At 64.1% G+C, this 57,671-nt stretch carries 43 protein-coding genes and 2 tRNA genes (2 of these 45 only partly in view); 11 read left to right on the top strand and 34 right to left on the bottom strand.

What is annotated here, in order from left to right; translation table 11 throughout:
• Positions 1-1,569 carry the 5' portion of a phosphoenolpyruvate carboxykinase (GTP) gene (locus tag HD842_RS13430; protein ID WP_183555180.1) on the bottom strand. The gene continues 297 nt to the left of window position 1, outside the view, so the window shows 1,569 of its 1,866 coding nt (coding positions 1-1,569); the start codon lies at positions 1,567-1,569; its stop codon lies off the left edge, out of view.
• A gap of 369 nt (positions 1,570-1,938) precedes the next feature.
• On the opposite strand from HD842_RS13430, the gene HD842_RS13425 reads away from it, so the two are divergent.
• Positions 1,939-2,931, top strand: a complete 993-nt coding sequence (locus HD842_RS13425; protein WP_183555179.1) for a D-2-hydroxyacid dehydrogenase family protein — start codon at positions 1,939-1,941, stop codon at positions 2,929-2,931.
• Between the two features lie 177 nt (positions 2,932-3,108).
• Here the strand turns inward: HD842_RS13425 and HD842_RS13420 are convergent, their stop codons facing one another.
• Positions 3,109-3,864, bottom strand: a complete 756-nt coding sequence (locus tag HD842_RS13420; RefSeq protein WP_183555178.1) for an L-asparaginase — start codon at positions 3,862-3,864, stop codon at positions 3,109-3,111.
• Positions 3,865-4,009: 145 nt separating this feature from the next.
• Between HD842_RS13420 and HD842_RS13415 the strand changes: the two genes are divergently transcribed.
• Positions 4,010-4,495 carry an asparaginase domain-containing protein gene (locus HD842_RS13415; RefSeq protein ID WP_183555177.1) on the top strand — a complete coding sequence of 162 codons (486 nt, stop codon included), beginning with the start codon at positions 4,010-4,012 and terminating at the stop codon, positions 4,493-4,495.
• An 84-nt stretch (positions 4,496-4,579) separates the two neighbouring features.
• On the opposite strand, the gene HD842_RS13410 is transcribed toward HD842_RS13415, so the two are convergent.
• From HD842_RS13410 to HD842_RS13385, 6 genes are all read right to left on the bottom strand, one after another.
• On the bottom strand, positions 4,580-5,476 hold the full coding sequence (locus HD842_RS13410) for a recombination-associated protein RdgC (RefSeq protein ID WP_183555176.1): 897 nt from the start codon (positions 5,474-5,476) through the stop codon (positions 4,580-4,582).
• A gap of 75 nt (positions 5,477-5,551) precedes the next feature.
• On the bottom strand, positions 5,552-6,658 hold the full coding sequence (gene dinB / locus HD842_RS13405; protein WP_183555175.1) for a DNA polymerase IV: 1,107 nt from the start codon (positions 6,656-6,658) through the stop codon (positions 5,552-5,554).
• A 77-nt stretch (positions 6,659-6,735) separates the two neighbouring features.
• The gene (locus HD842_RS13400) at positions 6,736-8,007 is read right to left on the bottom strand and encodes an acetamidase/formamidase family protein (protein WP_183555174.1); all 1,272 of its coding nucleotides are present in this window, start codon (positions 8,005-8,007) and stop codon (positions 6,736-6,738) included.
• 130 nt (positions 8,008-8,137) lie between these two features.
• On the bottom strand, positions 8,138-9,946 hold the full coding sequence (locus HD842_RS13395; RefSeq protein WP_183555172.1) for a S8 family peptidase: 1,809 nt from the start codon (positions 9,944-9,946) through the stop codon (positions 8,138-8,140).
• Positions 9,947-10,302: 356 nt separating this feature from the next.
• Positions 10,303-12,120, bottom strand: a complete 1,818-nt coding sequence (locus HD842_RS13390; RefSeq protein WP_183555170.1) for a S8 family peptidase — start codon at positions 12,118-12,120, stop codon at positions 10,303-10,305.
• Positions 12,121-12,463: 343 nt separating this feature from the next.
• Positions 12,464-14,701, bottom strand: a complete 2,238-nt coding sequence (locus HD842_RS13385; protein WP_183555168.1) for a TonB-dependent receptor — start codon at positions 14,699-14,701, stop codon at positions 12,464-12,466.
• Positions 14,702-15,076: 375 nt separating this feature from the next.
• Here HD842_RS13385 and HD842_RS13380 point away from each other — a divergent pair.
• Together HD842_RS13380 and HD842_RS13375 are read left to right on the top strand one after the other, a co-directional pair.
• A tRNA-Val gene (locus tag HD842_RS13380) sits at positions 15,077-15,152 on the top strand.
• Between the two features lie 40 nt (positions 15,153-15,192).
• Positions 15,193-15,269, top strand: a tRNA-Asp gene (locus HD842_RS13375).
• Between the two features lie 87 nt (positions 15,270-15,356).
• Here HD842_RS13375 and HD842_RS13370 read toward each other — a convergent pair.
• Positions 15,357-16,508, bottom strand: a complete 1,152-nt coding sequence (locus tag HD842_RS13370) for a GGDEF domain-containing protein (protein WP_370660834.1) — start codon at positions 16,506-16,508, stop codon at positions 15,357-15,359.
• Between the two features lie 246 nt (positions 16,509-16,754).
• On the opposite strand from HD842_RS13370, the gene HD842_RS13365 reads away from it, so the two are divergent.
• On the top strand, positions 16,755-17,240 hold the full coding sequence (locus tag HD842_RS13365; RefSeq protein WP_221290483.1) for a cyclic nucleotide-binding domain-containing protein: 486 nt from the start codon (positions 16,755-16,757) through the stop codon (positions 17,238-17,240).
• Positions 17,237-18,433: an AI-2E family transporter gene (locus HD842_RS13360; RefSeq protein WP_370660833.1), complete on the top strand. Its 1,197-nt coding sequence runs from the start codon at positions 17,237-17,239 to the stop codon at positions 18,431-18,433. The genes HD842_RS13365 and HD842_RS13360 overlap by 4 nt, the downstream gene beginning before the upstream one ends.
• 70 nt (positions 18,434-18,503) lie before the next feature.
• On the opposite strand, the gene HD842_RS13355 is transcribed toward HD842_RS13360, so the two are convergent.
• From HD842_RS13355 to HD842_RS13335, 5 genes are all read right to left on the bottom strand, one after another.
• Complete coding sequence (locus tag HD842_RS13355) at positions 18,504-20,708, bottom strand: YgiQ family radical SAM protein (protein WP_221290481.1); 2,205 nt, start codon at positions 20,706-20,708, stop codon at positions 18,504-18,506.
• Between the two features lie 181 nt (positions 20,709-20,889).
• Positions 20,890-21,174, bottom strand: coding sequence for a DUF4404 family protein (locus HD842_RS13350; RefSeq protein ID WP_183555162.1), 285 nt, complete (start codon positions 21,172-21,174; stop codon positions 20,890-20,892).
• 219 nt (positions 21,175-21,393) lie between these two features.
• On the bottom strand, positions 21,394-23,553 hold the full coding sequence (locus HD842_RS13345; RefSeq protein ID WP_183555160.1) for a M3 family metallopeptidase: 2,160 nt from the start codon (positions 23,551-23,553) through the stop codon (positions 21,394-21,396).
• A gap of 41 nt (positions 23,554-23,594) precedes the next feature.
• Positions 23,595-25,718, bottom strand: a complete 2,124-nt coding sequence (locus HD842_RS13340) for a M3 family metallopeptidase (protein WP_183555158.1) — start codon at positions 25,716-25,718, stop codon at positions 23,595-23,597.
• Positions 25,719-25,813: 95 nt separating this feature from the next.
• Entirely contained in the window at positions 25,814-27,955 is a 2,142-nt protein-coding gene (locus HD842_RS13335) for a M3 family metallopeptidase (RefSeq protein WP_183555156.1), read from the bottom strand.
• A 193-nt stretch (positions 27,956-28,148) separates the two neighbouring features.
• Here HD842_RS13335 and HD842_RS13330 point away from each other — a divergent pair, with 193 nt between their 5' ends.
• Complete coding sequence (locus HD842_RS13330; RefSeq protein WP_183555155.1) at positions 28,149-29,438, top strand: FAD-dependent oxidoreductase; 1,290 nt, start codon at positions 28,149-28,151, stop codon at positions 29,436-29,438.
• Between the two features lies 1 nt (position 29,439).
• Here the strand turns inward: HD842_RS13330 and HD842_RS13325 are convergent, their stop codons facing one another.
• The 3 genes from HD842_RS13325 to HD842_RS13315 all read right to left on the bottom strand — a co-directional run bounded on the left by HD842_RS13325 (position 29,440) and on the right by HD842_RS13315 (position 34,070).
• The gene (locus HD842_RS13325; RefSeq protein ID WP_183555154.1) at positions 29,440-29,643 is read right to left on the bottom strand and encodes a SlyX family protein; all 204 of its coding nucleotides are present in this window, start codon (positions 29,641-29,643) and stop codon (positions 29,440-29,442) included.
• Between the two features lie 62 nt (positions 29,644-29,705).
• Positions 29,706-31,841, bottom strand: coding sequence for a DUF4214 domain-containing protein (locus HD842_RS13320; RefSeq protein WP_183555153.1), 2,136 nt, complete (start codon positions 31,839-31,841; stop codon positions 29,706-29,708).
• A gap of 159 nt (positions 31,842-32,000) precedes the next feature.
• Positions 32,001-34,070, bottom strand: coding sequence for a UvrD-helicase domain-containing protein (locus HD842_RS13315; protein WP_183555152.1), 2,070 nt, complete (start codon positions 34,068-34,070; stop codon positions 32,001-32,003).
• Positions 34,071-34,287: 217 nt separating this feature from the next.
• Here HD842_RS13315 and HD842_RS13310 point away from each other — a divergent pair, with 217 nt between their 5' ends.
• Positions 34,288-34,773: an SRPBCC family protein gene (locus HD842_RS13310; RefSeq protein WP_183555151.1), complete on the top strand. Its 486-nt coding sequence runs from the start codon at positions 34,288-34,290 to the stop codon at positions 34,771-34,773.
• Positions 34,774-34,787: 14 nt separating this feature from the next.
• Here the strand turns inward: HD842_RS13310 and HD842_RS13305 are convergent, their stop codons facing one another.
• The 3 genes from HD842_RS13305 to hemE all read right to left on the bottom strand — a co-directional run bounded on the left by HD842_RS13305 (position 34,788) and on the right by hemE (position 39,960).
• A complete protein-coding gene (locus HD842_RS13305) occupies positions 34,788-36,227 on the bottom strand; it encodes a dihydrolipoyl dehydrogenase (protein WP_183555150.1) in 1,440 nt (479 codons plus the stop codon).
• Between the two features lie 67 nt (positions 36,228-36,294).
• Positions 36,295-38,328 (bottom strand): primosomal protein N', encoded by a 2,034-nt coding sequence (locus HD842_RS13300; RefSeq protein WP_183555149.1) that lies wholly within the window; start codon positions 38,326-38,328, stop codon positions 36,295-36,297.
• Positions 38,329-38,877: 549 nt separating this feature from the next.
• Positions 38,878-39,960 carry a uroporphyrinogen decarboxylase gene (hemE, locus tag HD842_RS13295; protein WP_183555148.1) on the bottom strand — a complete coding sequence of 361 codons (1,083 nt, stop codon included), beginning with the start codon at positions 39,958-39,960 and terminating at the stop codon, positions 38,878-38,880.
• An 89-nt stretch (positions 39,961-40,049) separates the two neighbouring features.
• Between hemE and HD842_RS13290 the strand changes: the two genes are divergently transcribed.
• The 3 genes from HD842_RS13290 to HD842_RS13280 all read left to right on the top strand — a co-directional run bounded on the left by HD842_RS13290 (position 40,050) and on the right by HD842_RS13280 (position 48,204).
• Positions 40,050-41,990 (top strand): dipeptidyl-peptidase 5, encoded by a 1,941-nt coding sequence (locus HD842_RS13290; RefSeq protein WP_183555147.1) that lies wholly within the window; start codon positions 40,050-40,052, stop codon positions 41,988-41,990.
• Positions 41,987-46,153, top strand: a complete 4,167-nt coding sequence (locus HD842_RS13285) for a DEAD/DEAH box helicase (protein ID WP_183555145.1) — start codon at positions 41,987-41,989, stop codon at positions 46,151-46,153. Before HD842_RS13290 ends, HD842_RS13285 begins: the two co-directional genes overlap by 4 nt.
• A gap of 149 nt (positions 46,154-46,302) precedes the next feature.
• The gene (locus HD842_RS13280; RefSeq protein ID WP_183555143.1) at positions 46,303-48,204 is read left to right on the top strand and encodes a DUF885 domain-containing protein; all 1,902 of its coding nucleotides are present in this window, start codon (positions 46,303-46,305) and stop codon (positions 48,202-48,204) included.
• 169 nt (positions 48,205-48,373) lie between these two features.
• On the opposite strand, the gene tatC is transcribed toward HD842_RS13280, so the two are convergent.
• From tatC to hisG, 14 genes are all read right to left on the bottom strand, one after another.
• Complete coding sequence (tatC, locus tag HD842_RS13275; RefSeq protein WP_183555141.1) at positions 48,374-49,129, bottom strand: twin-arginine translocase subunit TatC; 756 nt, start codon at positions 49,127-49,129, stop codon at positions 48,374-48,376.
• A gap of 11 nt (positions 49,130-49,140) precedes the next feature.
• Complete coding sequence (gene tatB / locus HD842_RS13270) at positions 49,141-49,662, bottom strand: Sec-independent protein translocase protein TatB (RefSeq protein ID WP_183555137.1); 522 nt, start codon at positions 49,660-49,662, stop codon at positions 49,141-49,143.
• A 12-nt stretch (positions 49,663-49,674) separates the two neighbouring features.
• Positions 49,675-49,917 carry a Sec-independent protein translocase subunit TatA gene (tatA, locus tag HD842_RS13265; protein ID WP_183555135.1) on the bottom strand — a complete coding sequence of 81 codons (243 nt, stop codon included), beginning with the start codon at positions 49,915-49,917 and terminating at the stop codon, positions 49,675-49,677.
• Between the two features lie 135 nt (positions 49,918-50,052).
• Positions 50,053-50,427: a histidine triad nucleotide-binding protein gene (locus HD842_RS13260; protein WP_183555133.1), complete on the bottom strand. Its 375-nt coding sequence runs from the start codon at positions 50,425-50,427 to the stop codon at positions 50,053-50,055.
• Between the two features lie 151 nt (positions 50,428-50,578).
• Complete coding sequence (locus tag HD842_RS13255; protein WP_183555131.1) at positions 50,579-50,920, bottom strand: phosphoribosyl-ATP diphosphatase; 342 nt, start codon at positions 50,918-50,920, stop codon at positions 50,579-50,581.
• Positions 50,917-51,327 carry a phosphoribosyl-AMP cyclohydrolase gene (hisI, locus tag HD842_RS13250; RefSeq protein ID WP_183555129.1) on the bottom strand — a complete coding sequence of 137 codons (411 nt, stop codon included), beginning with the start codon at positions 51,325-51,327 and terminating at the stop codon, positions 50,917-50,919. Before hisI ends, HD842_RS13255 begins: the two co-directional genes overlap by 4 nt.
• A 4-nt stretch (positions 51,328-51,331) precedes the next feature.
• Complete coding sequence (hisF, locus tag HD842_RS13245) at positions 51,332-52,093, bottom strand: imidazole glycerol phosphate synthase subunit HisF (protein ID WP_183555127.1); 762 nt, start codon at positions 52,091-52,093, stop codon at positions 51,332-51,334.
• A gap of 135 nt (positions 52,094-52,228) precedes the next feature.
• Positions 52,229-53,005: a 1-(5-phosphoribosyl)-5-[(5-phosphoribosylamino)methylideneamino]imidazole-4-carboxamide isomerase gene (hisA, locus tag HD842_RS13240; RefSeq protein ID WP_183555125.1), complete on the bottom strand. Its 777-nt coding sequence runs from the start codon at positions 53,003-53,005 to the stop codon at positions 52,229-52,231.
• A 57-nt stretch (positions 53,006-53,062) separates the two neighbouring features.
• Positions 53,063-53,704 (bottom strand): imidazole glycerol phosphate synthase subunit HisH, encoded by a 642-nt coding sequence (gene hisH, locus HD842_RS13235; RefSeq protein ID WP_183555123.1) that lies wholly within the window; start codon positions 53,702-53,704, stop codon positions 53,063-53,065.
• A gap of 13 nt (positions 53,705-53,717) precedes the next feature.
• Positions 53,718-54,308, bottom strand: coding sequence for an imidazoleglycerol-phosphate dehydratase HisB (hisB, locus tag HD842_RS13230; RefSeq protein WP_183555121.1), 591 nt, complete (start codon positions 54,306-54,308; stop codon positions 53,718-53,720).
• 40 nt (positions 54,309-54,348) lie between these two features.
• The gene (gene hisC, locus HD842_RS13225) at positions 54,349-55,449 is read right to left on the bottom strand and encodes a histidinol-phosphate transaminase (protein ID WP_183555119.1); all 1,101 of its coding nucleotides are present in this window, start codon (positions 55,447-55,449) and stop codon (positions 54,349-54,351) included.
• Complete coding sequence (locus HD842_RS13220) at positions 55,446-56,276, bottom strand: DNA-methyltransferase (RefSeq protein ID WP_183555117.1); 831 nt, start codon at positions 56,274-56,276, stop codon at positions 55,446-55,448. Before HD842_RS13220 ends, hisC begins: the two co-directional genes overlap by 4 nt.
• Entirely contained in the window at positions 56,273-57,610 is a 1,338-nt protein-coding gene (hisD, locus tag HD842_RS13215; protein ID WP_183555115.1) for a histidinol dehydrogenase, read from the bottom strand. The genes HD842_RS13220 and hisD overlap by 4 nt, the downstream gene beginning before the upstream one ends.
• Positions 57,611-57,617: 7 nt before the next feature.
• Positions 57,618-57,671, bottom strand: partial view of an ATP phosphoribosyltransferase gene (gene hisG / locus HD842_RS13210; RefSeq protein WP_183555113.1) — the 3' portion only. The gene runs 621 nt beyond the window's last position; 54 of the gene's 675 nt are visible here — the last part of the coding sequence; the start codon falls outside the window, past its right edge — the gene reads right to left on this strand; its stop codon occupies positions 57,618-57,620.

The following is a 57,671-nucleotide window of genomic DNA, read 5'->3' as shown; positions in this document are numbered from 1 at the left end:
GTTGCCCTGCGCATCGGTGCGGAACCAGTTGACGCAGAAGATCTTCGGCAATGCCGCCGGATCAATCGCTTCGACCTTCTTGCCCAGATCGAGCCAGTGCTGGAAGTAGTCGCTCATGTTGTAGCCGATGAATGGCAGCATCGCGAATGGATCGCGGCGCACGACGCCCATCTGGCCGGCAGCGGCGGCGGTGGTCTCCGAACCCATCGCGGCGGCCATGTAGACGCCTTCCACCCAGTCGCGTGCTTCGGTCACCAGCGGCACGGTCGTCGAACGACGGCCACCGAAGATGAACGAGGAGATCGGCACGCCGGCAGGATCGTCCCAGGCGGCATCGATCACCGGATTCTGCGTTGCGGCGACCGTGAAGCGCGCATTCGGATGCGCCGCCTTGGTGCCCGATGCCGGCGTCCAGTCCTTGCCCTGCCAGTCGATCAGGTGAGCCGGTGCTTCCTTGGTCATGCCTTCCCACCAGACGTCGCCATCGTCGGTCAGCGCGACGTTGGTGAAGATGACGTTTTCACGCAGCGAAGCCATGCAGTTCGGGTTGGTCTTGTCGTTGGTGCCCGGGGCCACGCCGAAGTAGCCGGCTTCCGGGTTGATCGCGACGAGCTTGCCATCGGCGCCCGGCTTGATCCAGGCGATGTCGTCGCCGATGGTCGTGACTTTCCAGCCATTGAATGCCTGTGGCGGGATCAGCATCGCGAAGTTGGTCTTGCCGCAGGCCGACGGGAACGCGGCAGCGATGTATTTCTTGTCGCCTTGCGGTGATTCGACGCCCAGGATCAGCATGTGTTCGGCCAGCCAGCCGGTGCCGCCCTGCTGCGCTTCCTGGTACCCCATGTTCGAGGCGATGCGCAGCGCGAAGCACTTCTTGCCCAGCAGCGCATTGCCGCCGTAGCCGGAACCGAACGACCAGATTTCGCGGGTATCCGGATAGTGGACGATGTACTTGGTGGCATTGCATGGCCATGCGACATCGGCCTGGCCATCGACCAGCGGCATGCCGACTGAGTGCACGCACGGCACGAAGTCGCCGTCCTGACCCAGCACGTCGTACACGGCGCGGCCCATGCGCGTCATGATGCGCATATTGACGGCGACGTATGGCGAGTCGGACAGTTCGACGCCGATGTGGGCGATTGGCGAGCCGAGCGGGCCCATCGAGAACGGCACGACGTACAGCGTGCGGCCGGTCATGCAACCGTCGAACAGGCCGTGCAGCGTCTGGCGCATTTCGGCCGGTTCCATCCAGTTGTTGGTCGGGCCGGCTTCTTCTTTCGTGGCCGAGCAGATGTAGGTGCGGTCTTCGACGCGCGCCACGTCCGACGGATCGGACCAGGCCAGGTAGGAATTCGGACGCTTGGCCGGGTTCAGCTTTTTCATCGTGCCTGCAGCAACCATCTCGGCGCACAGGCGGTCGTATTCGTCTTCCGAACCGTCACACCAGTAAATGCTGTCAGGCTTGGTCAGCGCAGCAATCTCAGCCACCCAATTGATGAGTTTTTGATGTTTGATGTAAGCTGGGACGTTCAGTGCGGCGACGCCGCCCATCACGGGTTGGTTCATGGGGATACCTCCAAATGCCAATTAAGAATTCGGGTGGACCGTTACCTTGCATCGTCTTCGGCCGGGGCGCCCTGCGGTCGATCACGACGTTGGGCAAGCACTCTGCGGCAGAAGCAGGAATCGACACTTGACGATACAGCGGGCAGGTCGGCAGCTTCGAGTGAAGCCTTGCGGTGCGTCTCGTGAGCACCGTTGGATACGTGTCATTCGCTTAAGTTCTGCGCCGATTGTACACCCGCAAAACGGCGTTTCGACGGGTTTCACTACAAAAAAGTAGGAAAAATGCCCGACTAATGTAGTAGGCTATTTGGGCATTTGCCCTATCGTGTTATTTGTTTACAGGCAGATCATACAATTGTGACAACACCATTGAAAATCGCGATTCTTGATGACTATCAAGACGCTGCACGCCGTCTCGCGTGCTATCCCCTGCTCGATGGCCATGAGGTCAAGGTCTTCCAAAGCTCGACCCGCGGCCTGGGCCAGCTTGCCATCCGGCTGGCGCCGTTCGATGCAGTGGTGCTGATCCGCGAACGCACCGCCCTCTCTGCGGCCCTGCTCGCCAAGCTGCCCAACCTGAAACTGATTTCGCAAACCGGCAAGGTCAGCGGCCACATCGACGTCGCCGCTGCGACCGCGCGCGGCATTGCGATTGCCGAGGGCACCGGCTCACCGGTCGCACCGGCAGAATTGACCTGGGCACTGATCATGGCGGCCAGCCGCAAGATCGTGCCGTACGCCACCAATCTGAAAGAAGGACTGTGGCAGACGGCCTCGACCAATCCGGTGCTCAACGGCGTGGGCCGCGTGCTGCATGGCCGCACGCTGGGGCTCTGGAGTTACGGCAAGATCGGCAAGCTGGTGGCCGGCTATGCGCGGGCGTTCGGGATGCGCGTGGTGGTGTGGGGCAGCGAAGCGAGCCGGCAGGCGGCGATCGCCGATGGCTTTGAAGCGGCGCCGTCGCGCGAGGCGCTGTTCGAGATGGCTGATGTGCTGAGCTTGCACCTGCGCCTGGCCGACACGACCCGTGGCATCGTCACGGCAAGCGATCTGGCGCGGATGAAACCGGACGCGCTGTTCGTCAACACCAGCCGCGCCGAACTGGTGGCCGATGGCGCGCTGGAAAGCGCCTTGAAGAAAGGCCACCCGGGCATGGCCGCGCTGGACGTGTTCACCAGCGAACCGCTGGGACCGGATTCACCGTTGCTGCGCATACCGACCGTGCTGGCGACGCCCCACATCGGCTACGTCGAGCAGGACAGTTACGAGCTGTATTTCAGGGCGGCGTTCGAGAATATCGTGCAGTTCGCGCAGGGTACGCCGACCAATATTCTGAATCCTGAGGCACTGGGCAAGCGGTAAGCGGGCCGCGGCACTGCGTTGGAACGGCGTGGTATGCGGGCTGACTTGGGTTCCAGCCTTCGCTGGAACGACGTTCATCGGTAGCAGGCCAAACCGCGCAATTGCATCCATCCCGGCTACCATCAGCACGTCGTTCCAGCGCAGGCTGGAACCCAAGGCTGACGCAAAGGTGGAAACTCAGCGCAGTTCGGGCTCGCCTTTGATGTTGATCTTCGGCGCCGGCAGCACATGCGTGCCGGTCCACAGCCCGGCCCAGCCCGGCGGCCAGCCGATATCCGGCCCGGCATAGGGTTTGAGGCCGGCGCGCACCGGGACGATCGGCACCGGTGGCGCTTCGATCAGGCCGCCACCCGGGGGCCGCTCCATGTTCAGGCTATACATATACCCGGGCAGCAGCAGGTCGCATGCCTGTGCGAACCACGCCGTGTGATCTTCGTCGCGGCCCAGCGCCTCGGCCAGCCCTTGCGGATCGAACTTGGCCAGTGCATGGATCAGCTCATCGGTGCTCGCGCCCGGCACATCGTTCCAACCCATGACCGGATTGTTGTTGTACTCGGCGCCCGAGCCATACCAGCCTTCGCGCCAGGTGCGCTGCATCCAGTTGCGCGGCCCCGTGAACAGGTGCCAGCGCCAGTGCAGGCCGGACGGCTTCGGCCACGAGTACAGATACAGTTTCTGATAACCGGCCTCGTGCAGCGCGCGCACGACGGCCATCAGGCGCGCGTGTGGCATGCGGTCGGGCGGGGCGCGCCGGAACAGGATCGGCTCGCCGTCGGCGTGCTGCACCTCGTCGTTCGACAGGTTCAGGTCTTGCGCGCGCGACTCGTTGCCGAAGCGCGCCGATACCCACCCAGTGAGCAGGTTGACATGCGTGATCACGCCATAGCCGCGATGGCGCTGGAAGATCACGGTTCCGGGGGCAACTGCTTTCATGGCAAATATGGAAATAGACTGTAGAAAAGGAAAATGATGGGGGAAATACTCATCCGATCCGGACGATTCTAGCGCAGTCGCCTGGAGATCGCCGGTGGTTTGGCGATATCATGAGGACCTTTTTTCAGCGAGTGGATAAACCAACATGACTTTGCGACTCATCGCCACCGGCGGCACTTTCGACAAGCATTACAACGAACTCAATGGTGTGCTGGGCTTTGCCGAAAGCCATTTGCCAGAGGTCATCAAGCGCAGCCGCATGACGGTGCCGGTGGCGCTGGATGTACTGCCGCTGCTCGATTCGCTCGAGATGGGCGACGCCGACCGCGAGCGTGTGCTGACGACCTGCCGGGCTGCCTCCGAGAAGGCCATCGTGATCGTGCACGGCACCGACACGATGCGCGAGACGGCTGCTGTGCTGGGCGCGGCGGGCCTCGACCAGACCATCGTGCTGACCGGCGCCATGATCCCGTATGCGATCGCCAATTCCGACGCGCTGTTCAACCTGGGCTTTGCCTGCGGCGTCGCGCAGGTGCTGCCGGCCGGTGTGTACGTGGCGATGAACGGTCAGGTGTTCCCTTGGGATAACGTGACCAAGAACCGCAGCGCCGGCGTGTTCCAGGAATTATAAACAGAAACGAAAAACGGCCGGACACCAGGTCCGGCCGTTCAATGCACCGGCGCCTGATTCAGGCGCCATGTACCTGACGCCTGCTTACGCCTTGGCTTCGCCGCCCAGCGCTTCGACGATATCAGCCAGCATCTTCGACAGCTCGCCCGTCATCAGGACGATATCGTTGTCGAAACGTTCGTCGTCGTTGTGGGTCGCGCTTTCGCCTTCCTTGATCACGTCCAGCGGCTTGATGCCCTTGATCGCCAGCGACTCGGTCAACACGAAGCTGACGCGGTCGTTCCAGGTCATGGCCAGGCGCGTGCACTGCTTGCCGGCGGCGATGTGGCGGCGGATGTCGTCCGGCTCCAGCGTGTGCTTCACGTAGCGCACCGCAGCGCGACTCTCGCCGGTGGCGCGCAGTTCGGTGTCCTGGTCGATCGTGAAGCCGTACGGCGCTTCATCGGCTTCGAGCCAGCCGGTCATCACGGCTACTGGCGAACGCTGCACGCGGAGCGACTCCAGCGGCATCTTGTCGACGGCCTTGAGCAGCAGCTTGACGACGTCGTCGGCCTTGGCCGGGCTGGCCGCATCGACCACGAGCCAGCCATTGACCGGGTCGATCCAGGTCCAGACATTGCTGCGCAGCGTGAAGGCGCGCGGTAGCAGTTCGTCGGCCACGCGCTCCTTCAGTTCCTTCATGGCTTTTTTGCCTGGCGGGAAGCCCTGCGCTTCTTCCATCTCGGCCGCCTTGGCCTTGGCCACCTGGTTGATGACCGATGCCGGCAGCAATTTCTTTTCGGTGCCCAGCATGATCAGCATCTGCTTGTTCACGACATGGACCAGGCCGCCATTCGGGCGCGGTGCATCCCAGCCCTGGCGCAGCAATTCATTGCTGTTGGCAGGCACGAAGCTGCCCGGCTCGAGGGCCTTTTCCAGCTGTTCAGGGGTGTAGGCCCAAGGGGCCGGCAGGCGGTAGATCTGGAGATTCTTGAACCACATAGGTTTAATCCACTTGTTTCAGTATTTCTAGGGAACGACATTCTACGCTGCACAGCAGCCGCAGCGTCAAAAATGTCAGGGGGTTGTCGCGTCATCCGGAGAATCGTCGAACAGCCGTAACTGCTCGACAATCTCGGTGTCGCCCAGGCGCACGCCGACGCCCAATAATCGCACCGGCCGGCTGGCGCGTGCCCAGCCGGTCTCCAGTAAACGTCCATAAGTCGGAATGTTGGGCGCATATCCCACACATTCGACGGTTGTCTGCTGGAAGTCCGAAAACTTGATCTTCACGAACAGCTTGTTGATGAATTTTTCAGCATTTGCCCGCTTGATACGGCCCAGCAAATGCTCGTGCAAATCGGGCAGCAGCTTCAGGCAGGCTGCCAGATCCGGCACGTCCGGCGTATAGGTTTCTTCGGTGCTGATCGACTTGCGCTCGCGCGAGGTATTCACTTCGCGATGGTCGATCCCGCGGCTCAGGTCATACAGCCGCACGCCGAAGCTGCCCATATGCTCCTGCAGCTTGTCCAGGCTCCAGCCGCGCAGGTCGGCGCAGGTCTGGGCGCCGAGCCGGTTGAGCTTCTCGGCCGTGACCTTGCCCACGCCGTGCAGCTTCTTGACCGGCAACGCCGCGACAAACGCGTCGACTTCTTCGGGCCGCACCAGGAACAGGCCGTCGGGCTTGTTCCAGTCGCTGGCAATCTTGGCGACGAACTTGTTCGGGCCCACGCCGGCCGAGGCGGTAATGCCCACCGTCTCGACGATGCGGCGCCGGATCTCCTGCGCAATCAGCGTCGCGCTGCCTTTGCAGTGCGGCGAATCGGTCACGTCCAGATAGGCTTCATCGAGCGACAGCGGCTCGACGATCTCCGTGTAATCCTGGTAGATGGCCATGATCTGGCTGGACGCGATGCGATACTTTTCCATCGCCGGCGGAATCACCACGAGCTCCGGGCACAGCTTCATCGCCTGGGCCGTGGCCATCGCCGAATGGATGCCGAAGCGGCGCGCCTCGTAATTGCAGGTGGCAACCACGCCGCGCTGGTCGGCGCGCCCGCCCACCGCCAACGGCCGACCGCGCAACGACGGATCGTCGCGCATCTCGACCGATGCATAAAAGCAGTCGCAATCGCAGTGGATGATTTTTCGGGCTGGGGCGTTCACGCTGGCGGGCCGCCCCATGCGGTCACAAACTGCCGGGGTCGCTTACTGTAATTGCATACAGTATCTTCTAAAAATCTTCCCCGTGCAAATCTTGCTCATTTCTTGCCAGCTTTGTTGGTGAAGCCGTTCTTCACCTTACTGAAGTCGGCCTTGCGGATCATCCCGTGCACGCCCTTGGTACCGTCAACCACCTGGCTGACCTGGAAGTCACTGGCCGCGCTCAGGTAGGCAAATGCGGTGGGACGGTCCATGCCCAGTATCTCGGTCAGGAAGCGGATCGATTCACGCGTGGCGTCCTTCATCGCTTCATCCAGATCGGGGTTCAGGCCGATCGTCACCCAGTGATCGGCCGTCTCGCCCAGCGGCCTGGCCAGGCTGCCCGAGCGCGATGGAATGCCTGGGTCGCCCTTTTTGAGCACCGTGATGCGAAAGGTCGGGCGCATCGAATGCTCGAGTGCGGTCAGCGCCACCTCGCCGTCACCTTGCGCCATGTGCGGATCGCCCGTGTAGAAATTGCCGCCCTTGACCAGCACCGGCAGGTAGACGGTCGAGCCGACGCCCAGGTCGTTGATGTCCATATTGCCGCCGTACAGGCCAGGCGGCACCGAGTGCACCGGCTTGATCGTGTCCGCCGCGACGCCCATCACGCCCATGAACGGCGCGGTCGGGAACGTCACTTCGGTGCCGTTGGCGGTCTTCATCACGGCTTCCCACTTGCCGGCCTTGGTGCGCCGGATCGGGGTGAACACCGACACATTGTTGTAGGCGCTGGGGTTAGCGGCCGAGGCATCTGCTGTCGGCTTCGGCGTTTCCGGGAACTCGCCAGGCAACGCTCCCTTGCCGTGGCGATTGGAAATCACGCCATACGGCACACGCGGCACGGCCGACAGCAGCTCGACCTTGAGCACGTCGCCCGGCTCGGCGCCGTCGATCGCCACCGGCCCGGTCACGATATGCGGCCCGTCTTTGGCAAAATCATGGGCCATCGACGAGCCCGTGATGGCGATACCATCCTTGAGGACCATATTGGCGGGAATGCCCTTGCTGCCAAAATACGCCAGCGGATTGCGGCCCTGGTCCTCGACCAGGCCTTCATGCGACAGCGTATCGAAGACAATCGTCGCGCCGGACGGGATCGACAGCACCGGTTTGGTGGCCGCGTTCGGCAAATAGCCCCAGGTGACCGTCTCCACCGTCGAGGGCACGTAATACACCTCGTGTTTGGTACCGGGCACAAGGACCCGCCCGGGCTTGTCGGCCAACGGTTGCAGCGGGAGCTTGTCGGCGGTCTGGGCGAACACGGCGGTCGCAGGTGCAAACACGGCCAGGGCAAGGGCGGTCGCGAACGTAATGGTGCGCAATTTCATGATGGACTCCGGTCGATGGCTGCTTGGCAGGGAACCCTGTATGCATGCAATCAACGTGCCATGTGAAATCAGGGCGTGCAGCGCTGCAGCACCCCCTGCGCACGCACCGGCAAGGTGCGTGCGCCACGACTTACCTGGTCAATGCCAGCGCATACCGGCCATTGCTCGTACCGGTGCCGCCGCTGGCGTACACCACCCTCAGATAGAGGACCGCCGTGCTGGTGCTGGTATTGGCAAATGTGGCGGTGTCGGCCACGCCGGCGCGGTTAACGCTCGCGCTCAGTTGCTTGCCTGCGCTGTTGTACAACTGCAGGTCATAGTTGGCCGTTGCCAGCACCGCGCTCAAGCTGGCCTTGAGTGTCTTGCCGGCCGGCAGATCGACCCGGAAGTAGTCGGTATCGGTCGTCGTGCCCAGGTTGCCGGTGACACTGGCATTGGCGGGCGTGACCGTATTGGCCGTCGCGATCGTGTTGTTCGCTTCGCTTTCGGCAACGACGACGGGCGCGGCGCTGGTCCTGGCCCATGCTGCGGCTGCCGCCGCATCCACGATGCCGGTGCCGCATCCCGAACAACTGGCCGGAAACGCACGCGCCGTCGACTTCAGCCTTGCTGCGATCTCGTCCGGCGTCAGGTTGGTGTTGGCCGCGAACATCAGCGCAGCCACGCCGGCCACGTGCGGCGCGGCCATCGAGGTGCCCTGGTAGGCCGCGTAGGTGTCTGCCAGCGGCCCGCTCCGGCCGCTGTTGAGCGTGGACAGCACACCCGAGGCGCCATCGCCACCCGGCGCGGCCACCGCGACCAGCGCGCCGAAATTGGAATAGCGTGCCCGCCCGCCAGTGCGCCCGGTGGCGGCCACCGCGATCACGCCGGTGCAGTTGGCCGGGCTGGCGTTTCTGACGTCCATGGCCGAATTGCCTGCTGCGGCCACCACCACGGCGCCGCGCGAGCGGGCCCCGTTGACGGCGTTCTGCATCGTCGCGCTGCAGGCCCCGCCCCCGCCGAGCGACAGGTTCAGCACGCGCGCCTTGTTGGGATTGGCGGGCACGCCCGCGACGACGCCGCCCGATGCCCAGGTGATCGCATCGGCGATGTCGGATGTGTAGCCGCCGCACTTGCCCAGCACGCGCACCGGCAGGATCTTGGCGTTGTACGCCACGCCCGCCACGCCGGCGCCGTTGTTGGTGCGCGCCGCTATCGTGCCGGCCACATGCGTGCCGTGCCAGCTGGATGGCTGGTCAGAGAATGGCTGGCCGCCACCGCAGGCACCGGCCGTGAGGCCGTCACCCGGGTCGGTCGCATCGCTGTCGCGCCCATTGCCGTCATTGCCGATGGCGGCGGTGCTGATGAAGTCGTAGCCCGGCAGGAACTGGCCGCTCAAATCGGCGTGCGGACGGTAGCCGGTGTCGATCACGGCCACCACCACGCCGGTACCGGTCGAGATATCCCAGGCGGCTGGCAGGCGCAACCCGCCAACCGTATCGTAGTAATGCCACTGGTCGGTATAGCGGGGATCGGTCGGTGTGGCCGCGTGCGTCATGATGCGGTCCGGCTCGGCATATTCGATCGACGCATCGCGCAGCATCATTTCGGTCGCCAGCGAGCGCACCTCGGCCAGATTGTGCCGACGATCGAGCCTGAGCACCTTTGCGCCGTTCGCCAGCACATGGCTTTCCCGGACCAGCACGCCAAACTGCTGGCCGGCGCGGTCAATCCTGGCCTTGCGCGCGCTGCTGCCGCCTTCCACGATCACTGTCGATCCATTGGCGGCGGGCTGGGCGTCGCGGTACTTCACGATGACGCGGTCGGTTTCCAGAATGGACTGCGGCTCCTGGGAGCCCGCGGCGGCGGCGGCTGCGCACACCGGGAGGGATGCCAGCGCCAGCCAGAGTGCAGCGCGCTGCGTCAACGTCGCTGCGTGCATCGAATACGTTTGTTTCATGATTTTCCCGTTCAAGTTCTGCATCAGGCATGTCGATGCGCCTGAGTCATGACAAGACCAGCTGCACCGGGCGCCGCACCATAGCGGCAGATTCAAGAGTAGCCGCAAGGAAACATATTGTCGCGTGGAAAATCACACCCTTTCAGCATAGTTACAACACTTGCACTGGTCGTTTCCTCATTAACATTTTTTCTTTGGCGTAACTTTTTGAACGCAAAATATGTAACGGGCAACTTCAGTTAATTAACAATCATGAACAGGGAATCCTGAGCCAAAAAAAACACGCGCGAACGAATCGCGCGTGTCCTGGATCCAAAAAACGACCCTGACCATGACGATGGCGCAGGGTTACTGGCTTACCAGCTCAGTTTCAGCGAATAGCGGCCATTGGTCGCGCCGGTACCGCCCCCGTAATACGTCACACGGACATAGCGGATCGCCGTGCTGCTGGTGGTATTGGCCGAATTGACGGTATCGGTCGCGCCGGCGCCGTTCTGGCTGGTGCCCAACTGCGCGCCGGTGCTGCTGTACACGTACAGGTCGTAGTCGGCCGTCGTCGATATCGGGCTCAAGCTGGCTGCCAGCGTCTTGCCGGCTGGAAGATCGACGCGGAAATAATCAGTGTCGGTCGTGCTGCCCAGATTGCCCGTGACGGTCGTGTTGCTGGCCGTGACCGGGTCTGCCGTCGCCGTCGTGTTGTTCGACTCGCTCTCGGCCAGCGTGGTGACCGGTGTACCGCCACCGCCACCGGTCGCTGACGCCACGGCAGCCGCCGCATCGACGATGCCGGTGCCGCAACCCGAGCAGCTGGCCGGGAACGCGCGCGCCGTCGACTTCAGTTTCGACTCGATCTCGTCCGGCGTCAGGTTGGCGTTGAGCGCCAGCATCAGCGCAGCCACGCCGGCCACGTGCGGCGTGGCCATCGACGTGCCCTGGTAGGCCGCGTAGCTGTCCGCGGCCGGTGCGCCGGTGCCGCTGTTGAGCGTCGAGAGCACACCCGAGGCGCCATCGCCACCGGGCGCAGCCACATCCACCAGCGTGCCGAAGTTGGAGTACGACGCCCGTCCACCGGTGCGACCAGTGGCCGCCACCGCGATCACGCCCGAGCAGTTGGCAGGGCTGGCGTTGCTGACGTTGACGGCGTCGTTGCCGGCAGCGACCACCACCACGGCGCCGCGCGAGCGGGCACCGTTGATGGCATTTTGCGTGGTTGCATCGCAGGCACCGCCGCCGCCCAGCGACAGGTTCAGCACGCGCGCCTTGTTGGCGTTGGCTGGCACACCCGAGACCGTGCCACCGGACGACCAGGTGATCGCGTCGGCAATGTCGGACGTGTAGCCGCCGCACTTGCCCAGCACGCGCACCGGCAGGACCTTGGCGTTGTAGGCCACGCCTGCCACGCCGGCGCCGTTGTTGGTGCGCGCCGCCACCGTGCCGGCCACGTGTGTGCCGTGCCAGCTCGATGCCTGGTCACGGGTCGGCTGGCCGCTGCCGCAGGAACCGGCGGTGACGGCGTCACCCGGGTCGCTCGCATCGCTGTCGCGGCCATCGCCGTCGTTGCCGATGGCGGCAGTGCTGATGAAGTCATAGCCGGCCAGTTGCTGGCCGCTCAGGTCGGCATGAGGGCGCGAGCCCGTGTCGATGACCGCCACGATCACACCGGCACCGGTCGAGACATCCCAGGCGGCTGGCAGGCGCAGGCCACCCGCCGTTTCGTAGTAGTGCCACTGGTCGGTATAGCGCGGGTCGGTCGGCGTGGCCATGTGCGTCATGATGCGGTCCGGCTCGGCGTATTCGATCGACGGATCGCGCGCCATCATCTCGGCGGCCAGGGACTTCACTTCGGCAAGATTGCGCTTGCGGTCGAGCTTGAACACCTTCGCGCCGGTGGAAATCGGATGGCTTTCCTGGACCACGATGCCGAACTGCTGGCCGGCGCGGTCGAGCTTGGCCTTGCGCTCGCCGCTGGTACTGGCCACGCGCGCAGCGATGCCATTGACGGCCGGTTGCGCGTCGCGGTACTTCACGATGATCCGGTCGGTTTCCACAATGAACTGTGGCCCCGGGGACGCCGCATCGCCCGCAGCCGCCAGGGCTACGCTCGAGGCAAGCGCCAGGGATACCGCGGCGCACATCTTCAATACGACAGGACGAATCGAATGCGTTTGCTTCATTTTTCTTCCTTGTTCAAGGTTTTCCGTCGGGCGAAAGGGCTCGCCCGTATCGTTGTAGTCCGGACTTTGCCGGCGCCGCATCGAGGCGGCTCAGCCAGCGTAGCGCGAAAGAAAGATTTAACGGAACGCAAACCTGAGAGAGTGAAGCGTGCATACAACGGTTACATGTCTAAATTTTGCAAAACCATGTTTTGTTCGGCAAAACATAAATTTAGCAGAATACTTGACACCTAAAATTTGTTGACGAAGGTTTATCGCATCGTTCTCAGATGCAAAAAAGGGCCGCGCAATGCGCGGCCCTTTTCGTTTGTGACACGCCAGCCTCGTGGAGGCCGGTCAATTCTTAGAAATTACCCTTGAATTGCATGCCCCACTGGCGCGGCTCGTTGGTGAAGCCGGTCAGGTTGTTGAAGTCGATCGCACCGGTGATACGGCGCTGGTCGAGCACGTTGCGGCCGAAGGCTGCGACTTCATACTTGCCGTTGCCGAAGATGTAGCCGACGCGCACGCCGCCTTCGGTCAATGGTGCACCGGTGAACTCGGTCGACTCGTACAGGAAGAAGTTGACCTTGCTGCGGTACGACCAGTCGGTGTAGAAGTACAGCTCGCCGTCACGGAACGGCACGCCGTAGCGGGCGGTCGCGTTGAAGGTCCAGCGCGGTGCCTGTGGCAGTGCGTTGCCATCGATCACGACACGGCCGGCGCCGTTGATCGGATCGGTGATCGTGCACTGTGCGCAGCGGTTGACCGACAGGCTGCCGTCACGGATCTGCGTGTAGTTGTAGCTCGCGCCGGCGCTCATGCGCAGGGCGGTGCTGATCGCTGCTTCGAAGTCGAACTCGGCGCCACGGCCCTTGGTCTTGTCGGCGTTGATCAGGCGGTTGACGTTCGAATTGCCACCCACCACGGTCAGCTGCTGGTCTTCGATCGTGTAGTCGTAGATCGAGAACGAGCCACGTGCACGGCGCTCGAACAGGTCAGCCTTGATGCCCAGCTCGACCGACTTGATGGTTTCGGCATCGGCCACGGTGATCGGCACCGACGCCGAGGCAGCAGCGATACTCGGTGCGCGGAAGCCCGTTGCGGCGCGGCCGTACACGTTCACGTCAGGCGTGAGCTTGTAGGTGGCCGACAGGTCCCAGCTGACCTTCTTCTTGTCCGCTTCGACCGACGACGGGCCGATCTGCACGACGTTGGTCGCTTCGATGGTGCGGAACTCTTTCTCGTCCTTGGTGTAGCGCACGCCGCCGCGGATGGTCCAGTCAGGGGTCAGGTTGTACGTTGCCGAAGCGAACGCAGCCCAGGCCTTGTTCTTCTGGGTCGACACCAGGCGCGAGGTGCGCGCGTAGGTGGTGCTGTCGAAGTTGTCGCTGCCGCCGGTGACGTCTTCATCGAAGAAGTAGACGCCGGTCTGCCAGTTGAACGGGCCGGTGTTCTGCGATTCGACGCGGAATTCCTGGCTGTACTGGTCGAGGTTGTTGATGTAGCCGTTGGTCTCAACCTGGAACGGGATGAAGCCCGGGCCGGTTGGCGTGCCGCCGTCGATGTCGCCGCGGCTCGAGTAACCGATGATGTGCTCGTAACCGGTGATCGACGACAGCTTGTAGCCGCCGAGATCCCATTCCAGACGCAGGTTGATGCCGTTGGTTTTCAGGTCCTGGTCATTCATCGCGTTGGTGACGATCTGGTCCAGATCGGTACCGTCGGCGAAGGTGTTGCTGCCCTTCTTGATCAGGTTGGCGCGGAACAGCCGTGCGCTGCCATTGGTCTGACGCTGGTGGAAGCCCAAGAGGCCGGTAACACCATCTTTGCTGTACAAGAACTGCACGCGCTCGGCGTGTTCGTTGTAGCCGTCGAGCTCACCGCGCTTGGTGGTCTTGGCCGGGGTGCTGTAGTTGTCGACGTAGTCGTCGCGGTGCTGGCCGACGGCCGACACGCGCATTGCCACGTTGCTCGACAGCGGCACGTTGACGGCGCCTTCGGCATTGAACGTGTAGTGCGATGCCGCCGACACGTTGTAGTAGCCTTCGGTGCTGTTCAGGCGTGGCTTTTCGGATTCAAACTTGACGACGCCGGCTGGGGTATTACGGCCGAACAGCGTGCCCTGCGGGCCGCGCAGCACTTCGACGCTGGCCAGATCGAAGATCGGGAAGCCCTTGAGGATCGGGTTCTCTTGCACGATGTCGTCGTACACGAGCGAGACCGGCTGCGAGGCGAAGGTGTTGAAGTCGGTATTGCCGTAGCCGCGGATATAAAAGCGCGGGAAGGTACGGCCGTTCGACGATTCCACGTTCAGGCTCGGCACCTTGCCGGCCAGCAGACGGATGTCATCGCCACCCGAGACCAGGACGTCCAGTTTGTCACCCTTCAGGGCCGTTACCGACACCGGCACGTCGCGGATGTTCTCGGTACGACGCTGCGCGGTCACGGTGACCGATTGCAGCTGCAGGGACTCGGGCGCCGGTTCGGCCGGGGCCGCCGTCTGGGCTGCAGCCTGGGCGATCGGCAGCAGGACGAGGAACGCCAGCGCTGCGCCATGGGAGCAGGTGACGCGCTTGTGCATCTTGGACATCTTGGTCATGGAGTATTTTCCTGGTGATGATAAAAGAACCGGTGTCTCCGTTCTTCTTTTCCAACGCCCCCCCGCCGGGTGCGCGGGCGGTACTACCCCGCCCCTGGCAACGCGCATCTATGGCGCCCATCTTTGCGATGTTTTAAGGTTGCCGACTTGCTAAAGGCGGTATTGTCCGTGATGGTTATCAGTCGGGCAAGCAAATAACTCGTTGACGCCATGATTACAACACATGCAGATCGTCGGCTGCGGGCGGGGGTCATGACCAGAAAAAATAGCGCTTTCGATATTTTTTCGAAAAACCCCTTGCAGACCCTCAAACGCACCCTCTATAATTCGGTCCTCTTCGACGCAATGACAAGCGTCAGTAGACATCAACGAGATGGGCGCTTAGCTCAGTTGGTAGAGCGGATCCCTTACACGGATTAGGTCGGGAGTTCGAGCCTCTCAGCGCCCACCAAGCATCTCGACGATGGATCGAAGGCTGATCTTAGTAAAACGGAGTGGTAGTTCAGTTGGTTAGAATACCGGCCTGTCACGCCGGGGGTCGCGGGTTCGAGCCCCGTCCGCTCCGCCAGCATCACTGAAAAAGGGTCCGATTCGTCGGGCCCTTTTTCTTTTTCCATTGCGTGTTTGTGTGCGCGGCTTGCGCCGCGCTTCCCCGCTACGCCCGCTTGCGCACCAGTTCCCCGATTTCCACCCGATCCCGCCCCGCGCGCTTGGCCGCGTACAGCGCATGGTCGGCACGCGCCATGGCACCACCCAGATCCTCATGCGGATCGAGCACCACCACGCCGATACTCACCGTCATGCGGTAGGTCGGGCCGCTGGTGATGATCGTCGCCTCGCGGATCGCCCGGCGCAGCCGCTCGGCGGCCTGCACCGCCGCATCGAGATCGGCCCCGGGCAGCAGCAGCGCGAATTCTTCGCCACCGAGGCGGCCGATCGTTTCATGCTCGCGCAGGAGCTGCCGTACGGTGCGTGCGAAGACGACCAGCGCCTCGTCGCCGGAGGCATGGCCCCAGCGGTCATTGATCTGCTTGAAGTGGTCGATGTCGATCATCAACAGGCCCAGGCCGGTGCGCTGGCGCTGGGCCAGCAGGCGTGCGCCGTCGGCCTGCTCCAGAAATGCGTGGCGGTTCGGCAGTCCGGTCAGGCAATCGGTCGTGGCCAGCTTCGCCATGCGGCTGTCGTCCTTCTGCTTGCACAGCAACAAAAAGCCGAAGCCGTTGACGATCATGAGCATGTAGCCGGTCAGGTACGCCACCTGCTGGGCGGTACCGTGGTCGAGCGGGCCCTTGCCCAGCCCCGCCGAAGCGACCCAGACGAGGATGGCCGTGGCGAACAGCGCGTCGTTGACGCCGATGATCCGCTGCAGCAGCGACGCGCTGCGCCGGCGCAGCAGCGCCCATGCCATGGCAGCAGCGAAAAACGCCACGACGGCGCCCACGAGCGCGCTGAGCTGGACGTGATTGGCGCCAAGCGCTGCGCACGCCAGCACGATGACAGAAGACAGCAGCGTGATCGGCAGCAGCACCCGGCCCCAGCGTGCGAAGCCGAAGAAGACGCAATAGGCCGCCATTTCAAGGGACATGGCGAGAATCCAGACAACCCCTTCCAGCCCGGAGAACACCGGCAAGCCCAGCACTGGACTGGCCCAACCGATCAGCTGGCTCACGCCCATGCCAAGCCGTGCCCACATCCACAGGCGCAGCCCGGCACTGGGCGCCGCACCATGGGTGTATCCCGCCATCAGAATCGCAAAGCCGACGTTGCCGATGCCGAGTGCAAGAAGAAAAGTCTGTATATCGATCACTGCCTGTCCTTGAAAAGGCACTAGCACTCCGCCCTGCCTCACGGCGCGCCGGGCTTTATAAAAACACCATTGATGTTGCCCTATGGAATTATGTTACACGTTTTTCAAGACTGGCGAGCGCACGCTTGACACACCCTATGGACGCGCCGCCACACCGCCGTGCGCACGCGACGCTTTTTGATGCGTGGCAGCATCTGATCGCGGATAATCAAACGGACAACAGACCGCACCACCCTGGAGCACGCCTTGATTTTTCGTTTTCTCAAACCTCCGCGCATGTCGCCGCGCCTGCATCGGCTCAAGAGCTCATCGCTGTTTGCTGCGCTGACGCCGCTGGAACTGAAGATCGTCGACGGTCTGCTGCACGAGCGCCGCTATTTAAAAGACGAAATCATGTTCGACGAGGGCGAAGAAGGCCAGGCGCTGTATCTGTTGATGAGCGGCCGGGTGCGCATCAGCCGCCTGCACGAGGGCATGACGCAGGTCGTGGCCGAGCTCGAACCGGGCGGCTTCTTCGGCGACCTGGCGCTGCTCGACAATTCGCCCCGCAATGCCCAGGCACGCGCGCTCGAACCGTGCGAAGTGGCCGTGTTCTTCCGCGCCGACTTTTTGGGCCTGATGGAAACCGACGCCGTCATCGGCTACAAGATCTCGCTGGCACTGGCGCGCCACATTGGCCTGCGCCTGCGTGAATGGATGGGCACAGGCCGGCCGCAGCTGGAAGCGCTGTGAGCACCCACCTCGACCCTGCCCACGGCCCCGAGCGCGCCGGCCCGGTCGTCTGGACCGGCATTATCGGCGGCACCTGCCTGCTCCTGCTCGTCGTCCAGAAGCTGCTGTGGCTCGCCCTGCCCTTCATCTTCGGCGCCGTCCTGTATTACATCCTGCTGGGCCCGATGCAGCGCATGGTGCGTTCAGGCTTTGGCCGCAACGCTGCCGCGCTGTGGGTCTGCACGCTGTTCTTTGCCCTGACCGCGCTGGCGCTGACAGCGGCCATGGCCTGGAGCGACGGTCCCGAAGAAGATTCATGGGAAGCGACGATCAGCCTGTATCTCGACGGTGGCGTCGCCTTCGTGCGCAACTCGATGGGTTTGCTGGAAGCGAAATTCCCGCTGCTGGCCGAGATGCGCCTGACCTCGACCGTCAACCGCGCGTTCACCGACTACACCAGCGACTTCGCGCAGAACCACCTGGGCGACATCGTCGTCGGCATCGTGACCTGGGTGCCGTCGCTGTTCCTGGCGCCGTTCCTCAGCTTCTTCCTGCTGCGCGACGGTGTGCGCTTCAAGAAGTTCCTGGCGCGCGCGGTGCCGAACGCCTACTTCGAGCCGGCGCTGTACCTGCTGCACGAAGTCGACCAGACGGCGCGCCGCTACTTCGAAGGGCTGCTCAAGCTGACGGTGCTCGACACGATCGTGCTGGCGCTGGGCCTGTGGATCATCGGCGTGTCCTCGCCCCTGCTGCTGGGTTTGATCTCGGCGGTGCTGGCCTGGGTACCGTTCGTCGGCTCGATCGCCGGCTGCGCGCTGGTCGTCATCGTCGCGTCGACCGATGCGCCGGGCAACCCGCTGATGGCCTACGGCGCGATTGGCGTGTTCGTGCTGGTGCGCCTGCTGGACGACTTCATCTTCATGCCGGCCACGCTGGGCCGCAGCCTGCACATCCATCCGCTGGTCACGGTGCTGATGATCTTCGTCGGCGGCATGCTGGCGGGGGTGGTGGGGTTGATGCTGGTGTTGCCGCTGCTGGGCGTGGTGATGGTGATCGGCGAGACGCTGGGCGTCCTGGTCACGCATCCGCGCTTGCGGGCGCGGCACCGCTATGCCAACTCGCTGCGCACGCGGCAGGCCAGCATGGACCTGGACATCGCGCGCGAACGGCGCGGGGCGCCAACGCCGAATGCGAAATTGAAGACCAAACCGTAACGGGCAATATTGCACTGCCCAAAAAAAACCGGCGCCCCAGGCGCCGGTTTTTTTGTCCCTTCGAACGCGCTTACTTGCGCACGGTCTTCGGCTTGGCCTTGATGGTCGACAGGATCGACGGCTTGACCTTCGACGGCGGCGCCATAAACGGCGTGGTGACCGGCGTGCGGTCGGTGCGCCCGCGTGGTGCGCCGGCGCCCATCGTGCGCTTCGGTGCGCCATCGGCTGGCCGCCCTTTCGGCGCCATGCCCGGCCCGCGGCGCTCTTCGCGCAGCGAACCGCTGGCCATCTCGCCGCCCGGGGCCGGGATCAGGTGCCGGTCGCTGTTACCGATCAGGTCGCCACGACCCATGCGATACAGGCCTTCGCGCAGGATCGGCCAGTTCTCCGGGTCGTAGTAGCGCAGGAACGCCTTGTGGAGTTTGCGCGTCTTGCCGCTCTTTGCCGTCTCGACGATTTCGGAATCCTCGGTCACCTTGGCCAGCGGGTTACGGCGCGAGTGGTACATCGTCGTGGCCATCGCCATCGGCGTTGGCGTGAACGTCTGCACCTGGTCGAGCTTGAAGTTGTTTTTCTTCAGCCACAGCGCCAGGTTCAGCATGTCTTCGTCGGTCGAGCCCGGGTGGGCCGCGATGAAGTACGGAATCAGGTACTGCTTCTTGCCGGCTTCGAGCGAGTACTTGTCAAACATGCGCTTGAACTCGTCATAGGCGCCGATGCCGGGCTTCATCATCTTCGACAGCGTGCCCGCTTCGGTATGCTCCGGCGCGATTTTGAGCAGGCCGCCCACGTGGTGGGTGACCAGCTCTTTGACATACTCGGGCGAACGCACGGCCAGGTCGTAGCGCAGGCCGGAACCGATCAGGATCTTCTTGATGCCGGGGATCGCGCGCGCCTTGCGGTACAGCGAGATCAGCTTGCTGTGGTCGGTGCCCAGGTTGCTGCAGATGGTCGGGTACACGCACGACAGGCGGCGGCAGCTTTCCTCGATCGTCTTTTCCTTGCACGCCAGGCGGTACATGTTCGCGGTGGGGCCACCGAGATCGGTGATGGTGCCGGCGAAGTTCTTGGTCGTGTCGCGGATCAGTTCGATTTCGCGCAGGATCGACGGCTCGGAGCGGCTCTGGATGATGCGCCCTTCGTGCTCGGTGATCGAGCAGAAGGTGCAGCCGCCGAAGCAGCCGCGCATGATGTTGACCGAGTAGCGGATCATTTCCCAGGCCGGGATGTGCGCCTTGCCGTAGCTCGGGTGCGGCGCGCGGGCGTAGGCCATGTCGTAGACATTGTCCATCTCGTCCATCGCCAGCGGCAGCGGCGGCGGGTTCAGCCAGACGTCACGGTCGCCGTGCGCCTGCACCAGCGCGCGCGCATTGCCCGGGTTCGACTCGAGGTGAAACACGCGCGACGTGTGCGCGTACATCACCGGATCGACGCTGACCGTTTCAAAGCTCGGCAGGCGCACGACGGTCTTGGCCGCTTTTTCGCGGGCCGCAGCCTGGCGCTGCTCGCGCGTCATGATCATGATCGGCTTGACCTCGGGCTCGGGCGCGGCGTTGTCGAGCGCGCAGGCCTTTGGGTCTTCCAGCGCCATCGCGTACGGGTTCGGCTGCTTGTCGATGCGGCCCGGCACGTCCACGCGGGTGGAATTGTGCACGCTCCACTCTTCGTCCGGCAGCCAGCCCAGCGGCACCAGGAAGGCGGTGCCGCGCAGGTCGCGGATGGTCTTGATGTTTTCGCCCGCGGCGATGCGGCGCGTCAGGTCGACCAGCGCGCGCTCGGCGTTGCCGAAGATGAGCAGGTCGGCTTTCGATTCGAACAGCACCGAGCGGCGCACTTTGTCCGACCAGTAATCGTAGTGGGCAATGCGGCGCAGCGACGCTTCGATGCTGCCGGCGATCACCGGCACACCGGGGAAGGCTTCACGGGCACGCTGGCAATACACGGTCACGGCGCGATCCGGACGCTTGTTCGGTGCGCCTTCGGGCGTATAGGCGTCGTCGGAGCGGATCTTGCGGTCGGCCGTGTAGCGGTTGACCATCGAATCCATATTGCCGGCGGTAACGCCCCAGTACAGATTGGGTTTGCCCAGTGCGCGGAACGGCTCGACCGAGGTCCAGTCGGGCTGGCTGATGATACCGACCCGGTATCCCTGCGCTTCGAGCAGCCGGCCGACCAGCGCCATGCCGAAGCTCGGGTGGTCGATGTAGGCGTCACCCGTGATCAGGATGATGTCGCACGAATCCCAGCCCAATGCGTCCATTTCGGCGCGGGACATCGGGAGGAAGGGTGCGGTCGGGGCGCGGCTGGAGCGCTTAGCGACCGTCGCAAAGAGATTGGCAGGGGAGTTCATCGCCCGGCATTGTACCGGAAAACCATTTACGGAGCATGGAAGGCCCCGAAAAATGGCTTAAAATCAATGACTTGTGGCTATTAGCCTACTATTTCAGCAGCGCAGGTCAAATGCCCATGTTCGACAGGATCTGGCCCAGTTCGCGCAAGCCGTGCTCTACGCGCGGGTGGCGGGCGGCAAAACTGGCTGCCAGCTCCTGCGTGCGCGAGCCCAGGCCATAGGTATTCGCATCGAGCTCCTGCTCTGCGCGGCGTTCGAGGACTTTCTCGATATCGCCATCGAGCTGGCGCAGCAGCGTTTCCAGTTCGACGTCAGTGTCGCCGGTTTCCTGCAGTTCGCGGTGCAGGGCTTTCAGGCGTGCCTTCAGGTCGGCATCGTGTTCGGGTTGCATCGTGGTCTCCGTGGATTGGTCGATTTCATTGTAAGGCATGGGGGGCGTGGGGGAGAACACGGCTGTGACGGTGTGCATACGCACTTGGGCTCCCGCCTGCGCGGGAGCGACGTTGTTCAAGTTTGCCGGAAGAGCCAGGTTGCACTCTTTAGCCATCATCTCAAGCACGTCGCTCCCGCGAAGGCGGGAGCCCAAGCAGCCAGCAAAGCTGCAACGTCGTTAATTACCCGTCAAGCCACGACGCTCCAGCAGCGGCTTGATATCCGCATCCTTGCCGCGGAAATTACGGTACATCTGCATCGCATCCAGCGTACCGCCACGCGAGAGCAGCGTCTTGCGGAAATGGTCGCCGTTCTTGCGCGTCAGGCCGCCATTGGCCTTGAACCACTCGACCGTGTCGGCGTCGAGCTTTTCGGCCCACAGGTAACCGTAGTAACCGGCCGAGTAGCCGCCCGAGAACGTGTGCGAGAAGTACGTGCTGCGATAACGCGGCGGCACCAGAGCGAAGTCAACGCCGGCTTTCTTGAGTGCCTGCGCTTCGAACGCCAGCACATCGGTCGGGATCTGGTTCGGCGCCAGCTGGTGCCAGGCCTGGTCCAGCAGCGCGGCGGCCAGGTACTCGGTGGTGCGGAAGCCTTCGTTGAACTGCGACGAGGCCTGCACCTTGTCCAGCAGCGCTTTCGGCATCGGCTCGCCGGTCTGGTAATGCTTGGCGTAGTTGGCCAGCACTTCCGGCCAGGCCATCCACATCTCGTTGACCTGCGACGGGAACTCGACGTAGTCACGCGGCACGCGCGAACCCGAGAAGCGCGGGTACTGCACGTCCGAGAACATGCCGTGCAGCGCGTGGCCGAATTCGTGGAACGTGGTGCGCACTTCGTCGTAGGTCAAGAGCGTCGGCTCGCCGGCGGCCGGCTTCGGGATGTTCAGGTTGTTGGCGATGACAGGCTTGGTGCCCAGCAGCTTGCTCTGGCCGACCCAGGCGTTGGCCCAGGCGCCGCCACGCTTGTTCGAGCGGGCGTACGGGTCGAACGTGAAGATCGCCAGTTGCTTGCCATCGACGTCGAACACGTCGAACACGCGCACGTCTTCGTTGTAGCCCGGCAGGTCCTTGCGTTCCTTGAAGGTGATGCCGAATTCCTTGGTCGCGGCAAAGAATACGCCATCGACCAGCACGCGGTTCAGTTCAAAGTACGGGCGCAGCTGGCTGGCGTCGAACGCGTAACGCTCGGCGCGCACCTTGTCGCTGTAGAAGCTCCAGTCATACGCGGCGGCCTTGAAGCCGCCCTTCTCCGCATCGATCACCTTCTGGATGTCGGCCGCTTCCTTCTTCGCGTTGTTCACGGCAGGCGTGGCCAGTTCGGCCAGCAGGCTGTTGACGGCGTCGGTGGTCTTGGCGGTCTGCTCTTCCAGGTTGTAGGCGGCGTGGTTCGGGAAGCCCAGCAGCACGGCGCGTTCGGCGCGCAGCTTGGCGATCTGCAGCACGGTGTTGCGGGTGTCGAATTCACCGCCACGGCTGCCGCGCGCCATCGATGCTGCCAGCAGTTTTTCGCGCGTGGCGCGGTTGGTCAGCACCGACAGCGATGCCTGCTGCGTCGTGTTGACGACCGGCAGAACGAACTTGCCATCCAGGCCGCGTTTCTTGGCTTCGGCGGCGGCGGCGTCGATGGCCTTGTCGCTCATGCCCGCCAGTTCGGCGCGCGAATCGACCACCAGCGCCGAGGCGTTGGCTTCTTTCAGCGTGTCTTGTGCGAACTTGGTCTGCAGGGCGGCCAGCTGGCTGTTGAAGGCCTTCAGCTTTTCCTTGTCGGCGTCCGACAGCTTGGCGCCGGCGCGCTCGAAGTCATTGTTGTAGCGGTCCAGCAGATAAGCCGATTCGCTGTCGAGCTTCAGGCTGGCGCGCTTGTCGTACAGCGCCTTGATGCGGGCGTACAGCTTGCCGTTCAGGCGGATCGCATCGCTGTGCTGCGACAGCTTCGGCGCGATGTCGCGACCCAGCGCGATCAGCGTGTCGTTGGTGTAGGAACCTGACAGCGTGCCAAACGCGCTGCTCACGCGATTGAGCATGCGGCCCGAGCGCTCCATCGCCACGATGGTGTTCTCGAACGTTGGCGCCGCCTTGTTGTTGGCGATCTTCTCGATCTCTGCCGCATGCTGGCGCATGGCTTCGGCGTAGGCCGGCGCGAAGTGCTCGTCCTTGATCTTGTCCCAGGCCGGGTAGTTGTATTGCAGGCTGCTCTCTTTGGCGAACGGGTTGCTCGCGTCGAACGGCGCCGCGGCGGTCATGGGTGCAGCGGTCGCCGGTGCAGGCGCGGCCAACGCGATATTGGCAAAGGCTGCGCTAATGGCGGCGGCCAGAATGATGTGGGTAGGTTTCATGTTCTTGTGCTTTTCACGGTAAGGGTTAGGACCTGGCGGCATCAGTTCAAGCCGCGGCGCTCCAGCAGCGGCTCGATGACCGGATCGCGGCCACGGAAGGCGCGGTACATCTCGACCGCATCGACGGTGCCGCCCTTCGACAGCACCATATTGCGGAAGCGGTCGCCGTTCTTGCGCTGCAGGCCGCCGTTTTCCTTGAACCACTCGCCGGCATCGGCGTCGAGGCGCTCGGCCCACAGATAGCTGTAATAGCCGGCCGAATAACCGCCGCCCATCGCGTGCGAGAAGTACGTGCTGCTGTAGCGCGGCGGGACCGGTGCAAAGTCCAGGCCCGCGTCCTTCAGCGCCTGCTGCTCGAACGTCTTCACGTCGGTCGGAATGGCTTTCGAGCCCAGCTGGTGCCAGCGCTGGTCGAGCACGGCAGCAGCCAGGTACTCGGTGGTGCGGTAGCCTTCATTGAACTTCTGCGACGCGCGCAGCTTGTCCAGCAGTTCCTTCGGCATCACGGCGCCGGTCTGGTAATGCTTGGCGTAGCTGGCCATCACTTCGGGCCAGGCCATCCACATTTCATAGACCTGCGATGGCAGCTCGACGTAGTCGCGCGGCACGCTGGTGCCCGAGAAGCGCGGGTACTTGACCTTCGAGAACCAGCCGTGGGTCGCGTGGCCGAATTCGTGGAACGTCGTGCGCACTTCGTCCCAGGTCAGCAGGGTCGGCTCGCCCGCGGCCGGCTTGGTCAGGTTCAGGTTGTTGGTGATGACGGGCTTCTTGTCGAGCAGGAAGCTCTGGTCGACCAGCGAACTCATCCATGCGCCGCCGCGCTTGTTCGGGCGCGCATATGGATCGACCACGAAGATGGCCAGGTGGGCGCCGTTTTCTTCGAACACGTCATACACGCGCACGTCGGCGTCGTAGGTCGGCAGGTCGGTGCGGCGCTTGAAGGTGATGCCCCACAGTTTGGTCGCAGCGAAGAACGTGCCTTTCTCCAGCACGTTGTCGAATTCGAAGTACGGCTTGAGCTGATTGGCGTCGAACGCGTACTTGGCGGTGCGCACCTTGTCGCTGTAGATCGCCCAGTCCTGCGCGGCCAGCTGGAAGCCGCCCTTCTCCGCGTCGATCACGGCCTGGATCTCGGCCGCTTCCTTCTTCGCGTTGCGCACGGCCGGCGCGGTCAGGTCGCCCAGCAGCTTGTTGACCGACGTGGTGTTCTTCGCCGTCTGGTCTTCGAGCGAGTAGGCGGCGTAGTTCTCGTAGCCCAGCAGCTCGGCGCGTTCAGCGCGCAATTTCGCCAGTTGCAGCACGACGTCGCGGTTGTCGAATTCGCCGCCGCGGCTGCCGCGAATCATCGACGTGGTGAGCAGTTTTTCGCGCGTGGCGCGGTTGGTCAGCACGGCCAGCGGCGCTTGCTGCGTGGTGTTGACGACCGGGATGACGAACTTGCCATCCAGGCCGCGCTTTTTCGCTTCGGCAGCGGCCGCGTCGATGGCTTTCTCGGGCAGGCCGGCCAGTTCGGCGCGGGTGTCGACGACGAAGGCCGAGGCGTTCACTTCCTTCAGCACGTTCTGGCTGAACTGGGTCTGCAGCGCGGCCAGCTTGCCGTTGTAGTCCTTGAGCTTGACCTTGTCGGCCGCGGACAGGTTGGCGCCGGCGCGCACGAAGTCCTTGTAGTAGCGCTCGAGCAGGAATGCCGATTCGGCGTCCAGGCCGAGCGTGGCGCGCTTGTCGTGCAGGGTCTTGATGCGGGCGAACAGGGCCGGGTTCAGGCGGATCGCGTCGCTGTGGGCCGCGAATTTCGGCGCCAGGTCCTTGTCCAGTGCCTGCAGCGTGTCGTTGGTGTACGAACCGGTCAGCGTGTAGAACACGGCGCGCACGCGGCCCAGCAGCTGGCCCGAGCGCTCCATCGCCACGATCGTGTTGTCGAACGTCGGCGCAGCCTTGTTGTTGGCGATCTTGGTGATTTCAGCAGCCTGCTCGCGCATGCCTTCGTCGAACGCCGGCGCAAAGTGCTCGTTCTTGATCTTGTCGAAGGCCGGGTAGCCGTACTGCAGGGTGCTCGGCTTGGCGAACGGGTTCGAGGCTGGCAGCGCAGCGCTGGCCGACTTGGAAAACGCGATGGTGGCAAGGGCAACGCCGGCTGCGATCAGCAGCAGTTTTGGACGGTTCATGGAGTCTCTTGTACGAAGGGAGAAAAAGGTACGTCAATGGCGCAGCGCCCCGCCGGCACCGCTCGTGGCGGTGCCGACGGGGCGCTGGCATGGCATCAGTCGTTCGACGGCGTCGCGGTCAGGCCGCGGCGTTCCAGCAGTGGGCCGATGACCGGATCGCGGCCACGGAAGTTGCGGAACAGGTCCATCGCTTCTTGCGTGCCGCCACGCGAGAGCAGCGTCTTGCGGAAATGGTCGCCGTTCTTGCGCGTCAGGCCACCGCTTTCGGTGAACCACTTGACCGTCTCGGCGTCCAGGCGCTCGCTCCACAGGTAGGCGTAGTAGCCGGCCGAATAGCCGCCGCCCATCGAGTGCGAGAAGTACGCGCTGCGGTAGCGCGGCGGCACCGGCGCATACGCGACGCCCGCATCGGCCAGCGCCTTCGCTTCGAAGCTCAGCACGTCGGTGGGCACCTGGTTTGGCGTGATCTGGTGCCAGCGCTGGTCGAGCAGCGCCGCCGCCAGGTAGGCGGTGGTGGTGTAGCCCTGGCCGAACTTCTTCGACGCGACGACCTTGTCCAGCAAGTCCTTCGGCATCGGCGCGCCGGTCTTGTAATGCTTGGCGTAGTTGGCCAGCACTTCAGGCCAGGTCACCCACATTTCATTGACCTGCGACGGATACTCGACGAAGTCGCGCGGCACGTTCGTGCCCGAGAATTTCGGATACTTCACATCCGAGAACATGCCGTGCAGCGCGTGGCCGAATTCGTGGAACGCAGTGACCACTTCGTCATACGTCAGCAGCGTCGGCTCGCCATTTGGCGGCTTGGGAATGTTCAGGTGGTTGCCGATGACCGGCTTCTGACCCAGCAGGTGCGATTGCGAGACGTACTCGTTCATCCAGGCGCCGCCCTGCTTGTTGCTGCGTGCGTACGGGTCGAAGATGAAGATCGTCAGCAGCTTGCCGTCGACGTCGTACACGTCGAAGGTGCGCACGTCGGGGTCGTAGGTCGGCAGGTCCTTGCGTTCCTTGAACGTGACGCCGTATTCCTTGGTCGCGGCGAAGAACACGCCATCCACCAGCACGCGGTTCAGTTCAAAGTACGGGCGCAGCTGGCTGTCGTCGAAATTGAATTTCTCGGCGCGCACCTTGTCGGCGTACAGCGGCCAGTCCCAGCTTGCCACTTCGAATTTGCCGCCATCCTTGTTGATCGCAGCCTGGATCTCGACGGCTTCTTTTTTCGCGTTGGTGACGGCCGGCTTGGCCAAGTCGCCCAGCAGCTTGTTGACGGCGGCCGGATTGCGCGCGGTTTCCAGCTCTTGCGAGTAGGCCGCAAAATTCGGGTAACCCAGCAGCACGGCGCGTTCAGCGCGCAGCTTGGCCAGGCGCAGCACCTGCTTGGTGGTGTCGAATTCGCCACCCTTGGTGCCGCGCTCGAGCGAGGCTTTCATCAGGCGCTCGCGCGTGGCACGGTGCGTCAGGGTCGACAGGCCAGGCTGGATCGACGTGTTGACGATCGGGATGGCGAACTTGCCCTTCTGGCCGCGCTTCGTTGCTTCAGCAGCGGCGGCATTGATCTCGGCATCCGACAGCCCGGCCAGCTCGGCGCGGGTGTTCACGATCAGAGCGGCGGCATTCGCGCCCTTGAGCACGCGCTGCTGGAAGTCGGACTGCAGGGAGGCGATCTCGCCGTTGTAGGCCTTCAGCTTGGCCTGGTTGGCCGCCGACAGGTTGGCGCCGGCGCGCACGAATTCCTTGTAATAGCGCTCGAGCAGGTGCGTCGATTCGGCGTCCAGGCCCAGCGAAGCGCGCTTGTCGTGCAGCGCCTTGACGCGCGCGAACAGCTTCGCGTTCAGGTGGATCGCATCGGTATGCGCCGCCAGCTTGGGCGACATCTCGCGATCGACCGCGTCGAGCGTGTCGTTGGTGTTGGCGCCGTGCAGATTGCTGAAGGTCGCGTTCACGCGCGCCAGCAACTGGCCGGATTTTTCCAGCGCCACGATCGTGTTGTCGAACGTCGGCGCCGCCTTGTCATTGGCGATCGCCTCGACTTCGCGCAGTTCTTCGCGCATGCCGGCAGCGAATGCAGGCAGGTAGTGCGCATCCTTGATCTTGTCGAACGCCGGGTATTGCAGCGGCAGGCTGCTGGGCTTGGCGAACGGGTTGGAAGCGTCGAGGGCGGGTGCGGCAGGTGCTGCGATGGCGGAACACGCCAGCGCGACGCTGGCTGCCAAGATGAGCAGTTGAGGACGGATCATGAGGTCTTTCGCTAACACTGAGGAAGGGCGCTGTCGCCAACGGCTCGACAGCAGTGCGCTGAAGATCATAGCAGGCTTGCATGGCGCTTGTAACAATTAAAAAGTACCGCAATGTATCAATCCGCAGCCCCTGTATTGACGTGCATACGGGGCGCGCCGTGCTAGCATCGGGGCCCTTTTGCGGCACCTTTCCATGACTCTTTCTTCCTCTTCCTTCGACGCCATCGTGGTCGGCACCGGCCCTGGCGGGGCCAGCGTCGCGCGCGAACTGGCGCGTGCCGGCAGCCGGGTCCTGCTGCTCGAACAGGGCGGCGCGGCGCCGCTCGCCGGCACCGTCACGCAGATGGCATCGATGGCGGCCGTGCCCGGGCGCGGCGCCTTCATCCATCGCGATGCGTCGCTGCTGGTGGGCGGCACGACGCTGGGCGGCAGCTCGGCCGTCAATTTCGCCACTGCGGCCGCGCCACCAGCGGCGTACTTCGCCGCGTACGGCATCGACCTGGCCCCGAGCCTGGCCGCACTGCGCGCGGAATTGCCGCTCGCGCCCCTGCCCGATACGCTGGTCGGCCCCATGGCCACGCGCATCATGACGGCGGCGCGCGCGGCTGGCATCGACTGGAAAAAACTCGACAAGATGATCCGGCCGGCGCTGTGCCGCAGCGGCTGCTGGCGTTGTACCTATGGCTGCCCGTACGGCGCCAAATGGAGTGCCCGCGATTTCGTAGAACAGGCGGTGGAGCTTGGCGCCGTGCTGCAGACAGGCAGCCGCGTCACGCGCGTGCTGCTGGAGGGAGGCCGGGCCAGCGGCGTCGAGGTCAAGCATGGCGGGCAGCTGCAGACCATCCACGCGCCGCTGGTGATCCTGAGTGGCGGCGGGATCGGCAGCCCGCGCATCCTGCATGCCTCAAGGCTGGGGCCGCGCGATGCGCCGTTCTTCAGCGATCCGGTGGTGGCCGTGATGGGCAGTGTGGCCGACATCGATGGCGGCGCCGAAGTGCCGATGGCGGCCGGCTGGCATGATCCGAAAGCCGGCATCGCGCTGGCCGACCTGACCTTGCCGCGTCCGATGTACCAGGCCTTCGCGACGCAGGTCGGGCGCGTGGACCGCCTGTTCGCGCACCGGCGCACCCTCTGCATCATGGTCAAGATTCGTGACGACATCAGCGGGCGCGTCGGACCGCGCTGGGCCGACAAGCGTTTGAGCGATGGCGATCGCGCGCGCCTGCAGACGGGCGAACGGCTGGCGCGCACGATCCTGCAGGCGGCCGGTGCGCGGCACGTGTTCAAGAGCTGGCATTTCGCGGCGCACCCGGGCGGCAGCGTGCGCATCGGCGCCGGGGTCGATGCGAACCTTCAAACGAAGGCGCCGGGTCTGTATGTGTGCGATGCGTCGGTGATCCCGCAGCCATGGGGCTTGCCGCCGACACTGACCCTGCTGTGCCTGGGCAAGCGCCTGGGGCAGCACCTGGCGCGAGTCGGGTGACTCAATAGTGCGGGGGCCGTTCGTTGAGTGGTGCCTGGCCAGCGTCGCGCAGGGAGCGCAGGTGGTCGGCCAGCTTGCCGACCATTGCCTCGAGCTCGTCGATACGGCGCTCCTGGCGGTAGATGGTCTTGTTCAGCTCATCGAGCAGGTCTTCCTGCTGGGAGAGCTTGATTTCAAGATTGACGAAACGTTCTTCCTGGTCCACGGCGCACTCCGGTAAAGCCGGCATTATGCCAGCATGACCGGGTGCACCGCGCACCTGGCCGGTCAGGCGTAGGGAATGAAGTCCAGGCCCTTGCCGACCGTATCGATGACGAGGGCCTGGTTTTCCGGGCTTTCCGCGAAGTCGATCAGCGTCTGGGCGCGGCCGTTCTGGCCGATCGCCTGTGACCAGTACAACTGGCCACCGACATCCGGTTCGCGACCGAGCACATTCAGATACAGCGCCTCGATGAACCGTTCGTCGGTCGGGTTCTGGCCATACAGTGTATAAAATTCGGTCTGCTTCATGAATTCGGCTGCAACCTGTTGCAACGAGGTGCCGCCGTCCATGCGCCAGTTCCAGTAACCAAGGCCAGCTTCCTCTGCAGGACGGTCAAGCACTGCCGCATACAGGCGGAAAATCTGGGCCGACGTGTCATCGATGGCTTTCCAGCCATTGTCGAACTTGATGCGTTCAACGTTGAACAGGCCATCGACGTCGCCATTCGGCGAAGTCACCGAGTGACCCCAGGTTTCCTTCTTGATCGTGTAGGCCTCGCGCGCGCCGCCATACACCGCGACATCGAGACCCGCGCCGCCATCGAAGGCATTGCTGCCTGCATTCATCGTCACCTGGTCGGCACCGGCGGTGCCTGCCTGGAAGCTGTTGTTATTGATCGTCAACGCACTGGTCAGCTGTCCTGCGCGCGCATTGCCAGCGCCGTCGACTGACGCGACGATGACGTTGTAATTACCGTTTGGCAGCGGCTGCGCAGCGAACGCCCAGTTGCCATCTGCACCCACCTTGGTCGTGCCAATCTTGGTGAAGTCGCCATCGCGGTACAGCTCGATCATGCTGCCTGCTTCCCCGGTGCCGGTGAACACAGGACGATTACCGCCACCCGCCAGTGCGACGTTCATTGTCGGGACCGATGGCGGCGTCGAATCGATATGGAACAGCACCTGATTGCTGGCACCAGATACATTGCCTGCCGCATCGGTCGCCGTGGCGAAGGCGCGATAACCCAGCGCATCGGGCAGCGCGTCCGTCGCGCGCACACTCCACAAGCCGGCTGCATTTGCCACCGTCGTCGCGATCACCTTGTCACCGATATAGACTTTGACTGTCGAGTTCGCTTCGGCACTGCCGTTCATGGCAAGAATGTTGCCAGTCGTCGCGTAATTCGCGCCATTCTGCGTTACCGCCATGACCGGCGCCGACGGCGCCGTCATATCCGCCGCCACATTCGCGCGCTCCACGCGCATGTCGGCAAACTGCAGCCATTCGACGTTGCGCAGCGTATCGGTGCCATCGGCCCCCGACACTGCCAGTGCGCCATCGGCCAGCGTGGAGAATGCATACGCACCACGATTGCTGTTGAAAATTACCGTATCCGTTCCTGCGCCGCCGTCAATCATGTCGTTGCCTCCGTTGCCCTGCAATGTGTCGTTGAATTGGGTGCCATTCAGGACGTCGTCCTTGTAGCTGCCCGTCAGATAGCGTCCACCCGTCGTGCTGTTGATGCCGAGCTCGCCACGCAAGCCATCGCCGCCATACAGCCAGTTCAGTGCCGCGATGTCGTAGGGCCGGTAGGTGCTGTGCCAGCCGCCGACGCTGGTGTACGACATGATCGTATTGCTCGTGTTGTCTTCGCTGCCGGGCAGCACGGCCAGTCCTTCGTCACCCGATTCCGCGAACGGGTGCTTCAGACCAAGGGCGTGGCCCAGTTCGTGCAGCAGGGTTTCGTAACCCTGGGTACCGACCGTCAGGTTCTGCGTCATTCCACGCCATTCGACGTTGTCCAGATACACGTAGGCATTCGCGTTGTATGCGGTCAGCGTGGTTTCGGTGCCACTGCGTTGCGATATCCAGCTGTTCAGGCCCGTCGTGTAGGCGCCGTCCAGGTCGAGATTGGCCAGATGGAACTGGGCGCTCGTGCCGGACGTCGTTTCCTGGAACTGAATCCCGGTCACTTGCTGCAGATAGCTGAACGCAGTGCGCGCATTGGTTTGCTGGGATGCGCTGAACGCTTCCTGGCCAGTCCGGCCGTTCTCATTGCCCGCGGTAATCGAGAACGTGTAGAACAGGACGTTGGCGTTGTTATTGCTGAGGAAGTTCCAGTCCGGGCCCTTGTCCAGCAAGGCGTCGATGTGGTTCAGTCCGGTAAGCGGGGTGACAGTGATGTCGGAAGGAGTTGCCATGAATCAGCCAATAATCGTTGCAGCAAGGTAAATGCCGTGGGAATTTAGATATCAAAATCTCGTTATCCCGGCAAGTATTTCTTGCTCGACACATGAAGTCAAATAGCATTTCAATCGTGCGCACGACTTGCCGATCCATCAAGGCTTGCGCACAACGGTTTACTCCGGAACCGGCCTCGGTGTTGCCAACAAGGCTTTCAAACTTGCCAATCTTGCCTTCGGACTCAGGATTTCCGACTCCATCGGCGCGGCCTCGCCAACGTCCAGCGCCATTTCCTTGATAAAGCGCGACGGGTCGCAATTGACCAGCTCGCCGGCGCGTTTTCTCCGCTTGCACCAGCTCACGTGCAGCGTGCGCTGGGCGCGCGTGATGCCCACGTACATCAGGCGCCGTTCTTCCTGGATGCGGGCCGAGATCGTTTCGATGGACGCGTCCGGGTCGCCCTTGTGCGGCAGAATGCCCTCCTCCACGCCGACCAGGTACACGTGCGGATACTCCAGGCCTTTTGACGCGTGCAGCGTCGACATGCGCACGGCATCCTGCTCCTCGTCCTGGCCTTCGAGCATCGACATCAGCGCCACCATCTGCGTCAGTTCCAGCAAGTTCTTTTCTTCGCCATCGCGGTCGCGCCCGCCACGGCCGCGGTCCTTGAGCCAGTTGGTAAATTCGAGCACGTTCTGCCATTTGGCCTGGGCCGCGCGGTCGTCGAAACCTTCGTACAGGTAATGCTCGTAATTCATTTCCTTCATCATGTCGTCGAGCACCTCGGCCGCATGGTCGCCGGCGCCCAGCGGGCCGGGCCGCGTCGCGCGGTCTTCCAGCTCGCTGATGAAGTGGCAAAAGTTGCGCACCGACCCCAGTTGCCGTTCGGCCAGCTTGGCCTCGATACCGCCCTTGCGCGCCGCCTCGAACAGCGAGCAATTCCACTGCTTCGAAAATTCGCCCAGCACTTCCAGCGTGGCCATGCCGACCCCGCGTTTGGGCGTCGTGATGGCGCGGATGAAAGCCGGGTCGTCGTCCTGATTGGCGATCAGGCGCAGGTAGGCAATGATGTCCTTGATCTCGGCCTTGTCGAAGAAGCTCTGGCCGCCCGACATCGTGTACGGGATGCGCTCCTTGCGCAGCGCCTGCTCCATCACACGCGCCTGGTGGTTGCCGCGGTACAGGATCGCGAAATCGGACCAGTTGTTCTTGCGCTGAAAGTGCTCGGACGAAATCAGCATCGCGATCTGGTCCGCTTCCTGGTCATCGTTCTGCATGCCCATCACCTTGATCGGCTCGCCCAGGCCGTGCTCGGACCACAGCGACTTCTCGAAGATTTTCGGGTTGTTGCCGATCACCGCATTGGCCGCCTGCAGGATGCGCGTGGTGGAGCGGTAGTTCTGCTCGAGCTTGATCACGCGCAGGTCGGGGAAATCGACCTGCAGCGTTTTCAGGTTTTCGACCGAGGCGCCGCGCCAGGCATAGATCGCCTGGTCATCGTCGCCGACGGCAGTAAACATCGGCTTCTTGCCCAGGCCCGTCACCAGGAGCTTGACCAGCTCGTACTGGCAGGTATTGGTGTCCTGGTATTCGTCCATCAAGAGGTAGCGCAGGCGGCGCTGCCAGCGGTCGCGGATCGGCTCGTTGTTACGGAACAATTCCACCGGCAAACGGATCAGGTCGTCGAAGTCGACCGCCTGGTAGGCCTGCAGCGTGGCCACGTAGCTGCGATAGACGCGCCCGGCCTGGGCTTCGTCTTCGTCGCGCGCGGCCTTGATCGCGTCTTCCGGGTCGACCAGGCCGTTCTTCCACAGCGAAATCGTGTTCTGGATGCGGCGGATTTCCTGTTTATCGGTACTCAGCGCCAGGTCGGACACGATCGTGTAGCAGTCGTCGCTGTCCATGATCGAAAACTTGTCCTTGAGCCCCACCCCGGCCGCTTCCTGGCGCAGGATGCGCACGCCCAGCGAGTGGAAGGTCGACACGGTCAGTTGCTTGGCCTGCTTCGGCTGCTTGAGCAGCTTGGCAATGCGCTCCTGCATCTCGAGCGCCGCCTTGTTGGTAAAGGTCAGGGCGGCAATGGTGCGTGGATCGTAGCCGCAGTGCTCGATCATGTAGGCGATCTTTTGCGTGATCACGCGCGTCTTGCCGGACCCGGCGCCAGCGAGCACCAGGCAAGGGCCGTCCAGATACAGCGCGGCTTCGCTCTGCGGCCCGTTAAGGCCGAACTTTGGTGCGTTTGACATGGGGAAGTTTTCGGTGGGACAGAGAGCGATTGTAACAATCTGGCGGGCGCAGCGGGCGATGGCGCGCTTCCGGCAAGGTTGGATTGCAACAAGCCGCGGTCAGGCTTTGCTGCCCGGCATGCTCCTGCGAGTCAGCCGGGGATCGGGTACCATGCGACCTTTGCCAGCGAGACGCCAGACGCGACGCTGCAGCCCCATTTTTCTGGAAATCCGCCACATGAAATTCGAACATCTCGTCGAAATCAACGATCCGATGAACCCGCTGCTCGACACGCTCACCCGCGAGCAGTTGTGGCACGGCCTGGTGCTGCGCGCCGAGCAGCCAAAATTGTTCATTCCGCACCTGGATGCCTGCGAGATTCTGGAGCGCGACGCCGGCGTCATGCGCCGCCGCCTGACCTTCGGTCCGCTGGTGATCGAAGACAAGGTCACCCTGACCCCGCTGCAGGAAGTGCATTACGACGTGCCGGCCCAGGGCGACATCGCCGCCTCGACGCTGCGCATGGTCATCGAGGCGCCCACCAGCGCCATGCTGCTGGTGCGCTTCTGCTACGACGACGGCATGGGCGAACACGTCGACCAGGCCAATGCGATGTACGACGAATTCAAGAAGTCGGCCTACGAAGAAGCCGACATCGACACCGTGCGCGTCCTGCGCCAGCTGGCCGGCCAGGGCAAGCTGGCCACCACGCTGCTCAACTGATTCAGCAGCGCAGTCTACAGACCCGGCTGGGAGTCGGCTGCGAGGGTGCTGCTCTCGCCCTGCGCCAGGTTGGTCGCCAGGTCGCGCAGCGCCGTACGTACGCCTTCTTCGATGACCGGATGGTAGAACGGCATCTCCAGCATCTGGTCGACCGTCATGCGCATCTGGCACGCCCATGACAGCAGGTGGGCCAGGTGTTCGGCGCGCGGCGCGATCATCTCGGCGCCCAGGAACAGGCGCGAGCCATACTCGGCATACACCCGCAGCATCCCCTTGTTCTGCAACATGACGCGGCTGCGCCCCTGGTTCTCGAACGACACGCTGCCCACGGCAAACTTGGGTTGGCCGCTTGCGGACAGGGCGCGGTAGCTCTTGCCCAGCGTGGCGATATTCGGCTCGGTGAACGCCACCGCGATCGGCGTGCGGCGCAGGCCCGGGCGCACGTCGGGGTAGCGGCCCGCATTGTCGCCGGCAATCTTGCCGTGGTCAGCCGCATCGTGCAGCAGCGGCCGCTCGTTGTTGGCGTCGCCCGCGATGAAGATATGGCTGCCGCCGCACTGCATCGTGCGCGCGTCAAAGGTCGGGATGCCGTCGGCGCCCCGCTCCAGGCCAGTCAGTTCGAGGCCCAGGTCATGCACGTTCGGCGTGCGCCCGGCCGCCATCAGCACGTACTGGAAGCGCTCGCTGCTTTCCTTGCCCAGCGCGTCGCGCACATGCAGCACCACCTCGTCGCCATCCTGCACGGCTTTCACGATCTCGCTTTGGAACGCGATGTCGACTTCCTCACCCAGCACGCGCGCCGCGCAGCGCAGCACTTCGGGGTCGCTGATGTTGGCGATCGAGCCGCCGCGCGCGTAGAAACGCACGCGCACGCCGAGACGGCTCAGGGCCTGGCCCAGTTCGAGGCCGATCACGCCGGTGCCGATCACGGCCACCGAGGCCGGCAGGTCATCCCAATAGAACACGTCGTCGCTGGTGACGATGCCGGGGCCGACGTTCTCGAGCTGCGGCAGGCGCAGCGGCGTCGAGCCGGTGGCGATGACGACGCGGCCGGCGTGGATCTCGGTATGGTCGTCGACCTGCAGCGTGCACGGGCCGGTAAAGCGCGCATGGCCCTGCAGGCGGTCATGGACGGGGATGGCTTCCACGGCCTCGAGCACGAAACCGACGAAGCGGTCGCGTTCGCGCTGGACGCGCGCCATCACGGCCGGGCCGTCGATCCGCACCTCGCCGGCATGCACGCCGAACGGAGCGGACGTGTCCAGCGCGTGCGCAGCCTCGGCGGCGGCGATCAGGAGCTTGCTCGGCATGCAGCCGACCCGGGCACAGGTGGTGCCGTAGTGCGCGCCCTCGATGACCACCGTGCGCGCGCCCTGCGCTTTTGCCGCGCGATAGGCGGTCATGCCGGCAGTGCCGGTGCCAATGACGGCGACATCCACATTCAATTGTTTCATGGGGCTCTTTCGCTGTTTCTTTCGCTGTTGACAGGCAAAACGATACGCTATTTCACGCGCAACCGACTCAGATATCAAGCGGGTCGACTTCGAGCGACCACTTCACGCGGGCCTTCATGGCCCGCAGCGCTTCCATCCACTCGCGCAGGAACGCCTGCAAGGCCGGGCGCGAGCTGGACTCCACCAGCAGCTGGGCACGGTCCATATTGTGCACCCGCGTCATCGTCATCGGGATCGGGTCGTTGATCAGGATCCCGTCGTGCGCCAGGCAGTCGCGCGCCGTCTCCAGAAATGCAATCGCGATCGGCAGCTCGCGCGCCTCGGCCCGCAGCAAGGCCTGGTACATGTACGGCGGCAGACCCGCTTCGCGCCGTTCGTCGAGCAACTGGCCGGCAAAGCGCTCGTAATCGTGGCGCATCACCGCGCCGTACAGCGGATGCTGCACGTAACGTGTCTGCACCAGCACCTCGGACGGCGCCCCGGCCCGCCCCGCCCGCCCCGCTACCTGCATCAGCTGCGCGAACAGACGCTCGCTGGCGCGGTAGTCCTGCGAGAACAGCGCCGTATCCGGGTTCAGGATACCCACCAGCGTCAGCTTCTTGAAGTCGTGGCCCTTGGCGACCATCTGGGTGCCGATCAGGATATCGACCTCGCCCCGGTGCACGCTGTCGAACGCCGCCTGCGCGCTGCCCTTCAGGCGCGTGGAGTCGGCATCGATGCGCAGGATGCGCGCCTCGGGGAACATCGCCCGCAAGCCTTCTTCGACGCGCTGCGTGCCACGGCCCAGCGGCTGGATGTCGACGTTGCCGCAGGTCGGGCACGAGCGCGGGATGCGCAGCTCCAGGCTGCAGTGGTGGCAGCGCAGCCGGTTCTCGGGCTTGTGCAGCACCATGAAGGCGGTGCAGCGCGTGCAGTCGCTGATCCAGCCGCAGGCATCGCACGAAATCACCGGGGCGTAGCCGCGCCGGTTCAGGAACAGCAGTGACTGCTCACCGCGCTCCAGACGCAAGCGCAGCGCGGCGACCATCTCGGCGGTCAGGCCGTCGCGCCCGCGGTCGCGCTCCATGTCGATCAGGCGCACGCGCGGCAGCACGGCATCCTGCACGGCGCGCTCGCGCAGGTCGAGCCTTGTATAGCGCCCCGAGCGGGCGTGGTGCCACGATTCGAGCGACGGCGTGGCCGAGCCCAGCACGATCGGAATGCCCAGCTGGTGCGCGCGCCAGACGGCCAGGTCGCGCGCCGAATAGCGCAGGCCTTCCTGCTGCTTGTACGACGGGTCGTGCTCTTCGTCGATCACGATCAGCTGCAGGTGCGGCAGCGACGCCAGCAGCGACAGCCGCGTGCCCAGCACGATGCGCGCCTGCCCCAGGTGCGCCGCCAGCCAGTGCAGCATGCGCTCACCCTCGGACAGGCTGCTGTGCAGCGTGGCGAGCATCATCCCCGGGAAGCGCGCCCGGATATTGCCTTCGAGCTGCGGCGTGAGGTTGATCTCGGGGACCATGATCAGGATCTGCGCCTGTGGATCGCGCGCCAGCACCTGGGCGCAGGCTTGCAGATAGACCTCGGTCTTGCCGCTGCCGGTGACGCCCCATAACAGGAACGGTTTGAAACCGGTGGCGCCGCCGATGGCGTCGGCTGCCTCCTGCTGGGCCGTATTCAGCACCGGCATGCCCACGGCGGTAGAATCCTGCCCGGCGTCGAGCTTGGCCAGTTTTTTCAGCGCGCGCCCCAGCGCCACTGTTTTGGGCACCCGCAGGTTCTTCGGCAGGCCGGGCAACGCGACTTCGCCCAGCGGGCGCTGGTAGTACTCGGCGGCGAACCGCGCCAGCGCGAGCCAGCGCCCGGACAGCGGCGCCAGTTCGCCCCGCACGGCCAGCGCATCCTTGAGTTTTTCGGGCGGCACGTCGCTGGTGGACTTGACCGCGACGATCAGGGCCATCACCTCGCGCCGTGCAAACGACACCAGCGCCAACTGGCCGGGCAGCGGTTCGTCCCCCGGCTGGCACGGCCAGCGGTAGTCGAAACTGCTGTTGAGCGGCGTATCGATCACGACTTCGAGGAAGCAGTGCGGTGTGACCGGTGCTTGGTTGCTGGTTGACAATCTAGGCCCTGTGCAAATCTGTGGAGAACTTTGTGAATAGTCGGGGACTTGACCCCATCAAAGGTTTACGTTAGATCAAGTCCGGGACGATAATTCCTCAATTCAAGATAATTTTAGTCTTTGTAATCAATGACTTGAAAAACCGACCAAAAACCTGTTAACAACCTTGACCACATTCGGCTGCTTGTGCATAACTCTGCAATTTTCCGTGGAAAACTCGCTGCGATGCGTCATACAGTTAAGGCAATACATGAAGTTTCACGCTAAGTCCCGGTAAACCAAGTACTTTTCCCCACGCTGGCAGCGCCTGTTGATAACTTTGTGAACAAGGCCCCGAATCTCGCCGAATTCTCTTGAACAACGTTCATGGGAAAACCAGCCAGACCGCATAACACTGGGAAAAATCGCTTACGAATCATTGGCTTACAAGGAAACACGAAATGCCGAGATGTCCACAGGAAGCTTTATCGGATTTGCGGAAGTTGTGAACAAGTGATGGTGTCGGCTTGCAATCGTGCTTTCGCGAAACGAGTGCAAGCCGTGACGGGATTACTGGGCGCGCTGCTTGCGGCTGAAGCTGTGTACTGCTTCGACCATCGCGGTGACCGATTCCGGCGGGGTAAATTGCGAGATGCCATGGCCCAGATTGAACACATGGCCGTGGCCATTTGACGGCGTGCCATAGGCGGTCAGCGAGCGCTCGACTTCCGCTGCAATCTGTTCCGGCGCGGCAAACAGGATCGCCGGGTCGAGGTTGCCCTGCAGCGCCACGCGGTCGCCGACCAGCGCGCGGGCAGTGCCCAGATTCACGGTCCAGTCCAGGCCCAGCGCATCGGCGCCGATATCGGCCATCTGGTCGAGCCAGATGCCGCCACCCTTGGTGAACACGACGGCCGGGATGCGCACGCCATCCTTTTCGCGCTGCAGGCCGGCCAGGATCTGCTGCATGTATTGCAGCGAGAAGGTCTGGTAGGCGCCATCGGCCAGCGCTCCGCCCCACGAATCGAAGATCATCACGGCCTGCGCGCCGGCGTCGATCTGCGCGTTCAGGTAGGCGGTGACGGCCTTGGCATTGATGTCGAGGATGCGGTGCATCAGGTCCGGCCGGCTGTACAGCATCTTCTTGACCGTGTGGAACTCGCGCGAGCCGGCGCCTTCGACCATGTAGCAGGCCAGCGTCCATGGGCTGCCCGAGAAACCGATCAGCGGCACGCGGCCGTTGATGGCGCCGCGGATCTGCGTGACCGCCTTGAACACATAGTCGAGCGAGGCCATGTCGGGCACTTCAAGCGCGTGGACCTGCTCTTCGGTGCGCAGCGGACGCTCGAACTTCGGGCCCTCGCCATCGGCGAAATACAGGCCCAGGCCCATCGCGTCCGGGACGGTCAGGATGTCCGAGAACAGGATCGATGCGTCCAGCGGGAAGCGGTCGAGCGGCTGCAGCGTGACTTCGGTGGCGTAATCGGGATTTTTTGCCAGGCCCAGGAACGAGCCGGCGCGCGCGCGGGTGGCGCGGTATTCCGGCAGATAGCGGCCCGCCTGGCGCATCAGCCAGACCGGGGTGTAGTCGGTCGGCTGGCGCAGCAGCGCACGCAGGAAGGTGTCGTTCTGGAGCGGGGCAAATTGTGGCATGGGAGGCATCGGTTTGATAGGCAGACGCCTATTATCGCATTCTTGGGGGCGCACTATAATGCTCGTCCACCCTTCGAAAAAGCCCCTCTATGACCGTTGCCACCAGCAAACAAGCCACGCCATGCGGCGCCTGGACTTCCCCGATCACTGCTGCCGTTGTTGCTGCCGGCGCCGTGCCACTGGCGCAGCCGATGCCCGACGGCGCCGCCATCGGCTGGCTCGAGGGGCGCACCAGCGAAGGCGGGCGCATGACGCTGATGGTGCACGACGCTGACGGCACGCGCGAGCTGACGCCGGCGCCGTTCAATGTGCGCAGCCGCGTGCATGAATACGGCGGCGGCGCGTATCTGCTCAGCAGCGGCGGCGCCTGGTTTTCGCACCATGCGGACAACCGCTTGTACCGGGTCGAGAACGATGGCCAGCCGGTCGCCGTCACTGCCGCCGACACCGGCCACCGCTTCGCCGACTTCGTGCTCGACGCCGGGCGAAGCCGCCTGGTGGCGGTGCGCGAAGACCATTCGCTGGGCGCGACCTATCCGGTCAACACGCTGTGCGCGGTGGGCTTTGACGGCGCCGAGACCGTGCTGATCGAAGGCAGCGACTTCTATGCCGCGCCGCGCCTGTCGCCCGATGGCCGCCAGCTGGCCTGGCTGTGCTGGGAGCTGCCGCACATGCCGTGGGAAGGCACCGCGCTGTGGCTGGGCGACGTGGCTGCTGACGGCGCGATCGTCAACCGGCGCCTGATCGCCGGCGGGGCGGATGAAGCGATCTGCCAGCCCGAATGGTCGCCAGGCGGCGTGCTGCACTTCGTGTCCGATCGCAGCGGCTGGTGGAATCTGTACCGTTATGCCGCAGACGTTGTCGACGCCCTGTGCGAACGTTGGGCCGAATTCGCCGTCCCGCAGTGGAACTTCGGCGGTTCGCAGTACGCTTTCCGCTCGGAAGAACAGATCGTCTGCGCGTATATCGAGATGGGCGTGAGCCACCTGGGCATCGTTTCCACCCACGACGGCAGCTTGACGCCACTGGAAACGCCCTATGAAGACATCCGCGACGTGAAGGTCAGCGGCGACATCGTCACGCTGCTGGGCGGCGCGCCCACCATTGCGCCCGAACTGGCGCGCATCGACCTGGCCGGCGCGCCGCTTGAAGTGCTGGCGCACTCGATTCCGCAACTGCCGGCCACGTCGTATCTGGCCGTGCCGCTGGCGATCAGCTATCCAAGCGCCAACGGCCGCACCGCGTACGCCTTCTACTATGCGCCGGCGAATCCGGATTACGCGCCGCTGCCGGACGAGCTGCCACCGCTGATCGTGATCGGCCATGGCGGCCCGACCAGCATGGCAACCAGCACGCTGAAGCTCTCCACCCAATACTGGACCAGCCGCGGTTTCGCGGTGCTGGACGTGAACTACGGCGGCAGCACGGGCTTCGGGCGCGAGTACCGCAATCTGCTCCAGCACCAGTGGGGCGTGGTCGATGTCGAGGATTGCGTGGCCGGTGCACGCCACCTGGCGGCCATCGGGGCTGTCGATCCGGAGCGCCTGCTGATTCGCGGCAGCAGCGCCGGCGGCCTGACGGTGCTGTCGGCGCTGGCCTTCCACGACGTGTTCAAGGCCGGCGCCAGTTATTACGGCGTGTCCGACCTGGCCGGGCTGGATGCGGATTCGCACAAGTTCGAGTCGCGCTACAACGCCTACCTGACCGCGCCGCCCGAGCGCGCCCAGGCCGTGTACCGCGAACGCTCGCCGATCCACCATAGCGACAAGTTGCGCAGCCCGATGATCTTCTTCCAGGGTCTGGACGACAAGGTCGTGCCGCCGCAGCAGTCCGAAAGCATGGTCGACGCGCTGCGCGCGCAAAAGCTGCCGGTGGCCTACCTGACGCTCGAAGGCGAAGGCCATGGCTTCCGCAAGGCCGACAGCGTGGTGCGCACGCTCGAAGCCGAGCTGTATTTCTACCTGCGCGTGTTCGGCATTGCCGTGCCGGCCGACCTGCCCGCGATCGAGATCGAGAATCTCGACGTATGAAGGGTGGCCCATTGCCAGGCGACGTGCGGGGGCAACTCGCGGCCTGCAGCGCCGAAGAACACGCGATCCTGACGCTGCTGGCGATCGCCGGCGAGCCGATGGGCCGCCAGCGCATCCTCGAGCACATGCGGGCGCTGAATGCCCCGCTGCCGGCCGCGCAGTGGGCCGATGAACTGGCGCGCCTGAAAGCAGAAGGCCTGCTGGTCGACGCCAACGAACGCGGGCTTGCGCTGGCCCCGGCGGTCAGCTGGCCCGTGCTCGACTTTGCCCTCGACAGCGGCCTGTTCGATGTCGTCGCAGGCGCGTATGGCGCGGTATCGACCGTGCGCCGCGACTGGCAGGGCCACCTGATGCTGCGCAGCTACCGCCAGGGCCTGGCCCTGCTGCGCATCGCGCTGCTGACGCGGCAAGACATCGACGTCGTCACGCCGCTGCTCGACGCCTGCCTGGCCTGCCATGAAGCGAGCTATCTGCATCCGCTGGTCGACGTCTGCGCGCGCCCGTTCACGCCGGCGCTGATCGAGCGTATCCACCCGCGCCTGCTTGAGACCGTGCTGCATGTCCTGGTCGTGCATGTGCGCAGCGAGCCGGCGCTGGCCCCGGCGGTGCGCGCCTGCGCCGAAGGCTACATCACGCGCAGCAGCCCGGAAAGCCTGCTGCGCCGCGCGCTCGGCGAGCACTACATCCTGTGCGGCCGCCTGGACGATGCGCTTGAACTGGTCGCCGAGATGACCGATTCACCGGGCCTGTTCCTGCGCAGCGTCGTGCAACTCCTGCGCGACGACGTGGACGGCGGCCTGGCGGGCGTCGAAGCGGCACTGAAGCAGCTGCGACGCGAGACCGGCAAGCGCAAGGCCACCTTCGGCGGCCATTGCGCGCACATCGCGGTGGCTGCCCTGCTGCGCAGCACCGAACCGGCGCACCGCAAGCTGGCCGACGCCTGGCTCGAGATCGAAACACGCGCCGTGCAACGGCCCGACAACGCGGTCTGGTTCCAGCTCGGCATGCTGCACGAAATCCGGCGCGGCACCGTCGACGCGGGCCTGTTCGCTACCCGCAGCTGGGAACTGTCGCTGGAACCGACCGTGTTCCGCGCGCTGATCCACTACTGGCTGGCGCTTCCTGCATTGAACAGCCAGCGGGCGCGCCTGGAAGACATGCTGGCGCAATCCGAACTGGCCGGTTTCGACCTGTGGTCGGCGCAGCTGGCCGGCGTGCTGGCGCAGATGGGCCAGGCCGGTTATCTGATGCACGAGGCGCGCGCGGGCGAACTGCGCCAGCGCCACCGTTTGCCCGACATGGCGCTCTGGTTCACGCGCGAAGAACCGTGGGAGCGCCAGCTCAATGCGCTGATCAACCTGCAGCCCGCCCTCACGGTGGAGCAGGTCAAGGAATCGCGCCTGGTCTGGCTGATCCGCCACGACCCGCACCTGGGCGTGCAGGAAATCGAACCGCGCGAGCAGAAGCGCGATGCGCAGGGCGCATGGAGCCGCGGCCGCGCGCTGGGTCTGAAACGCCTGGCCGAAGAAGGTGCGCAGCTCGAGTTCCTCACCGCGCAGGACCTGCAGGCGATCAATGCGATTGCCGGGCGCCGCTACTACGCCGGCAGCGGCATCCGCTTTGAACTCGAAGTGCACAAGGCGCTGGCCGCGCTGGTCGGCCATCCGCTGCTGTTCTGGATGGCCTCCCCCGGCACGCGCGTCGAACTGCTGCCGGGCGAGCCGGAACTGCTGGTGAAAAAACAGGGCGACAAGGTGTCCATTGCGCTGCACCCGCCGATCGACAACGAAGACGGCGACGTGGTCATCACGCTGGAGACGCCCACGCGCCTGCGCTTGGTGCGCATCAACGACGAACACCGCCGCATCGCCGCCATCGTCGGCGCCGGGCTGGACGTGCCGCTGTCGGCCGAGCGCCGCGTGCTGCGCGCCATCGGCGCGGTGGCCTCCAGCGTCACCGTGCAGTCGGACATCGGCGCGAGCAGCGCCGACATCGAGACCGTGCCGGCCGATGCGCGCATGCACATTCACCTGCGCCCCTACCAGCAAGGCTTGCGCATGCAGTTGCTGGTGCGCCCGCTGCCCGGCGGCGCCTACTACGGCCCCGGCGAAGGCGCGGCCAGCGTGATCGCCGATGTGGACGGCATCCGCACCGAAGCGCAGCGCGACCTGAACGCCGAGCGCGAGGCCGAACGTCAGCTCGTCGGCGCCTGCCTCGTGCTGGAACAGGGCGAGCAGGAACACGGCGAATGGCTGCTCGGCCAGCCGATGCTGGCACTCGAACTGGTCGAGGAACTCAGGGCACTGGACCCGGCCTCGATCGTCGTGGCCTGGCCCGAAGGCGAATCGTTCCGCGTCACCAAAAAAGCGACCTCGAAATCGGTGCGGGTCCAGATCCGGCGCGAGCGCGACTGGTTCGCCGCCAGCGGCGACATCGTGATCGACGAAGGCCGCGTGATGAGCCTGCGCACGCTGCTGGAAAAGCTGCGCGAAAGCGGCAGCCGGTTTGTCGCGCTGGGCGACAACGATTACCTGGCCCTGTCCGACGAACTGCACCGGCGCCTGATGGAGCTGGGCGCGTATGGCGAACTGCATGGCGACGGCATCCGCACCCACGCGCTGGCCAGCTTCGCGCTGGGTGAACTGGCGGGCGAAGCCGGCAGCGTCGACGGGGACAAAGCCTGGCAGGCGCACCTGGTGCGCATGGCCGACAGCGCCGCGTTCACGCCCACGCTGCCCTCGACCTTGCAGGCCGAATTGCGCGACTATCAGCTCGACGGCTTCGAGTGGCTGGCCCGTCTGGCCCACTGGGGCGTGGGCGCTTGCCTCGCCGACGATATGGGTCTGGGTAAAACGCTGCAGGCGCTGGCGCTGCTGCTCACGCGCGCCACGGACGGCCCGGCGCTGGTGGTCGCGCCCACGACCGTGTGCCTGAACTGGATCGACGAGGCAGCGCGCTTTGCGCCGACGCTGAACCTGAAACTGTTCGGGCCCGGCGAGCGCGCCGCGACGGTGGACGATGCCGGGCCGTTCGACGTCGTCATCGTCAGCTACGGCCTGCTGCAGCAGGAGGCAGCGCGCTTCAAGGGCCGCCGCTGGCACAGCATCGTGCTGGACGAAGCGCAGGCGATCAAGAACATGCACACCAAGCGCTCGCAGGCCGTGATGGCGCTGCAGGGCGACTTCCGGATGGCGGCCACCGGCACCCCGCTGGAAAACCACCTGGGCGAATTGTGGAACCTGTTCCGCTTCATCAATCCGGGTTTGCTGGGCAGCGCCGAGCAGTTCCAGCTGCGCTTTGCCGGCCCGATCGAGAAAGCCCAGTCCGAGAAGGTGAAGGACCGGCGTGCCGAAGTCGCCGCCCGCGCGCGCCTGCGGCGCCTGACCGCGCCATTCATCCTGCGCCGCACGAAGGCGCAGGTGCTGGCCGAACTGCCGCCGCGCACCGAGATCGTCATCCCGGTCGAACTGAGCGCCGAGGAAAGCGCGCTGTACGAATCGCTGCGGCGCCAGGCGCTCGACAAGCTGGCTGCGCTCGAGGCGCCCGAAGGCCAGAAGTCGATCGAGATCCTGGCCGAGATGATGCGGCTACGCCGTGCCTGCTGCAATCCCGAACTGGTCGCGCCGGGCGCCGGCATCATCAGCAGCAAGCTGGCCGCATTCGCGCGCCTCACGGCGGACCTGATCGAGAACCGCCACAAGGTGCTGGTGTTCAGCCAGTTCGTCGACCACCTGAGCCTGATCCGCCAGCACCTCGACGCGCAGGGCGTGCGCTACCAGTACCTCGACGGGTCCACGCCGATGCAGGAACGCAAGAAGCGGGTCGACGCATTTCAGGCGGGCGATGGCGACATGTTCCTGATCAGCCTGAAGGCGGGCGGCGTGGGCATCAACCTGACGGCGGCCGACTACGTGATCCACATGGACCCGTGGTGGAACCCGGCGGTGGAAGACCAGGCCTCGGACCGCGCGCACCGGATGGGGCAGCAGCGGCCGGTCACGATCTACCGGCTGGTCGCGCGCGGCACGATCGAAGAAGGCATCGTCGACCTGCACCGCCATAAGCGCGACCTGGCCGACAGCCTGCTGGAAGGCACCGAGATGGCCGCACGCATGTCGCCAGCGGACATGCTCGACATGCTGCGCACGGGACTGGGCAGATAGCGCCGCCTTGATAGAACAGTAATATTGCACTTTGTCCCGTTCGTGTCGGAATGTTTCATCCGTCCGCAAACGGCGGGTTTGGTGCTAACCTGCACGCGATTCGCGCCGTTGCGGATCACGAATTCACACTTGTTACAGGGCCGAATACGATGATAAAAACGAAAATCGCGCTGGCAGCCTTGCTGGCCTGCTTCGCACTGGCGCCGGCCAGCGCCGCCACCAAGCCAGCCAAGAGCAAAGCAAAATCGACCAAGGTCGTCAAGAAGTCGACCAAGGCCAAGAAGGCCGTCGTCGGCGCCGCCGCCATCGGTGCGACTGCCGCTGTTGCCAGCAAGAGTGCCAGCGCCAGCGACAACGTCGCGCCGGCGAAGGCCAGCGAAGGTCGCCTCGATCGCCGCATGTCCACGCTGAGCATGCAGTACCTGACCGCGCTGTGGCGTGTCGATCCGGAAGGCGGCATCTATGTCGGCAAGTTCGACCAGGCCGCAAACCTGACGCTGCCCGACCCTGCCACCCGCGCCAAGCAGCTGGCCTTTGCCAACGAGTGGCTGGAAAAATTCGGCAAGCTCGATCCGAAGCAGCTCTCGCCCCGCTACCGCACCGACCTGGTGCTGCTGCTCAACAAGCTGGAAAAGGACCGCTGGGCGTTGACCACCTGGCGCGAGTTCGAGTGGAATCCGTCGGCCTACAACATCGCCGCGCCGCTCGACCTGATCCTCAATACCGATTACGCGGCCAAGCCGCAGCGCCTGCGCACGATCCTCAAGCGCCTGACCGACGTGCCGGCCTATTACGCGGCCGCGCAGGCGTCGATCAAGACGCCGACGCGCGAGCACACCCAGCTGGCGATCAGCCAGGCGCCGGGTACGCTGGCGGTGCTGGCCGACCTGGGCAAGGCGGCCCAGGAATCGATCCTGACCACGCAGGAAAAGACCATCTTCGCGCAGCGCATCGCCAACGCCGGCACCGCGGTGCTGGGCTACGTCGACTTCTTGAGCGACATGGAAAAGCGCCAGGCCGCCAATGGCCAGGCCCGGCCGTTCCGCATCGGCAAGGCGCTGTACGAGCAGAAGTTCGCGCTCGACATCCAGTCGTCCAGCAGCGCCGAGCAGACCTACCGCAAGGCCCTGGCCACGCGCGAAGAGCTGCTTACGCACATGGACAAGATTTCGGACGAACTGTGGCCGCGCTACATGGCCGGCGTGACCAAGCCAGCCGAGCGCTTCCAGAAGATCGGCATGATGATCGACAAGCTGTCCGCCCGTCACGTCAAGCGCCAGGACTTCTTCACCGAGATCCGGCGCCAGATCCCGCTGCTGCAGGACTGGGTCATCAAGCATGACCTGCTGACGCTCGACCCGAGCAAACCCCTCGAAGTGCGCGAAACGCCGATGTACCAGCGCGGCGTGGCCGGTGCCAGCATCGATGCGCCCGGTCCGTACCGCTCGAAGGACAAGACGTACTACAACGTCACCCCGATGGACAGCCTGACGGATGCCCAGGCCGAGAGCAGCCTGCGCGAGTACAACGAGTGGATCCTGCAGATCCTGAACATCCACGAAGCGATTCCGGGCCACTATGCGCAGCTGGTGCACGCGAACCGTTCGCCGTCGCTGATCAAGTCATTGTTCGGCAATGGCGCGATGGTCGAAGGCTGGGCGGTCTACGGCGAGCGCATGATGCTCGAATCGGGTTATGGCGACAACGCACCCGAGATGTGGCTGATGTACTCGAAGTGGAATTTGCGCAGCGTGACCAACACGATCCTCGACTACAGCGTGCACGTGAACGGCATGAACCAGGCCCAGGCAATCGACCTGTTGACGCGCCAGGCCTTCCAGACGCGCCAGGAAGCCGATGAGAAATGGCGCCGCGCCACGCTGACGTCGGTCCAGCTGACCAGCTACTACAGCGGTTACGAGCAGATCATGGAACTGCGCGAACGTCGCAAGGCGCAGTTGGGCGAGCGTTTCAACCTGAAGGCATTCCACGATCAGTTCCTGAGCTACGGCAATGCGCCGGTCAAGATGATTTCGGAACTGATGCAGTAAAGGTGCAATAGCATCCGGTACGTCGTTCTCGCGAAGGCGGGAACCCCAGTTCGTCGCGTCGTGCCGGCTTTGGCTTACGCCGCAGGGCACGCCTGCTGACTTGGGTTCCCGCCTGCGCGGGAACGACGTGGGTTGGGGTGCGGCGACGATGCCCGGCTGCGGGTTTCTGTTACGCCGTTTCTTCGGGTGCGCGCGTGGCGCGGGCAAACATCGGTGCAACCATCAGGCCCAACTCGTAGAGCAGGCACATCGGGATGGCCAGCGCCAGCTGGCTGACCACGTCCGGCGGCGTGACAATCGCCGAGATGACGAACGCGCCGACGATGACATACGAGCGTACTTCGCGCAGCTTCTCGATCGGCACGATGCCCATGCGTACCAGGATCACGACGACCACCGGCACTTCGAACGAGGCGCCGAACGCCAGGCACATCGACATCACGAAATCGAGGTAGTTTTCAATATCCGGTGTGACGGCAATCGACGTCGGCGCAAACGCGCTGATGAAGTGGAACACGCGCCCGAACACGAAGAAGTAACAGAACGCCACGCCGCCGATGAACAGCAGCGACGACGAAATCACGAGCGGCATCACCAGGCGCTTTTCGTGCGCGTACAGGCCAGGCGCGATGAAGGCCCAGGCCTGGTAGAACACCCAGGGCAGCGCCAGGATGAAGGATAGCAGCAGCGTGACCTTCATCGGCACCAGAAACGGCGAAATCACGCCGGTGGCGATCATGGTCGAACCTGGCGGCAGCGACGCGATCATTGGCGCGGCGATCAGGTCATAGATGTGCGACGGGCCAGGCCACGCCATCAGCGCGGCGCACACGATCGCAATGCCGATCGAGGCTTTGACCAGACGGTCACGCAGCTCGACGAGGTGCGAGATGAAGGTATCTTCGCCGGCGGCTTGTTCAGTCATCAGCTAGGCGATCAGAAAAAAGAGGAAGTGGAATTCGTGCCGGCACCGGGACGGTACTTGCGCACGCGGGCCGCGCCCGACATCACATGGCGTTTGGTGCCATGGCGGTTCTTGTACCAGGCCGGCACGCTGGACGTGCGCACCAGCTTCTTGCGGCGGAAGTCCTTGGCCTTGCGGTCGATGTCCGCCACGGTGGGCGTGATGACGTGCGCGCTTTCATGCGAGCCGCGCTCGTCCCACAGCGCTTCGACTTCATCGACATGGCTGGTCACGGACGAGCCGAATTCGCTCGTCGCTGATTCGACATCGTTCTTGAACGACTGCGCACGGTCCTGCACTTCCTTGTGCAGATTGCGCAGTTCGTCGAGTTCGATTTCACGGCTGACCTCGGACTTGATGTCATGCAGGTAACGCTGGGCACGCCCATAGAGCGTGCCAGCCATGCGCGCCACCTTGGGCAGCTTTTGCGGCCCGATCACGATCAGCGCGACAACGCCGATGATCGCGATTTTCGACAGTCCAAGATCGATCATGAGGACGCCGGGTTACAGACGGGTCTTGTCGCGGGCTTCCACGTCGATGGTCGACTTGTCGGCCACCTGCTGCGTTGCCTGGACACGGGCGGCTTCTGCTTCGGCAGCGCGCTCTTCGTCACCCTTGACGCCATCCTTGAAGCCCTTGACGGCCTTGCCCAGATCGGAACCCATATTGCTGATCTTCTTGGTGCCGAAAATCAACATCACGACCACCAGCACGATGACCCAGTGCCAAATACTCAATCCACCCATGTTGTTCTCCTGATGGCGCCTGGCGCCTGAAAAATTAGTGAAGCGCAAACTGCATACACACCGAGTATATGCGATGCGGGAGCGCACTGCTCCTAATCGAACTTAACCCGAACTTAACCCAGACTTAGACGCTGCCTACAGCCCCAGCCCGCGCCATGGACGCGGACCGCCGTACATGTGCAAGTGCAGGTGATACACCTCTTGCCCGCCATCCGGACCGGCATTGATCAGCGTCTTGAAACCGCCACTTGGCGTGCCATCGGCGGATGTCTTGACCGCAATACCATTTTGCTCGGCAAGTTTCGGCGCCAGCGCCAGCATCTTGCCCAACAACGCCGCATGCTCGTCGGTGCAATCGGACAACGTGGCCACGTGCACCTTTGGAATCACCAGCAAGTGCACGGGCGCTGCCGGATTGATGTCCTTGAACGCCAGCACGTCGTCGTCTTCATAAACGATGGCAGCCGGAATCTGCTTGGCAACGATCTTGCAAAAAATGCAGTTATCCATTCGGTCTCCAGATGATTACATTGCATGACACGCAAGCGAGCACGGGCATCCTACCAAGGCTCCATGACATCGGCATGACGACGAAGGACTGATTATGACACCGGTTCGGCGGGTTGGCACGCCAGCCATGCACGCGGGCCGGCGTGCAGACTCAGGCGTCGGTGCGCGCGGCTTTCTCGTCCAGCCCCGAGACACCTTCGCGCCGCGCCAGCTCGTCGAGCACCTGCTGCGGCGTGAGGTCGAACTTGGCCAGCAGCACCAGCGAGTGGAACCACAGGTCGGCGCATTCATACAGCACCTTGGAGGCATCGCCATCGACGCGGGCGTCCTTGGCGGCCATCACCAGTTCGGTGGCTTCCTCGCCGATCTTTTTCAGGATGGCGTCGTCGCCCTTGGCGAACAGCTTGGCGACATACGATGCGGCCGGGTCGCCGCCATTGGCGGGTTTGCGCGATTCGATGACGGCCGCGACGCGGGCCAGGGTAACGCTCATGGGGTCTTCTTGTCTTTTGAATAAATCGTGTCGGGGTCCTGCAGCACCGGCTCGACGCTGTGCCAGTCGCCGTTGTCGTACTTCTGGAAGAAGCACGAGTGGCGTCCGGTATGGCAGGCGATCCCGCCGACCTGTTCGATCTTGAGCAGAACGACGTCTTCGTCGCAGTCCAGGCGGATCTCGCTCACCTTCTGGATGTGGCCGGACTCCTCGCCCTTGTGCCACAGCTTCTTGCGCGAGCGGCTCCAGTACACCGCTTCGCCCGATTCGACGGTGCGGGTCAGCGCTTCGCGGTTCATCCAGGCGAACATCAGCACGTCGCCGCTGGTGGCCTCTTGTGCGATGACGGGCACCAGGCCCTGTTCATCCCAGCGCACCTTGTTGAGCCATTTGGCATTCGTTGTCATTGCGTTACTCCAGGCGCATCGGGATACCGCGGTCATGCATGAAGCGCTTGGCTTCCCCGACCGTGTGCTGCCCATAGTGGAAAATGCTGGCCGCCAGCACGGCGTCGGCGTGGCCCTGCAGGATGCCGTTGGCCAGGTCTTCCAGGCCGCCGACGCCGCCCGAGGCGATCACGGGGATGCCCACGGCGTCGGACACGGCGCGCGTCAAGCCCAGGTCGAAGCCCGACTTGGTGCCGTCGCGGTCCATCGACGTGAGCAGCAACTCACCGGCGCCCAGGCTTTCCATCTTGCGCGCCCATTCGACGGCGTCCAGCCCCGTCGCATTGCGCCCGCCATGGGTGAAGACTTCCCAGCGGCCCGGCGCGATCTGCTTGGCGTCGATCGCCACCACGATGCACTGCGAACCGTGCTTGTGGGCGCAGTCGAATACCAGTTGCGGATTGGTGACGGCCGACGTGTTCATGCTGACCTTGTCGGCGCCGGCGTTGAGCAGCCGGCGCACGTCTTCGACCTTGCGCACGCCGCCACCGACGGTGAGCGGAATGAACACGGTCGAGGCGACAGCTTCGATGATCGGCAGGATCAGGTCGCGGCCATCGCTCGAGGCGGTGATGTCGAGGAAAGTGATTTCGTCGGCGCCTTGCGCGTCATAGCGGCGCGCGATTTCGACCGGGTCGCCGGCGTCGCGCAACTCGTTGAAGTTGACGCCCTTGACGACCCGGCCGCCGGTGACGTCCAGGCAGGGGATAATGCGTTTTGCGAGCATAGAAATCTCTGCGTTAGCTTATGCACGTCATCCCCGCGAAGGCGGGGACCCAAGTCTGCAAGCACATCGACTGCGCTTGAGGGCTTGGGTTCCCGCCTTCGCGGGAACGACGGCTTGGGGGCGGTAGGCCCGGCTTTACGCCTGCGTCCCTTCGGTCAGTTCATCGGCGCGATCCTGGGCCGAGGCCAGGTCGAGCGTGCCTTCGTAGATCGAGCGGCCGCAGATCACGCCCTCGATGCCTTCGTCCTGCACCGCGCACAGCGCTTCCACGTCGGCCAGCACGTGCACGCCGCCCGAGGCGATTACGGGAATCTTCACCGCGCGCGCCAGTTTGACGGTCGCGTCGATGTTCACGCCGCCCATCATGCCATCGCGGCCGATGTCGGTGTAGACGATCGATTCGACGCCGTAGCCTTCGAATTTCTTGGCCAGGTCGATCACTTCGTGGCCCGACATCTTGCTCCAGCCGTCGGTGGCGACCTTGCCGTCGCGCGCGTCCAGGCCAACGATGATGTGGCCCGGGAAGGCGCCGCAGGCGTCGTGCAGGAAGCCCGGGTTCTTCACGGCGGCGGTGCCGACGATGATGTAGCTGATGCCGTCATCCAGGTAGCGCTCGATCGTGTCGAGGTCGCGGATGCCGCCGCCCAGCTGGACCGGGATCTCGTCGATGCCATTGTCTTCGGCGTATTCCTGCACGATCTGCAGGATCGACTTGATGGCCGATTCGTTCTTTGGTTTGCCCGCAAATGCGCCGTTCAGGTCGACCAGGTGCAGGCGCCGCGCGCCCTGCTTGAGCCAATGCAGCGCCATTTCGGCAGGATCTTCGGAAAACACGGTGGCGAGTTCCATATCGCCTTGTTGGAGGCGAACGCAGTGACCGTCTTTCAGGTCGATGGCGGGGATCAGCAGCATGGTCGTTGTCGGTAGAGTTAACGGGGGGTTGAACAGAACGAATTTAACGCAAATGCGTCAAGGATTCCAGTGAATGAAATTGCGGTACAGGCGCAAGCCCGCTGCCGCACTTTTCTCCGGGTGGAACTGGGTGGCGACGATATTATCGCGGCCGACAGCGCAGCAGAACGGGCCGCCGTAATCGGCTTCGCCGATCACATCATGCGCGTTTTCGGGCGCTGCGTAATAACTGTGCACGAAGTAAAAATAGCTGTTGTCGTCGACGCCGTCCCACAGCGGGTGGGCGCGCGACTGGCGCACGCGGTTCCAGCCCATTTGCGGGACCTTGAAGCGCGAGCCGTCGTTCTGCAGTTTGCCGTCGAGCTGAAAGCGCACGACCTTGCCTGGCAACAGGCCCAGGCCGGGCGTGCCGCCGTTTTCCTCGCTGGCATCGAACAGCATCTGCTCGCCCACGCACACGCCCATGATCGGGCGCGTTTTTGCGGCGCGCAGCAGTGCATCTTCGAGGCCCGATTCGCGCAGGCTGCTCATGCAGTCGCGCATCGCGCCCTGCCCTGGCAGCACGATGCGGTCGGCCGCATCGAGGTCGGCGGCCGAGCTGGAAACGAGCACGTCGGCTTCCGGCGCGGCAGCGCGCAGCGCCTGGACCACCGAGCGCAGGTTGCCCAGTCCATCGACCACAACAATTTTATTGGCCATGTCGCGTCTCGCCTTACAGGCTGCCCTTGGTCGACGGGATGATGCCGGCGGCGCGTTCGTCGAGCTCGCTGGCCATGCGCAGCGCGCGGCCGAATGCCTTGAACACGGTTTCGCACTGGTGGTGGGCGTTCACACCGCGCAGGTTATCGATGTGCAGCGTCACGCCGGCGTGGTTGACGAAACCGCGGAAGAATTCGCCGGTCAGGTCGACGTCGAACGTGCCGATCATGGCGCGCGTGAACGGGATGTGCATTTCCAGGCCCGGACGGCCTGAGAAGTCGATCACGACGCGCGATAGCGCTTCGTCCAGCGGCACGTAGGCGTGGCCATAGCGGCGGATGCCCTTGCGGTCGCCAATGGCCTTGGCCACAGCCATGCCGAGCGTGATGCCGGTGTCTTCGACCGTGTGGTGCGCGTCGATGTGCAGGTCGCCCACGGCTTCGACTTCGAGGTCGAACATACCGTGGCGTGCGATCTGGTCGAGCATGTGGTCAAGGAACGGCACGCCCGTGTTGAGCTTCTGGCGGCCGGTGCCGTCCAGGTTGATCGAGACGCGGATCTGCGTTTCGTTGGTATTGCGGGTAATGTCGGCGGTACGGGTCATTGCTCGGGCGCTTTTCAAGGTACGTAACTACGGGACGCTACTACAGGGAAGCCTTCAGGGCGGTCAGGAACTGGTCGTTCTCTTGCGGCGTGCTGACCGTGACACGGATGCAGTTGGCCAGCAATGTGTGCATTTTACTCAAATTTTTGATCAGGACCTTCTCGCCGTGGAGAAGCTTGCAGGCGCGCTCGGCATCGGGCACGCGCAGCGCGATGAAATTGGCGGCCGACGGGAACACTTCCACGCCCGGCAGGCCAGCCAGTTCTGCGGCCAGGCGGGTACGCTCGACATTCAGCAGCTCGGCCTGGCGATCCAGCACATCCAGATGCTCAAGGGCGAATTCGGCCGCCACCTGGGTCAGGATATTCACGTTGTACGGTGGACGCACCTTCTCGAATTCGGCCAGCAGCGGCGCGGCCGCCGTCATGTACCCAAGGCGGATGCCGGCCAGGCCGAGCTTTGACAGCGTGCGCATCACGACCAGGTTCGGGTGCTGCGGCAGGCGGTCCATGAAGCTGACCTTGGCGAATGGCTGGTAGGCTTCGTCGACCACGACCACGCCCGATTCGCCGAGCGCGTTGATGATCGCTTCCATGTCGGCCGCGTCGTACAGGTTGCCGGTCGGGTTGTTCGGGTAGGCGAGAAAGACCAGCGACGGCTTGTGCTCGTCGATGGCGGCCAGCATGGCCGGCAGGTCCAGCGAAAAGTCGGGCTTGATCGGCACCCCGACAAAATCGGCGCCGGCAAACTGCGCCGAACGCGAAAACATCACGAACGCCGGCACCGGCGCCATCACCACGGCGCGCTTCGAACCGTCGCGTTCCTGGCGCGCGATGGTGGTCGCGAGGATCGTGATCAGCTCATCCGAGCCATTGCCGAGCAGGACGTCGTAGCCGGCCGGGATGCCCAGCTTGGCGCAGATGGCGTCCTTCAGCGTGCGGTACGACGGCACCGGATACCGATTCAGGGCGGCATCGGCCAGGCGCGCGCCGAGTTGCGTGCGCAGGTCGTCCGGCAGCTGGTACGGGTTTTCCATCGCGTCGAGCTTGACGTAGCCAACCGAGTCCGGCACGTGGTAACCCCCCACGGCGCGCACGTCGGCGCGGATGGTGTTCTCGATCAGTTTGGCGATGTCGGTCATGAAGTTTCTTCCGTGGAGAGTGTGGCCATGGCGGCCTTGGCCGCCTTGCGTTTTTTTGCCCCGGTCATTGGCACCTCCGGCGCCGCCAGGCGCTCGTGGATGATGGCGCAATACGCGGGATTGAGTTCGAAGCCGGTGTACTGGCGCCCCAGGCGCTTGGCGGCGATGGCCGTGGTGCCGCTGCCCATGAACGGGTCGAGCACGATCCCGCCCGGCGGGCACGAGGCCTTGACCATGCGCTCGATGATCTCGAGGGGCTTTTGCGTCGGGTGGTCGGCGCGCTCCGGATGCTCGCGGTGCAGGCGCGACACGCTCCAGACGTCCTTCGGGTTGTAACCCACTTCGAGCCACTTGGCGCCGATGAAGATCGAGCGCGAGCGGGCCTTCTTGGTCGCGGCGTCATACGGGATGCGTACGGCGTCCAGGTCGAAGTAGTAGTCCTTGCGGTTGGCAAAAAAGCCGATCGTGTCGTGCACCGACGAGAAGCTGCGCACGCTGCCGCCCATCGACGGCACGCGGCGGTCCCAGATGATCTCGTTCATCATCGTCATGCGTTTTTTCAGCATCACGAAGATCTCGGGCGTGAAGCGCCACGTGAGAAAAATGTACAGGCTGCCGTTGGGCTTGAGCTTCGGCACTGCCGCGTCGATCCACTGCTCGGTCCAGGCCAGGTAGGCCTCGACACTTTGCTGGTCCGACGCGTTGCCATAGTCCTTGCCCAGGTTGTACGGCGGGTCAGTCAGGATCAGGTCGATGGACCCGTCCGGGATGCGCGCCAAGCCAAGCAGCGCATCCTCGCAGAATACCTGGTTGACCCAGTCGTTCATGATGCCTGGGGTGGGACGGGGTTCAGCCGTAGTTCCGCGCTGCGCGCGTGCGCCTGCAGGCCTTCGCCATACGCCAGCGTGGCCGCAACCTTGCCCAGCGTTTGCGCGCCCGCTTCGCTGACCTGGATGATCGACGAGCGTTTCTGGAAATCGTACACGCCCAGCGGCGACGAGAAGCGCGCCGTGCGCGACGTCGGCAGCACGTGGTTCGGGCCGCAGCAATAGTCGCCCAATGACTCGGACGAGTAACGGCCCAGGAACATCGCGCCGGCGTGGCGGATTTTATCGGCCCACTGTTGTGGATCTTCAGCCGAGATTTCGAGGTGTTCGGCCGCGATGCTGCTGGCGATCTCGCAGGCTTCATCCATGCTGCGCACCTTGATCAACGCGCCACGGTCGCCCAGCGACGTCGTGATGGTGGCCGCGCGCGGCATCGTTGGCAGCAGCTTCTGGATGCTGGCTTCGACCTTGGCGATGTAGTCGGCGTCGGGGCACAGCAAAATGGCTTGCGCCAGTTCGTCGTGCTCGGCCTGCGAAAACAGGTCCATCGCGATCCAGTCCGGATCGGTGGTGCCATCGCACAGCACGAGAATTTCGGACGGGCCCGCGATCATGTCGATACCAACGGTACCGAACACGCGGCGCTTGGCGGCGGCGACATACGCGTTGCCGGGGCCGACGATCTTGTCGACGGCCTGGATGGTCTCGGTGCCATACGCCAGCGCGCCGACGGCCTGTGCGCCGCCAATGGTGATCACGCGCGTGACGCCGGCGATTGCCGCCGCGGCCAGCACCATCTGGTTCTTCACGCCGTCCGGGGTCGGCACGACCATGATGATTTCCTTGACGCCCGCCACGTGGGCTGGAATCGCGTTCATCAGGACCGACGATGGATACGCCGCCTTGCCACCGGGGACATAGATGCCGACCCGGTCCAGGGGTGTGACGCGCTGGCCCAGCACGGTGCCGTCAGGCTCGGTGAAGGTAAAGCCGGTCGACGATTCTTTCTGGCGCTCGTGGTACACGCGCACGCGGTCGGCCGCCACCTGCAGCGCGGCGCGCTGGTCGTCGGGCAGCGCAGCCAGCGCCGCTTCGAGCTCGGCCTGCTGAACGTCGAACTGCGCCATCGAGGTCGCGCCGCCGTTCGGGATGCGGTCGAATTTGTTCGTGTATTCGAGCACGGCGGCGTCGCCCCGCGCTTTTACATCGCGCAGGATGCCGGCCACGGCCAGTTCGATGGCGTCGTCGGTTTCGGCTTCAAACGCGAGCAGCGCGCTCAGCGTGGTGGCGAAGTCGGGTGCGGTCGAATCGAGCTTGCGGATCTGTACTGCCATTTTGCGTCTAGCCTTTTGCTTTGGAGGCGCGTTCGAACGCGTCCAGGATCGGTTGCAGGCG

Source organism: Massilia aurea (assembly GCF_014200505.1).
In the GTDB taxonomy this organism is placed as follows: Bacteria; Pseudomonadota; Gammaproteobacteria; order Burkholderiales; family Burkholderiaceae_D; genus Telluria; species Telluria aurea_B.
This window is presented reverse-complemented; position numbering and strand designations above follow the sequence as displayed.

Coding starts and splice junctions, on each gene's coding strand:
- HD842_RS13420 (WP_183555178.1), bottom strand. CDS start 3,864: ATGAAAGCAGTTGCCCCCGGAACCGTGATCTTCCAGCGCCATCGCGGC.
- HD842_RS13415 (WP_183555177.1), top strand. CDS start 4,010: ATGACTTTGCGACTCATCGCCACCGGCGGCACTTTCGACAAGCATTAC.
- HD842_RS13410 (WP_183555176.1), bottom strand. CDS start 5,476: ATGTGGTTCAAGAATCTCCAGATCTACCGCCTGCCGGCCCCTTGGGCC.
- dinB (WP_183555175.1), bottom strand. CDS start 6,658: ATGGGGCGGCCCGCCAGCGTGAACGCCCCAGCCCGAAAAATCATCCAC.
- HD842_RS13400 (WP_183555174.1), bottom strand. CDS start 8,007: ATGAAATTGCGCACCATTACGTTCGCGACCGCCCTTGCCCTGGCCGTG.
- HD842_RS13395 (WP_183555172.1), bottom strand. CDS start 9,946: ATGAAACAAACGTATTCGATGCACGCAGCGACGTTGACGCAGCGCGCT.
- HD842_RS13390 (WP_183555170.1), bottom strand. CDS start 12,120: ATGAAGCAAACGCATTCGATTCGTCCTGTCGTATTGAAGATGTGCGCC.
- HD842_RS13385 (WP_183555168.1), bottom strand. CDS start 14,701: ATGACCAAGATGTCCAAGATGCACAAGCGCGTCACCTGCTCCCATGGC.
- HD842_RS13355 (WP_221290481.1), bottom strand. CDS start 20,708: ATGTCCCGCGCCGAAATGGACGCATTGGGCTGGGATTCGTGCGACATC.
- HD842_RS13350 (WP_183555162.1), bottom strand. CDS start 21,174: ATGCAACCCGAACACGATGCCGACCTGAAGGCACGCCTGAAAGCCCTG.
- HD842_RS13345 (WP_183555160.1), bottom strand. CDS start 23,553: ATGAAACCTACCCACATCATTCTGGCCGCCGCCATTAGCGCAGCCTTT.
- HD842_RS13340 (WP_183555158.1), bottom strand. CDS start 25,718: ATGAACCGTCCAAAACTGCTGCTGATCGCAGCCGGCGTTGCCCTTGCC.
- HD842_RS13335 (WP_183555156.1), bottom strand. CDS start 27,955: ATGATCCGTCCTCAACTGCTCATCTTGGCAGCCAGCGTCGCGCTGGCG.
- HD842_RS13330 (WP_183555155.1), top strand. CDS start 28,149: ATGACTCTTTCTTCCTCTTCCTTCGACGCCATCGTGGTCGGCACCGGC.
- HD842_RS13320 (WP_183555153.1), bottom strand. CDS start 31,841: ATGGCAACTCCTTCCGACATCACTGTCACCCCGCTTACCGGACTGAAC.
- HD842_RS13315 (WP_183555152.1), bottom strand. CDS start 34,070: ATGTCAAACGCACCAAAGTTCGGCCTTAACGGGCCGCAGAGCGAAGCC.
- HD842_RS13310 (WP_183555151.1), top strand. CDS start 34,288: ATGAAATTCGAACATCTCGTCGAAATCAACGATCCGATGAACCCGCTG.
- HD842_RS13305 (WP_183555150.1), bottom strand. CDS start 36,227: ATGAAACAATTGAATGTGGATGTCGCCGTCATTGGCACCGGCACTGCC.
- hemE (WP_183555148.1), bottom strand. CDS start 39,960: ATGCCACAATTTGCCCCGCTCCAGAACGACACCTTCCTGCGTGCGCTG.
- HD842_RS13290 (WP_183555147.1), top strand. CDS start 40,050: ATGACCGTTGCCACCAGCAAACAAGCCACGCCATGCGGCGCCTGGACT.
- HD842_RS13285 (WP_183555145.1), top strand. CDS start 41,987: ATGAAGGGTGGCCCATTGCCAGGCGACGTGCGGGGGCAACTCGCGGCC.
- HD842_RS13280 (WP_183555143.1), top strand. CDS start 46,303: ATGATAAAAACGAAAATCGCGCTGGCAGCCTTGCTGGCCTGCTTCGCA.
- tatC (WP_183555141.1), bottom strand. CDS start 49,129: ATGACTGAACAAGCCGCCGGCGAAGATACCTTCATCTCGCACCTCGTC.
- tatB (WP_183555137.1), bottom strand. CDS start 49,662: ATGATCGATCTTGGACTGTCGAAAATCGCGATCATCGGCGTTGTCGCG.
- tatA (WP_183555135.1), bottom strand. CDS start 49,917: ATGGGTGGATTGAGTATTTGGCACTGGGTCATCGTGCTGGTGGTCGTG.
- HD842_RS13260 (WP_183555133.1), bottom strand. CDS start 50,427: ATGGATAACTGCATTTTTTGCAAGATCGTTGCCAAGCAGATTCCGGCT.
- HD842_RS13255 (WP_183555131.1), bottom strand. CDS start 50,920: ATGAGCGTTACCCTGGCCCGCGTCGCGGCCGTCATCGAATCGCGCAAA.
- hisI (WP_183555129.1), bottom strand. CDS start 51,327: ATGACAACGAATGCCAAATGGCTCAACAAGGTGCGCTGGGATGAACAG.
- hisF (WP_183555127.1), bottom strand. CDS start 52,093: ATGCTCGCAAAACGCATTATCCCCTGCCTGGACGTCACCGGCGGCCGG.
- hisA (WP_183555125.1), bottom strand. CDS start 53,005: ATGCTGCTGATCCCCGCCATCGACCTGAAAGACGGTCACTGCGTTCGC.
- hisH (WP_183555123.1), bottom strand. CDS start 53,704: ATGGCCAATAAAATTGTTGTGGTCGATGGACTGGGCAACCTGCGCTCG.
- hisB (WP_183555121.1), bottom strand. CDS start 54,308: ATGACCCGTACCGCCGACATTACCCGCAATACCAACGAAACGCAGATC.
- hisC (WP_183555119.1), bottom strand. CDS start 55,449: ATGACCGACATCGCCAAACTGATCGAGAACACCATCCGCGCCGACGTG.
- HD842_RS13220 (WP_183555117.1), bottom strand. CDS start 56,276: ATGAACGACTGGGTCAACCAGGTATTCTGCGAGGATGCGCTGCTTGGC.
- hisD (WP_183555115.1), bottom strand. CDS start 57,610: ATGGCAGTACAGATCCGCAAGCTCGATTCGACCGCACCCGACTTCGCC.